This window comes from Arthrobacter sp. EpRS71 (genome assembly GCF_001512285.1).
Taxonomy (GTDB): domain Bacteria; phylum Actinomycetota; class Actinomycetes; order Actinomycetales; family Micrococcaceae; genus Arthrobacter.
The window spans coordinates 1,147,331-1,205,001 of the sequence record NZ_LNUV01000006.1 but is presented as its reverse complement, the minus strand read 5'-3'; the positions used below and the strand labels follow the sequence as shown (position 1 = coordinate 1,205,001).

The following is a 57,671-nucleotide window of genomic DNA, read 5'->3' as shown; positions in this document are numbered from 1 at the left end:
GCGCACGGCATGCCATGCAGGGAACCCCCGAAATGGGCACAACCGAAGCGCCGCGTGGCAGCGGAAAGGCGGGCGACACCTCCCCAGGTATCGCCCGCCTCGTTGGCTCTGTTGCGCAGAGTCCGCGCCCTTTGGATGCAGGAGATCCTAGGGGCGCTGCCGGCCGAACACCGGGAGCGCGCGCAGCCAACGGGAGAACCCGCCGGCTTTGCGGTCACAGTCGGCCGGAATGTAGAAGTCGGGATCTGTTGCACCGAAGGGCAGGTACAGCTCCTGACCGGGCGCCGGGAATTCCACGACGTTGTTCGTATCCTTCGAGTCCATCTGTTCCTCCTCTTTCTCATACAAACAGTTTCCGTACTTCGGAAAACTTTTATTGTTATGTGGAAAGTGTAGGCAGCGCTGAAAGCAGGCGTCAAGACCCCCACCAGAGCAAAGCGAGTTGCCCCGGTCACATTTGGATGGTTCATAACGATCCTCGGGAACCCGTATACACAGGACGAAATAGTGCGCTACTCTCGAATGAGTTCGTGGCGTAGGTCACGTAACCTGAGAGCAGCAGGCAGGGTCGTAATGAGCTGGCATCCATGGATGCTGGCTCTTTTTTGTTGGGTCAGCTCCACCAGAAACGCAGTGGAAACACGCGCTTAATTTCATTGATGGAACGTAGGTTCCACCTCACAGAAGTTGGGATATGACCATGAGCAACAACATCGTCCTCGGCGAAAACCAGTACGGCAAAGCAGAAGTCCGCGTCGTCAAGGTCACTCGGGATACGGACCGCCACCACATTGAAGACCTGAACGTCACCTCGCAGCTGCGCGGCGACTTCCAGGCCGCACACCTCCAAGGCGACAACGGCCACGTCGTTGCCACCGACACCCAGAAGAACACCGTCTACGCGTTCGCCCGTGAAGGCATCGGCTCGCCCGAGTCCTTCCTCCTGCGCCTTGCGGATCACTTCACCGGCGGATTCGACTGGGTCACCGGGGGCCGCTGGGAAGCCGAGGCCTACAGCTGGGACCGTATTCAGGCCCACGGCGAGGGACACGACCACAGCTTCGTCCGCAACGGGCAAGAGGTGCGTACCGCCGTCGTCGTCCGTGATGGCGCAACCACGCACCTGGTCAGCGGCCTCAAGGACCTGACCGTCCTGAAGACCACGCAGTCCGGCTTTGTTGGTTACCCGCGGGATAAGTACACCACCCTGCCGGAAACCACCGACCGCATCCTGGCCACCGATGTTTCCGCCCGCTGGCGCTACAACACCAACTTGGACTTCGCCGGCACGGACTTCAACAAGAGCTACGAGGACATCAAGGCACTCCTGCTTGAAGGCTTCACGGAAAACTACTCCCACGCCTTGCAGCAGACGCTGTTCGACATGGGCAAGAAAGTCCTTGAGGCACACAGCGAAGTGGACGAGATCAAGTTCTCCATGCCCAACAAGCACCACTTCCTGGTTGACCTGAGCCCGTTCGGCTTGGACAACCCCAACGAGGTCTTCTTCGCGGCTGACCGCCCGTACGGCCTCATCGAAGCCACGGTCCAGCGCGAGAACATCGACGCTGCACCGGTTGCCTGGAGCGGCATCGCCGGCTTCTGCTAAACCGCACTAAAACCGCACCACCTCAAGGCTTTGTGTGCAGGTCCCCCCAACGGCGCCCCGTAACGGCCGGACCTGCACACAAACCCAACCCCAAAAATCCCAAGATTTTGTTAGCCAGACACAGTTAGCCAGACGAAGACGTCTGCCATGAACCCAGAAAGTCTGCCATGAACATCAAGAAGAAATCCCGTCCTGCGAATACCACCGCGCCCCAGAAGCATCAGTCGGAGCGGCCCGAGGACAAACGACTTTCCATCGGAAGCACGTTCGCCTACGGCTTCCAGCACGTCCTCACCATGTATGGCGGAATCATTGCCCCGCCCCTGATCATCGGTGCAGCGGCCGGCATGAACTCGCAGGACATCGGCCTCCTCATCGCCGCTTGCTTGTTCGTTGGCGGCCTGGCCACCATCCTTCAGACCGTGGGCATCCCGTGGTTCGGTTCGCAGCTGCCGCTGGTCCAGGGCGTTTCCTTCGCCGGCGTTTCCACCATGGTGGCGATCGTCCAAGGTGGTGGAGGCATCCAGGCGGTGTTCGGCTCGGTGATCGTAGCCTCGCTGATTGGCTTGGCGATCACCCCACTGTTCTCCAAGATCATCAAGTTCTTCCCACCGGTTGTTACCGGCACCGTCATCACCACCATCGGCCTGACGCTGATGCCGGTGGCCGCTAATTGGGCCATGGGCGGCAACGCCAAGGCCGACAACTACGGCAGCATGGCCAACATCGGACTCGCAGCGGCAACCATGGGTGTTGTCCTCCTCCTGAGCAAGGTTGGCAACGCCGCCATTTCCCGGCTCTCCATCCTGCTGGCCATGGTCATTGGCACCATCATCGCGTTGATTGCGGGCATGGCTGACTTCTCCAAGGTTGGCCAGGGCGACATCGTTGCCTTCCCCACGCCGTTCGCATTCGGTGCTCCCACATTCGAGATCGCGGCCATCATTTCCATGCTCATCGTCATCCTGGTGACACTCACTGAGACCTCGGCAGACATCATTGCAGTGGGCGAGATCGTGGACACCAAAGTGGACTCCCGCCGCATCGGCGACGGCCTCCGCGCAGATATGCTCTCCAGCGCCATCTCCCCGCTGTTCAACTCCTTCACGCAGAGCGCGTTCGCCCAGAACGTGGGCCTGGTGGCCATCACGGGCATCAAGAGCCGCTTCGTGGTCAGTGCCGGCGGCCTCATCCTGGTGATCCTCGGTCTCCTGCCGATCCTGGGCCGCGTTGTCGCAGCGGTTCCGACGCCCGTCCTGGGCGGCGCCGGCGTCGTGCTCTTCGGTACGGTGGCAGCCAGCGGTATCCGTACCCTGGCCAAGGTTGAGTACAAGAACAACATGAACCTGATCATCGTGGCGGCTTCGATCGGCTTCGGCATGATCCCCATCGCCGCCCCGAAGTTCTACGACCAGTTCCCCTCCTGGTTCGCCACGATCTTCCACTCCGGCATCAGCTCGGCAGCGGTCATGGCCATCCTGCTGAACATACTCTTCAACCACTTCAAGGCCGGCAACTCGGACAACCAGTCCGTGTTCGTAGCAGGCACTGACAGGGTGGTCAGCGAAGAGGACATCAAGTGCCTGAGCGAAGGCGACCGCTTCGAAAACGGCAAGCTGATTGACGCCGATGGCAAGGAAGTCCCGCTCAAGGCATCCAGCGCGTCAGAGCACTAATTCACTACCCGCGCAGATGACAGGCGGCAGTGTTTCCTTGGGGGACGCTGCCGCTTTTCTGTCGCCTGAGTGGAGTGTACGACGACGGCACTTGCCTTTGCGGCTTGGCCTCCTGCCCGCTCAAAGACATCGCCGACATGACAAAAGGTGGCAATGTTCCTGGGGAACATTGCCACCTTGTACTACCCCGCGCGCTGGAAGCGCGGGTGGGAAGTCAGTTCTGGTTGAGCTCCGCGGAGATTGCCTTGGCCGCTTCACGCAGCATGGGCACGGCACGGTCCGCGAAGCTCTGGTCCACGCGGGTAATGGGCCCGGACACGGAGATTGCCGTGGGGGTGGGAGCGTTGGGAACGGCCATGGCGAAGCAGCGGACGCCGAGCTCCTGCTCTTCCTCGTCAATGGAGTACCCACGCTCACGGATCAGGGCCAGGTCTGCCAGCAGGGAGTCGATGTCCCCGATGCTCTTGGCCGTGGGGGTGGGCATTCCGGTGCGGGCCACGATGCCGCGGACAACCTCGTCGTCCAACTGGGCGAGGATGGCTTTGCCCACGCCGGTATCGTGCGTGTGGGCGCGGCGGCCCACCTCTGTGAACATGCGCATGGAGTGCATGGACGGAACCTGGGCCACGTAGATGACCATGTCCGAGTCCAGGACGGCCATGTTGGAGGTTTCGCCGAGGCGTTCCACCAGGGTCTTCAGCTGCGGACGGGCCACAGCGCCGAGCTGCTTGCTGGCTCCTTCGCCAAGCCGGATGAGCCGCGGGCCCAGGGCGTAGCGGCGGTTGGGCAGCTGCCGGATGTAGCCAAGGGACACCAGGGTCCGCAAAAGGCGATGGATGGTAGGCAGGGGCAGGTCAGTGGACGACGAGAGTTCGCTCAGCGTGACGTCGCCGCCCGCGTCCGTGATCAGTTCCAGCAGTTCAAAGACGCGCTCAACGGACTGCACGCCTCCGGAGGCTTTTTCAGCCATTCCCTTGTCTCCAATGACTCAGATTCCGACAACTCTTATCCGCATCGTGAAAAGAATTGCTTAGAACACCCAACATACAGCACAACCCGTACCTGCGCGATGACGCCAAACATGACCAAGCAAGGGGTTGTGTTTCCACTTTGTAGATAATAATATCCATAATACGAAAACATTCAGTTTGGAACGGCGGCCCGGGAACGGGCCTTACAGGAGGAATTTCAATGGCGAATCCGAGCCCCGGAAACTCGATCACCCTGCGCGTCGCCGCACCGTCGAGCTTCACAGCTACCAGTGAACTGGCAGCAGCCGTCGGCGCAGCCGGTGCAGCGATCACCGCACTGGACGTCACGGAATCCCACCACGAGACGATCGTTGTTGACGTCACCTGCAACACCACGGACGACGACCACGCAGGCCGCGTGAAGGACGCTTTGAACGCCCTCGACGGCGTCACCGTCCAGCACGTCTCGGACCGCACCTTCCTCATGCACCTCGGTGGCAAACTCGAGGTTGTCCCCAAAGTAGCCCTGCGCAACCGTGACGACCTCTCGCGTGCCTACACTCCCGGCGTCGCCCGCGTTTGCATGGCCATCGCTGAGGATCCGGCCGCAGCCCGCAACCTGACGGTCAAGCGCAACACCATCGCCGTCCTCACTGACGGTTCGGCCGTCTTGGGCCTGGGCAACATCGGCCCCGCCGCTGCCCTTCCCGTGATGGAAGGCAAGGCCGCGCTGTTCAAGCAGTTCGCCAACGTTGACGCCTGGCCGGTCTGCCTGGACACCCAGGACACCGAAGAGATCATCATGATCGCCAAGGCCATGGCCCCCGTCTACGGCGGCATCAACCTCGAAGACATCGCTGCACCGCGCTGCTTCGAGATCGAGAACCGCCTCCGCGAAGAACTGGACATCCCGGTGTTCCACGATGACCAGCACGGCACCGCGATCGTCACGCTCGCTGCCTTGGTGAACGCCCTGCGTGTTGTGGACAAGAAGCTCTCCGAGGTCAAGATTGTTGTTTCGGGCGTCGGCGCTGCCGGCTCGGCCATCATCCAGCTCCTCAAGGCTCAGGGTGCGCAGCACATCATCGCCGCCGGCCGCTCCGGCGCCATCCACTCCGGCGAAGAATACGGCGACGAACACCGTAGCTGGATCGCCGCGAACACCAACGAAGAAGGCTTCTCCGGCACCCTCCACGACGCCCTCAAGGGAGCCGACGTCTTCATCGGCGTCTCCGCCCCGCACGTGATCGGCGAAGAGCAGGTTGCTTCCATGGCAGAGGACGCAATCGTGTTCGCCATGGCCAACCCCACCCCGGAGATCGACCCCGTCATCGCGTCCAAGCACGCAGCCGTGGTCGCTACCGGTCGCAGCGACTTCCCCAACCAGATCAACAACGTGCTGGCCTTCCCCGGCTTCTTCCGCGGGCTGCTGGACGCAGGGGCATCGGACATCACGCCCAACATGCTGGTAGCGGCCGCCGAGGCAATCGCCAACCGGGTAGCTGACGATGAGCTCAACGCGAGTTACATTATCCCCAGCGTCTTCGATCCCCATGTTGCTGCCGATGTTGCTGCCGCTGTGGCAACCGCCGCGCACGCAAACGCCGCCAGCGCGCTGTAGCACCAGCGCACCCTAGAAAAAGGAATCCGCTCACATGGCTATTACAGTCACTGATCCCCGGCCGATCGATCGCGCCGAGGAGATCCTCACTCCGGAGGCACTGGCCTTCATCGAAGAACTGCACACCCGCTTTGCCGGCACCCGCAACGAGCTTCTGCAGGCGCGCGGCGTCAAGCGCCAGAAGGTTGCGGACACCTCCCGCCTGGACTTCCTCCCGGAGACCCAGGACATCCGCGACGGCGACTGGAAGGTTGCCGAAGCACCGGCAGCTTTGCAGGACCGCCGCGTTGAGATGACCGGCCCGGCCACCCCGGCCAAGATGGCCATCAACGCGCTGAACTCCGGCGCCAAGGTGTGGTTGGCGGACCTGGAAGACGCCAGCACGCCCACGTGGCCGAACGTCATCGACGCCATCCTCAACCTCCGCGACGCCGCCCGGGGCACCTTGAGCTTCACCTCCCCCGAGGGCAAGGAATACCGTCTCCGCACGGATGCTCCCCTGGCCGTTGTGGTGGCCCGCCCCCGCGGCTGGCACATGGAGGAAAGCCACGTACTGCTCGACGGCGCACCCGCCGTGGGTGCGCTGGTGGACTTCGGCCTGCACTTCTTCCACATCGCCAAGCAGCTCCTGGAAAACGGTCAGGGCCCGTACTACTACCTGCCCAAGATGGAGAGCCACCTCGAGGCCCGGCTGTGGAACGACGTCTTTGTGTTCGCCCAGGATTACCTCGGCGTTCCGCAGGGCAGCGTCCGCGCCACCGTGCTGATCGAAACCATCCCGGCAGCGTTCGAAATGGACGAGATCCTCTACGAACTGCGCGACCACGCCTCAGGCCTGAACGCCGGCCGTTGGGACTACCTCTTCAGCATCATCAAGTACTTCCGTGATGCCGGTGAAGAGTTCGTGCTCCCGGACCGCGCCACCGTGGCCATGACGGCGCCGTTCATGCGCGCCTACACCGAACTCCTGGTCAAGACCTGCCACAAGCGCGGCGCCTTCGCCATGGGTGGCATGGCCGCCGTCATCCCCAACCGCAAGCAGCCGGACGTCACGGCCGCAGCCTTCGACAAGGTCCGCGCCGACAAGACCCGCGAAGCAAACGATGGCTTCGACGGCTCCTGGGTTGCGCACCCGGACCTGGTGTCCACCTGTCGCGAAGTCTTCGATTCGGTGCTGGGCGACCCTGCCAACGGCGGTAAGAAGAACCAGCTGGACAAGCAGCGCCCCGAGGTGAACGTCACCGCGGAGCAGCTGATCGACGTCGCCTCCGCCGGCGGCACCGTCACGGAGGCAGGCCTGCGCCTGAACCTGTACGTCGCCGTCGCCTACACCGGTGTGTGGATTTCCGGCAGCGGCGCAGTTGCCATCCACAACCTCATGGAAGACGCCGCGACGGCGGAGATCTCCCGCTCACAGGTATGGCAGCAGCTGCGCAACAAGTCCGTCCTGGCCGACACGGGCAACACCGTAACCCGCGAACTCGTCAGCCGCATCCTCGGCGAAGAAACAGAGCGCCTTCGCATCGAATTCGGCGACGAGAACTTCGCAAAGTACTACGAGCCGGCGTCCAAACTGATCGAGGACATCTGCCTGTCCGACGATTACACGGACTTCCTCACCACTCCCGCGTATGAGTTGGTGGGCTGATGAGTTCGTTGACGCCCGCAGACCTGGCCCACATCGAGTCGCAGCTGACCGCCACCGACGAGTTGCTGGACCGCAATTACCCCGGCGACGACGGCTCACGCCAGCCGATCCACACCGTCTACATCCCGGCCGACCGCTTCACCCCCACCTTTGTGGCAGATTGGGGCGCGCAGGCACTCGCGACGGCGGAGGCCCATGGGGGCCTGGAGAAGCTCGGCCAGCTGTTGGGCCAGGAGTCTCACCTGGCTTCCGCTGTTGCGGAGCGTGTCGCCGCGAAGCTCTCCGCGGAACCGATCGAGGACCTGCGTTTGGACTTCGAAGACGGCTACGGTGACCGCGGCGACGAGGCAGAGGACGCCGACGCCGAGGCTGCCGCCAACGCGGTTGCCGCTGCAGTTGCGGCCGGAACAGCTCCGCCGTTCATCGGCATCCGCTTCAAGTGCTTCGAAGCCCCTACCCGGGCCCGCGGCCTGAGGACGTTGGATCTGTTCGTCTCCACGTTGGCTGAAGCCGGCGAGCTCCCCGCTGGACTGATCCTCACCCTGCCCAAGGTCACCACGGTGGCCCAGGTTCAGGCCATGGACTTCGCAGTGTCCCGGCTTGAGGAAGTCCACGGTCTTCCCGCCGGCCGGCTTCGTTTTGAGGTGCAGGTGGAAACGCCACAGCTCATCATCGGTGCTGACGGAACCTCGCCAGTGGCGCAACTCCCCCACGTGGTGCCGGGCCGCATCAGCGCCCTGCACTACGGGACGTACGACTACAGCGCGTCCTTGGGTATTTCCGCGGAATACCAGTCCATGGAGCACCCCGTGGCCGATTTCGCGAAGCAGGTCATGCAACTGGCCGTTGCCGGAACGGGCATCCGCCTTTCCGACGGTTCCACCAACATCATCCCCGTGGGCGATGCTGTGGAAGACGCATGGAAGCTGCACGGCCGTTTGGTTCGTCGTTCCCTGGAAAACGGCTACTACCAGGGCTGGGACCTCCACGCCGCCCAACTGCCCAGCCGCTTCTCGGCGTCGTACGCTTTCTACCGCGAAGGCCTGCCCGCCGCGGCCCTGCGCCTCCGCAACTATGTTGAGCGCACCGAAGGTGGCGTCATGGACGAGCCCGCCACCGCCCGCGCCCTGGCTGGTTTCGTCCTCCGCGGCGTCCAGTGCGGCGCAGTGGGGACTGACGAGGTCAAGGCGCTTGCCGGCGTCGAACTTTCACAGCTGACCGCACTGGCGCACCCGCGGCTCGCGCAACCAACTTCCCACTGATAGGAGCATTTCGCATGGGCAAGTACTACTACCCACAGGGCGGCCTGCCGCCGCAGACCCAGCTGACCACCGAGCGGGCCATCGTCACCGAGGCTTACACGGTGATCCCCAAGGGCGTCATGACGGACATCGTCACGTCCAACCTGCCGGGCTTCTCCAACACGCGCTCGTGGATCATCGCGCGGCCGATTTCCGGCTTCGCCACCACGTTCTCCCAGCTGATCGTGGAGATCGCACCGGGCGGCGGGGCACCCAAGGCTGAGTTCGAATCCGGCGTTGAAGGCGTCATCTTCGTCACCAAGGGCCAAGTCAATCTGACCCTCGACGGCGAACTGCACCACCTCGAGGAGGGCGGCTACGCCTACCTTGCCGCCGGAGCAGAGTGGGGCTTGGAGAACGTCTCCGACGACATCGTCTCCTTCCACTGGATCCGCAAGGCCTACGAGCGCCTCGAAGGGTTCGAAGCCAAGTCCTTCGTCACCAACGAGAAGGACGTGGAGCCCACCTCCATGCCGGACACCGACGACGTCTGGAAGACCACGCGCTTCACGGACTCCAGCGACCTCGCCCACGACATGCAGGTCAACATCGTCACCTTCCAGCCCGGTGGTGTGATCCCCTTCCCGGAGACCCACGTCATGGAGCACGGCCTGTACGTCCTGGAGGGCAAGGCCATGTACTTGCTCAACAACGACTGGGTTGAGGTGGAAGCCGGCGACTTCATGTGGCTGCGCGCGTTCTGCCCGCAGGCTTGCTACGCCGGTGGTCCGGGCGAGTTCCGTTACCTGCTGTACAAGGACATGAACCGCCAGGTGAAGCTCACCTGATGTGCGCCGAGATCGCCGGATAGCTGCCAGTTCGCTGGAGCTATCCGGCGATTTCGTCGTTTTCCGGCGAACTCAGCGGCGGCGGCCCACAGCGAGTCCCGCCCAGAACGCGAGGACCAGCAGGCCAACTACCGTCACGGCGAGCCCAATCTGTGTGCCTTGGCTGACCATGGCGGCACCGTTCCCCATGAAGACCGTGTCGCTCAACGGTGCATAGGCGAACCAACCGAAGTCCGTGCTCTGGTTGGTCCATGCCACGATCACGCCCACAATCACCGCGATCAAGCCAAGCAAAGGCACGACGACGGCTGCCGGCTTCCGCGCTGGCTTCGGTGTGCCGTGTTCCCCGGATGCGTTCTGATTCCCTGATGTGTTGTGTTCCCCCATGCGGCCGAGTCTAACCCGCGCCCGCACCCAACTAAGTAGCAGATCAGGTCGTTCCCAGCGCTGAGAACGACCTGATCTGCTACCTACTTGGGTTTGCCGGGGCCGCCTGCGATTCTGTACGACTCCTGCAGCAGCTCGTCGAGCTCTTCCACGTCCACCTTCTCCAGCCGGATCAGCATCAACGTCGGGGACTGATCGTGATGCGGAGTCCAGAAGAACGTGTCCGGTTCCATGGCTGCGAGCGCTTCGCGTTCATCCGTTTTCACGGTGCCCACGCCCTCCTCCCACATGCGTGCCATGAGGGACTTGGCGAACCACGCGGGCTGCCCCCAGCTCGGCCGCTCGGTCACTCCGGGCATCCCCAGGCAGATGCGCCTGACATCTTCTTCTGTGGCCATGGCTTCACTCTGGCATTGGTGCTGCGCCGAGGACAAGACATGCCAGGCAACTCGCGGCTAGGTCCGCGGTAGCACCGCCGTCGGCGCCTATTTGCCCATCCCGAGCGTCAGTCCCTCCGTCAGCCGCCGGCCCAGCCATACGTAGATGATGAGCATCGGCAGGACCACGATCACCAGTCCTGCGAACAGTCCACCCCAGTCGGCTCCCGAGTAGGTCTGCTGCTGCACGAAGGAAATCAGGGCCACGGGCAAGGTGTATTTCTCGGTGGATTGAAGGAGCGTCAGGGCCAGCAGTGTCTCGTTCCAGTGCGAGATGACCTGGAGGATGAAAGCGGTGAGGATTCCGCCCTTGGCCAGCGGCAACGTGATACGCCAGAACGTCCCGAACGCTGTGGTTCCATCCAGCGCCGCGGCTTCTTCCATTTCCAAGGGAAGGGAACGGAAGAACGCGGTCAACAGGAAGACCGTGAGGGGCATGGAGACGCCGATGTACACCAGGTTCAGCCCGATGATGCTGTCCGTCAGGTACACCCTGTTGAGCATCACGAACAGCGGGATCAGGATGACCTGCGCCGGAATTCCCAAGCCCAGGATGAAGTACAGGCTCAGTCCTTGGGTCAGTTTGTTGTCCACGCGGCTCAGGTAGTAGGAGCACGGTGCGGCGATGGCTACCGTCAGGACCGAGGACACCACCGTGGTCAGCAGGCTGTTCCACGTTGCGACGGCGAAGTCCCCAACAGTCCAGGCACGGACAAAGTTCCCAAAGTCCATCGACGTTGGGACGCCCCAAGGGTCATCGAGAATTGCCCGGGTATCCCTAAACGCCTGGGCCACCATCCACACGAGGGCTGCGATGCTGATCGCCACCACCATCCACAGCAGCGTCACCCCAATCCCGCGGAGAATGCTGCGCTCTCCGCGCAGTGCAGGGCTGACGCCGCGTCCTGGCCGGCGGCGGGTGGTCAGGGGTGCAAGCAGTTTGTCTTGGCTCATGACTTTTCCTTTAGAACTCGACGGCTAGAACTCGACGGCGTCGCGGCGCATGGCGCGGCGCAGCAGGACAACCAGGACGGAGATCAGCGCCAGTGACAGCACGGCAGAGGCTGTCGCAGCCCCGTAGGCCGGCGTTGATTGTCCGGAGAAGGCGTTGACGTAGGTGTACACGGCTGCGGTCCAGCTCTGCGTTGGCGGCACGCCGGCCCCTGAACTGCCACCGAAGACCCAGACGATCTCGAAGATCTTCACCGACGAAATGGTCCACAACACGGCACAGGTCCCGAAAACATCCCACGTCAGCGGCAGGATCACGTAGCGCAGCCGCTGGAAGGCAGACGCCCCGGCCAAGGCGCAGTCTTCGTAGTAGTAGGGCGGAATACGGTCGACGCCGGCCATCAGGATGGTGGTGAAGTAACCGGTGGTGGTGCACACGAGGGTGACCATGATGAGCGGGAAGATGTTGTCCTGAGCCAGCCACTTGGGCGGGTCGGTCACTCCAAGGGGTGCCAGGAGGCTGTTGACCATGCCTCCGGGGTTGAAGATAAAGCCGGCAAGGACACCGAACACCAGCGCGTTGATGAGGTGCGGGAAGAAGATGACGTTGCGGGCGATCTTTTTCCCGGCCATATCCCTGAGTACCAGCGTCAAGGCAAACGCCAGGACGAAGATCGCGGTCCCCACTACGAAGAGCAGAAGCAGGGTGTTGCCGAATGACGAGAGGAACAGCTGGTCCCGGAAGATCCTGCCGTAGTTGTCCAGTCCAACGAACTTCATGGGGCCCGAGCCCGCCCATTTGTGCAGGCTGATCCATACGGCTCCCAGTGCGGGCACGATGAAGAGAACCGTGTAGAGGACGAAAGCCGGACCAACGAACGGGATCAGCAGCTTCTTGCGTTGCACGTCGATGGAGCTCCCTCCAGGACGGCTGCCGCGCCGCGACTTACGGGGCACCGGCTTCCGGGACTCCGGACTGGTGACTGGCGCACCGTCCGTCCGTGGCTCCGTCAGGTGGAGGGTCATCAGCTGTTGTCCTTCCAGTACTGGATCTGGGCAGTCTTCATCTTCCCGATGAACTCGTCGGCAGAGGTTTTCCCGAGGAACAGCTCGTCATCCTTGGGGAAGAAGACCTTCTCCATGAAGCCGGGGAAGGTCACCCCGTCGTTTTGGAGGTGCGTTGCCGGAGCCGCGTCAATGGCGGCTTTGACGGACTCGACGGCGGGAGCAACCGGTGCGTCTGGCCGTACCGGCAGCACTTTGGCTTCAGTTCCCAGGGCATTCTGATACTTGGAACTCAGCATGAATGCTGCGAGGCGCTGTGCGGGGACCTGGCTCTTGGACTTTGCCGGTACTGCAAAGCCGATGAAGTCCACACGGGCGCTTGCTGGCTTGTCTCCCATTGCCGGGAATTGGAAGGACGAGTACTCGAATCCGGGGGCCGCGTATGAGCCGGTTTCGGTTGGGGTCCATGATCCGTTGAGGATGAGGGCAGCGTCGCCGTTCGCCCAGAGCTGCTGCTGGGCAGGGAACTTGCTCGCGTTATAGCCGCTGTTGAGGTAGCCACCCTTGACCAGGGTTTCCACTTTCCGGGCTGCCTCGAGCACCGCGGGGTCGTCCCAACCTTCACCGGACTTGTCCTCAACAAGAGCCTTGAAACTGCCGGCACCCTTGAGCCGAAGCAGCGCCGTCACAAACCAGGTGGAGTTGTAGCCGGCAATGTCACCGTCCGCGGCGATGGGAGCCGACCCTCCGGCCTTCAGCGTGTCCAGAACCTCAATGAATTCATCCCACGTGGCGGGCGGATTGGCTTTGAGTTCAGGGTGCTTTGCAGCATCAAACCAGATGCCATCCGAGCTGACGCTGTAGGGAACCATCCACGGCTGCCCATCTTCGCCCTTGAAGACACCATTGCTGGTGAACTTCTCCGGGATCACCGAGCTGACCGCTTTGCCGTCAACCTCGTAGGAGTACACGGAGGTCAGCGGGCTGGCCTGTCCGGTTTCTCCGATTACTGGGGCGAGCTTTGCGAACGTACCGTCCACCAAGTCCGGGACGTTGTTGGTGTTCAGCGCGGGAACGAGTTTCTCCGTGTTGCTGCGGCCCTGCCATTGAACGCTGACGGTGGCCCCGGTTTCCTTTTCGAAATCGGCAATGGCTGCGGCAATGACCTTCTGCTGAGGCTCACCGTCTTTCCACATGGACCAGTAGTTGATGGTTTGCCCCGAAATGGAGCCGGAAATGTCGACGGCCTCAGCAGCGGTGGAGGCGTCTGTGGCTCCACCGCAAGCAGTGGTGGACAGGGCAAGTGCTGCACCCAACAGGGCGGCCAGCGGGCGAAGATGACGGGCTGTTTTGCCCATGGGGATCACCTTTCAAGTGAGGGGGAACCGGCCGGATGCGGTTCAGTGAGACGACTCTCACAGCCCGTGAAAGCAGGATTCAATGAGTACTTCTGAATGAGTCGCCATCGGTTTCCACCCCCAAGCCGGGCTACCTAAGGCCGAACCTGCAGTTCACCCCGATTAGGCATTTATTCCTCCCTTGACGCTCCCCAACAATCAAGGTGATCTGCGCGGGCAGGCTGTGTCCGCGCTTCGGCTCCGAGCTAAAGAGGGAAATTGATACGACTGGGAATCATTGGCGCCGGTGCCGTGGCACACTTCCATGCTGAATCCGCCGGACGGATCAGCAACGTCCAACTGGCCGCCGTCTGCGACCTGCGCCAGGAAGCGGCCGAGGCGGTTGCCGCGCACTGGGCTGCCCAGGTCTACAGCGACTATGCGGCGATGTTCCGCGAGGCCGCACTGGACGCAGTGATCATCAATACCCCGCACGCGCTGCATGTGGAGATGGTGCTCGCCGCGGCAGAACACGGATTGCACGTGCTGGTGGAAAAGCCCATGGCCACCACCGTGGCTGACTGCGATCGCATGATCCAAGCCTGCCGCGACGCCGGAGTGGCCTTGGTGATCGGTCAGATCCAGCATTTCCTGCCGGAGAAGCTGGCGGCCGAGGACGTGCTGGCCGGCGGCGAGCTTGGCCAGGTCTTGATGATCCGTGACTACAGGACCACCGATTACCGTCCTGGGACCCGTCCGGAGTGGTTCTTCAGCGAAGCCATGGCCGGCGGCGGGGCCCTGATGAACATCGGCGGCCATTGCCTGGACCGTTCCCTCTGGTTCGGCGGCGCACCGGTGGAATCCCTCACTGCCTCCACCCTGAAACGGTTCGGCGTTCCGGTGGAAACGGACGGCGCCATCTCGCTGACGCTCCGCAACGGCGTCCACGTCAGCGTCGTGGTGATCTCCGACGCCACCCAGCGCATGGACGAGGTCCTGATCGTCTGCGAACACGGCACCATTTCCTGCAGCCCCCATAACGGAACGCTGGTGCGCAGCAATGGCACCACCCGCACGGTCTGGGAGCCACAGCCGGAGGACATCCAAGAAGGCTTCTACCTGCAGCTGCGGGACTTCATCAAAGTGTTGGACGGCGGAACACCGAAAGTCAGCGTGGAACACGCCCGCCACATCGTTGAAGTAGTTCTGGCGTCCTATGAGGCAGCCAAGTGTGGCAATCCTGTGGCCCTCCACCCGTCCGGCGATGCCACCCGCGCCGAACGGGTCCTGAGCAAAGTCCCCTAGGAGGCGAGGTCCCCTAAGCAGCGGGGCCGGCTGCGGCCGTGCCGTCCCAGTTGGGTGGGGCGAAGGCCCCCAAGGGATCATCCACCACGGACGCAGTCTGGCCTGCCCCGGCCACGGGGAGCCAACTTCCCTCCAGCCCTGGGACCGCATGGCGTTGGAACCACTCTTGCAGCTGGGCCCTCATGCCGGACACACGGACCGCGTGGGCGGGTTCATCGACGAGGTTGACCCGTTCATCCGGGTCCGCCACAAGGTCGTACAGTTCGTGGGGACCGTGCGGGTAGCGGTGCACATACTTCCACTCTGCGCTGCGGATCATCCGGACGGGTCCGTATTCGTCAAAGACCACGACGGCGCGTCCCGCAGCAGCGTCCGCCAGCCCGCCGTCGTCGGGGTTCTTAGCGGCGCCATGACGCGCATCGCCCGGAAGCACGCTTAGCAGCTCCGCGAAAGAGCGTCCTGGGCCGCGTTCGAAGGGTTGCCCGTCCAGGCCCGCGAGTTCCAGGACCGTGGCGGCCACATCGTAGGCGGACAGAAGTTCCGTGAGGACAGTCCCCTGCTGGATCCGTCCCGGGAGCGCGAAGATCGCGGGGACTTTGACGGAGGAGTCGTAGACGTTCTGCGGGAACGTCCCGTTACCTTTGCCCCAGATTCCGTGGTGGCCGCAGTTGAAGCCGTTGTCGCTGCTGAAGATCACCAGTGTGTCGTCTTCGATGCCCAGTTCTTCCAGTCGCCGCAGGACGTCACCAATCCCTGCGTCCATGGCGCTCACCGCTGCGAAGTACCCCAGCAGGGCCGCGCGCACGTCAGCCTCGCCGCCGATCGGCACACCATCCACGATGGGCGTCCACGGGTGGAGTGGCTCCTGGGGACAGCTGCTGAAGGTGCAGTCCCTGTAGAGATCCTCGAATTCGGGCGGGTGCTGGCCCTTCCACGGTTTGTGGGGTGCGGTGTAGTTGAGGGCGAGGAAGAAGGGCTCGGGTTCCTTCGAGGCTTCGTCAAGGAAGTCCAGGGCGTCGTGGGTGATCGCGTCCGTCAAGTATTCGGTGACCAACTTCCGGTGGCTGGTGCCGCCGTCGAACCTGTACATTACGGACCGGTCATAGGGGCTACCGCCACCCTCCAGCGCAAACCAATGGCTGAAGCCCTTCCGTGGAACATCGTTGGCGCCCAGATGCCATTTGCCGGAAAGTCCCAAACGGTAGCCGGCATCGGCCAGGGCATCCGTGAACAGGGGTTGGCCTTGAAGGTAGTCCACGGCGTCCGGGCCCGTTTCAATGCCTGCCAGGTAGTCGTGGACGCCGTGGCGCGAAGGGATATCCCCTGTCATGAGACTGGCGCGGGCCGGCGAGCAGACGGGAGACACGCAAAAGAAGTTCTCCAAACGCGTTCCGCGGGCCGCGAGGGCGTCGAGGTTGGGAGTGTGGATCTCAGTGTTCCCGGCGCATCCCAGCGCCCAGGCACCTTGGTCGTCACTCAGGATGAAGATGATGTTTGGCTTTTTGTTGGACACCCCTCATTGCTACGCAACCTGCACACGAGGAATCAATGAGCATTCCCCAGAACTTTTGCATACTCAGGAAATTAGTCTCTAAATACTCCCTAAACTCTGGTGCAGGATAGGAGTAATCGTCCGTTCACAGGTGGAGTTTGATCATGCCAAGAAAGAACCCGCAGACCGTCCATGCTGAGCCTGCCTCGGCGACCGTCCGCGACACCGCCAAGCAGAACCTGAAATTCCAGAACCTCAGCGACAACCTGCGCAGGGGCATTTTGGCAGGGACATGGGCCGTGGGAACCAAGCTGCCCACCGAGCAGCAACTGTCCCTGGACACCGGACTGTCCCTCACCACGGTTCGGCGGGCGTTCGAGGACCTGGTGGACAAGGGTCTGGTGGTCCGGCGGCAGGGTGCCGGGAGCTTCGTCGCCGCGCCGCAGCGCTCGCAAAAGCGCTCCCGATACGTGATTGGTGTCCTGCTGCCGGATACCCAGCTTTACTACCCTCAGGTACTGCAAGGCATCGAGGAACACCTGTCCTCCCGCGGCGCGAGCCTGCAGCTCTCCACCTACCACTATGATTTCACCCGGGAAAACGCCAGCATCGAGTTTCTCTTGGATGCCGGTGTGGACGGGCTCATCCTGGTGCCAACACTGACCGGTTTGGACAATCCCCAGCAGCGGGTGGCCGAGCTCATGGCCCTCCCCGTTCCTGTGGTGCTGCTGGAACGTAGCCTGGATGATCTGGGGCCGGGAGACAGGACCGAACACGTCTGTTCGGATCACCAAGGCGGGGCGTTCGACGCCGTGATGCACCTTCACCGCTTGGGTCACCGAAAGATTGGGCTGCTCACGCGGGCGAACGAGGCCGCGCGAAGCAGCAACCCCACCCAGGCCGCGGTGATCGCCGGGTACGCGGCCGCCGTCGAGGCTTTGGGGCTGGACAATTCCTTGGGACTGGACAACAGCGGGCATCACCGCATGGCGTTCAGCGCCACCAAGCCCGAATGGGAAGCGGATCAGGCCGAGCACATGTTCCAACTCCTGGCGGGCAGCGGCGCGACAGCAGCTTTGGTCTTCGGCGACCGCGAAGCGGCGCTGTTGGAAGGGGCCGCTTCGAGGCAAGGCATCCGGGTGCCGGAAGACCTTGCCTTGGTTTCCTACGACGACGAAATGGCCGACCTCGCGCAGATTCCCTTGACGGCGGTCTCCCCCGCCAAGCATCGGCTGGGTGTCATGGCTGCCGATGTCCTGCTGCGCCGGTTGACCGAGGGCGATGCTTGCCCGTTGTATCAGATCCGTTTGCGGCCAAGGATTGTGGTCCGTGATTCCTGCGGGGCCAAGGTGGTTAGCCCTATCTAGCGTGTTGCGAGGCCCGCTTTACGCCCCTAACACCCGGAATAACGCGCAGAGCGGGCCCCACAACGGGAGGTCTAGCGGCGGAGTTTCACCACCCTCACCTGCCCACTAAGCCCGGCCGTATCCAACGTCAGGGTAGTTTTGCCCGCGGCGTCCGTTCCCAGCGTGCCCGCACCTTCCAGCACGCTGGACCACGTGCCCTCAGGCAACGTCAACGTGAGGCTGGAAGCCTTTTGTGTTGGCTCACTGACAGCCAGGCTGAGGACGTTGCCGTGCCGTGAGAACACCACGCACGCGGGGCCGGATGCGCCAAGGTTGCCTGCCGTTCCGGGCTTCCAGAACGTTGCCGCCGTAGTTTTCTCTGCCGTGAACTCCACCGACTGCGCCGTTGAATCGTTGCGGATCACCACATGTTTGTTGCCCTTCGCCAGCTTGCTGCAGTCCTTGGCAGACACACCCGGAGCCACCAGGTACGCGTAGCTTTGTGGCGCTCCACCCGCACCGTGATCCACGTAGATGGTGGCGAAGTTCCGTTGCTGCACGGTGGTACTGCCGTTGATGTTCACTCCCGACCAGCTTCCGGAGCGGCTCTCCCGGAGCACCGTCAATGGGGAGGAATCCAGTACGGCGTAGCCACCAAATCCTTCCAGATGGACCCAGCGATCGTCACTCAGCGCAACAGCGTTACCGGCCGTTTCCGCAATGGTGCCCGACGCCGTCGTGAGCGCGTTGGTGCCTTGGTGGAGGTTGCGGTGGTCAACAATTGTTTCCACCCTGGCTCCGGAAGCAGTGGTGATGTCCGCACCAAGGCAGACGGTAACGTCGCCGCTGACGAACCAGGACTTCCGCGCCGAAAGGCCAGTACGGCCCGGACCCACCAGATGCTGCCCGACGGCGGCAACCTCACCCAGTGCGGCAGAGCCAGTCCACTCGTTGGCCGGGACGGCCGCACCCCATTCGCCTTCCACCTTGTCCGGCAAAGGCGTGGTGTCCACGGTGGTGCCGGGGAGTCGGTTGTAGTTGACGGTGGCCCAAAAGGCGTCGTCGTACTGGCCGAGGTCCGCGGTGTGGAAGTAGGTCATGCCTGAACCTGTGTGATAGCCGCGGTTGTTCTCGCCGTTGCCGCATTCGTACCAGGCAATGCGGTTGCTGGCCATGGACAGCGACAACGCCCAGCCGCTCCCCCGATGAATGGTGCGGTCCATGGCCGGGAAGAGGCGGTGGCCCCGGGACTCCGGCACAGGCGCAACGCCGGCCGCCAGCAGTTCTTTGACCAAAGCTGTCCGGGGAACGCTCGCCCCGGACAGAATGGGGCGGTAGGTATTGCGCGTGATCCAGCCGGCGCAGAGGCCCCGCCATCGGGTTGCCGTGGCGCTGTCCATGGCGCGGGCCAGGAGGAGGATGGCTTCAATACTGGTGGCGGCGAGGTCATAGCCCGTGTTGGCCTCACGGCTGATACTCCGGCCGCGCACCGAATCAGCCATGGCTCCGTTGATGATGAGCGGCGCAAACGATCCCTCTACGGCGTCGAAGAAGATGCTGCGGGATGGGTCAGAGACCTCGAAGCCAGTGCCGCCCAGCAGTGCAAACAGCTTGGACAGGCCGTTCAGCAGCACAACCCCATAAGAGCCGGTGTACGGCGTGGTGCTGTGTTGGATGAACGAGCCGTCCCGGAAAATTCCGTCGCCGCTGGTGACGTACTGCCACACCTGGCTCAGGCCGGCGATGGCGTGCTGGAGCTTGGGAGTGTCCTCTCCAGCCAAGGACCGGATGATGATTCCCTGGCACAGATCCACGCGGTTTGCCCCCACCGAGGTGATCTTGCCGCGTTTGGGCGGGAACTGCAGCCACGGATCAGGGACAAAGTGGTCGATGGCTGCGGAGTAGGCCTGGATCTCGGCAGCGGAGAGCTCGGCGTGCAGCAGCACCATGGCGTCGGCCAAAGCCCGGGGCACACCGATCTCCCACGACCACCAGTTGCCCACTTCTTCCTTGGTGTGGTTGTAGCAAAGGGTGTTGGCATCAGCGAGGCCGGCTTTGATGTCTGACAGTACTGAGGCATCCCCAAACACAGCCGCCGTGGGTGTGGCCCAAGCCGTAGCAAGCTGGGACAGGCGAGTGTAGGTGGTGACCATCTCGGCGTCCTTGGCGAAGGACAGATCCGTGAACACCGATGCGCGGCCGGGTGCCCTGTTGAGCTTTGCCAAGGAGTCGGCGGCTTTGTTGTTCAGAGCGGTGATCGCTGCGGCGAAGTCTGCGTCGCCTGATTGGATGACATTCCGGCCGGTGAGTTGGTCCACCCAACGGTTGCGCAACGCTGCGAACTCCGTGGCATCCGGTGCGGTTTCGGCCCAGGCATTCCGGGCAAACATCGAGCTGACCACGGCTGCGAGGGACAGGGCACCGGCGCCCTGAAGCAGGGTTCTGCGAGGAAATTCTAGTGACAAGGAGTTGCTCCTAACACTCGTGGATGGGCCTGGTCCGGCGTCTTTTGGCCGGGGCCCTCCACTGGCTTGCGTTGTAGTCAACGCCAGGTGGAAGGGAGGAATAAAGCAGTACCTGGACACGTGCGCCAGGTCGCGGGAACGCTGCGAGTTCGATGGAGATACCCGGGGGTGTTGGCATGTTTCCAGCGAACTCGGCGGCCCCGGCCCCGTCACCCGGCCCTCCCGTTGGATGCGCCGGGCGTGGTGCCGTGGTGGTCTGAGGAGAAGAAGAACGTAACGCTCCACCAGATCCTGGTTCACATGTGCGTGGAGACCGCCCGCCACGCAGGGCATGCAGACATCATCAGGGAGCTCATTGACGGCTCCGCGGGACAGAGGCCCGGGGATCCGAACATTCCGGGCCGGACCTCGGAAGAATGGGCAGCCCACCGGGCACGCATTGAACAGGCGGCCTTGGCGGCAGGCAACAAGATCTAGACCTTCACAGCCCCCGCATATGTTGGGCAAACCTCCGGCGTAGCCTTGCTCCGTAGAAATGAGGAATGACTCCTCCACAGACTGAACACCGTAAGGGCGGCCGGACACGGCGCGCCGTGATCTCCGCCGTTCTGGCGGTCACTCTTTCTGCCGGTGGTGCTGCCGCCTGGGCACTTGACCGGTTCGTGGTCCCGCACGCTGAGATCACCAACGTCTCCGAGTACGAGGCAAGCCAGGCCGGAACCACCACAACCACGACGACGGACGCCACTTCCGCTGACACGTCGGCGAGCGCCGTGGTCACCGATACCTCGTACACCTCGGGCGACACGGGTGTCACTGTCTCAACCGTGACCACCGGCAGCGGTGACGACACCGTCACCTACTACGTTGCCGACGTCGTGCTTGATGATGCCACCACGCTGAAGTCGGCATTCGCCGAGGATACCTATGGCGAGAACATCACCGAGACCACGTCCGCGATCGCCGAGGACCACAACGCGATCTTCGCCATCAACGGCGACTACTACGGCTTCCGCGACACCGGCATCGTGATCCGCAACGGTGTGGTGTACCGGGATGAGGGTGCGCGGCAAGGGCTCGCCTTCTACAAGGACGGCACCGTCAAGGTGTACGACGAGACCACCACCACCGCCGACCAGCTCATCGCGGACGGCGTGTGGAACACGCTCTCCTTCGGGCCTTCGCTGCTGGACAACGGCCAGATCGCCTCGGGCATCGAAGACGTGGAGGTTGATACCAACTTCGGCAACCACTCCATCCAGGGCGAGCAGCCCCGCACGGCCGTGGGCGTGATCGATGAGAACCACCTGGTGTTCGTGGTAGTGGACGGCCGCAGTCCCGGCTACAGCGCCGGTGTCACCATGACCGGCCTGGCCCAGATCATGAAGGACCTAGGGGCCACCACCGCATACAACATCGACGGCGGCGGCTCCTCCACCATGTACTTCAACGGTTCCCTGGTGAACAACCCGCTGGGCGAGAACAAAGAGCGCGGCACCTCGGACATCCTCTACATCGCCCAGTCATGATCATCCTCATACCGGCGTACGAGCCGGACCACCAGCTCACGGCCCTTGTCCGCAATCTTCAGGAAGCCGATCCGTGGCTGACCATCGTGGTGGTGGACGACGGTTCCGGGCCTGACTATAAGGACACGTTCGACGCCGTTGCCCGGCTTGGGTGCCATGTGCTCAGTTACGCCGTGAACGGCGGCAAGGGCCACGCCCTGAAGAGCGGTTTCGCCTTCATCGCCGAGCGATTCCCGGGCCATGACGTGGTCTGCGCTGACAGCGACGGCCAACACGGAGTGGCCGACATTCTTGCCGTATCCGACCGCGTCCGTCACGTCACGGCTGCGATGGTCCTGGGCTGCCGGAACTTCACCGGAAACGTCCCCGCCCGGAGCAGGTTCGGCAACACAGTAACGCGGGGTCTGTTCAGGCTCGCGACCGGTCAACGGATCACGGACACGCAAACGGGCCTCCGCGGTTACCGGGCGGATATGATCCCTTGGCTGCTGACCGTCCGTGGGCAGCGGTACGAGTACGAACTCAACCTGCTGCTGGAGGCGAAGCAGGCCGGCTACGGCATCAAGAGTGTGGAAATAGCCACGGTATATCTGGACCACAACTCGGGCTCGCACTTCCGCCCCGTGGCCGACTCGATCAGGATCTACGCGCCCCTGTTGATGTTCCTCGGTTCATCCCTGTCCGCGTTCGCGGTGGACCTGGTGATGTTCCTGCTCCTGAGCGCCGTGACGGACTCCCTTCTGCTGGCGGTGGTGGGGGCCCGGCTGGTGAGCGCCACGGTGAACTTCATGATCAATCGTCGATTCGTTTTTGACCACGGGCGGGATACCTCGTTCCGTGCCGCGGCTACAGGATATGCAGCCCTGGTGCTCGTCCTGTTGTCCGCCAACTACGCCGCGATGTGGACCCTCACATCGCTGGCTGTCCCGGACCTCCTGGCCAAGCTCGGCACCGAACTGACCCTGCTGGGCATCAGTTACGTGGTGCAGCAGCGGTTCTTGTTCGTCCGGAAGGCGCGGGCCACGCCAACGGAAGCCACCGCCGTCGAAACACATATCCCAGCCTTGGTCCCGGCACAGTTTCAACACAGCCTCGCCGGGAAAAGTGGAGATCAATCCCCCAAGAGATTCCGGAGTAACTGATGAACACCATCATCCTCATAGCGGCAGACCTGGCCGCCATCACCCTTTTGACGCTCGCCCTCTACCTCCGCCGGCACCGGCGCCGCGACCTGGTTGTTTCTTACCTGGGCATGAACGTCGGCGTCCTGGCCGTCGCCACAGCATTGTCCGGTTCGGCCGCTGGTGTTGGCCTGGGACTGGGTTTGTTTGGTGTTCTCTCCATCATCCGCCTCCGGTCCACGGAACTCGCCCAGCATGAAGTTGCCTACTACTTCTCGGCGTTGGCGTTGGGACTGATCGCAGGCATCGGCGTCGAGCCGCTCTGGCTGACGCTGTCCCTCATGGCGTTGGTTCTGCTGGTGATGTTCGTCGGCGACAACCCCCGGGTCCTCCCGGCCTACCGCCACCAGTTGGTGGTGCTGGACCGGGCCATCAACAGCGAGCCCGAGCTCTACGCCCGGCTGGAGGAAGTCCTCAACGGCACTGTTCATTCGGCCACCATCCAGGAACTGGACCTCGTCAACGACAAGACCATTGTGGACGTCCGGTACGCGGTCCGCCCCCTCCACCAGGACCTGTCCCAGCCGCGGCACTCACAGCTGGGCTTCAACCAGCCGGCCGGCGCGCTGACCCCGGCGCCGGAGGAACTGCCGGCCCAGTCCCCGCAGCCTGCGCCGCAGCAAACCCAGCAGTCCGTACCCACCTCGGCCGGTGTCGCATGAGCCGCATCGACGCCCAGCCGATCATCCCGCAGCTGAGCGAGCTGCCCGCCGTCGGGCTTGAAGAACTCACCACGGAAGCCGCGCTGCTGACCCGGGTTGATCGGAAGTATCTGGTTCCATCGGCAACGGCACGGAAGGTCCTCAGCACGTTCAGCACCGAGGCCCGGGTCTTGGAAATGGACGGGAAGCGGACCTTCGATTACGACTCCGTCTACTTCGATACGCCCGGTTTGGACAGCTACATGCTGGCCGCTCATGGCCGGCGCCGTCGGTTCAAGATCCGCACACGAACCTATGTGGACAGCGCCGTGAGCTTCCTGGAAGTCAAGACCGAAGGCGCCCGCGAGGCCACCGTGAAAGAGCGCATCCCCTATGAGCTGTGCGACCGCGACCGGTTGACCGAGGAGGGGCTGGCGTACGTCAACGAGACACTCGCGGCAACCATCGGCGACGTCGCGTTCGGCCCGTTGGAGCCGGTCCTGTCCACCCGCTACGACCGCACCACCCTGTACCTCCCCGGATCCGGCAGCCGCGCCACCATCGACTCCGATGTCACATGGCAGGCCCCCGATGGCGAGCCCTGGGTTTTGGACAACGCGGTGGTGGTGGAAACAAAATCCGGTTCCGCTCCCGGCCCTCTGGACAGGCACTTGTGGGCACACGGTGTCCGCCCGTGCCGCATCTCCAAGTTCGCCACCGGCATGGCCGCCCTCCATCCCGAGCTCCCCGCCAACCGCTGGAACCAAACCCTTCGCCGCAGGATGCCCCTGCGCCCCCTCCACTGACCGTCCCCTGCTTTGACCGCCCCTTCCACAGACATTCCCTCCACAGACCTAGGAATCCACCATGCGCTCCTTCCGCACTTCCCTTTCCGTTGCCGCCGTCGCCTTGGCCATCTCCCTGGCAGGCTGCTCCACCGCCGCCACGAGTTCCACGTCCACCTCCACCGGCACCACGTCCAGCACCACCACCACCCAGCAGGCCGTCACCGCCGCCACCATTGAGGAAGACACCCACTACGACAGCGACGACCTCACGTGGGACGCCGCAACTGAAGTGGCAATCAGCCTGGCCGACGGCGGCAGCAAAGTGACGTCGTCGTCCTCCACCGGGGTGGCCGTTGACGGCAACACCGTCACCATCAGCGCCGCCGGAACGTACCGCCTCAGCGGCTCCCTCAGTGACGGGCAGATCGTGGTGGCAGCGGGAGAAGAAGATACGGTGCGCATCATCCTGGACGGCGTGGAACTGGGCAACTCCACCGGGTCACCGTTCGTGGTGCAGAGCGCGGACGAAGCGATCGTGTATCTGGAAGACGGCAGCACCAACACGTTGACCGACGCCACCAGCTACGCCGACCAAAGCGAGGACGCGCCCAACGCGGCCCTCTACTCCATGGCAGATCTGACCATCGCCGGGACCGGTTCCCTCACCGTCAACGGGGAGTCCAACGACGGCATCGTGTCCAAGGATGGCTTGGTGATGGCCGCGGGCAAGGTCACCGTGGACGCAGTGGACGACGGCATCCGGGGCAAGGACTACACCGTGCTGCTGGACGGCGCCTACCAGGTGACTGCCGGCGGGGACGGAGTGAAGGCTGACAACGAAACCGACGAAGGCCGCGGCTGGCTCTTGGTCAGCGGCGGCTCGCTGACCGTCAATGCGGGCGACGACGGGGTGAAGGCTTACAACACGCTCACCGTTTCAGGTGGAACAGTCAACGTGGCCGAGTCCGAGGAAGGCCTGGAGGCACAGCACATCGCCATTACCGGAGGCGACGTTTCCGTCACGGCGAACGACGACGGCGTGAACGCCTCCGGTGGCGCGTCCACTTCTGCGGATACGGGTGCCGCCGCTGGCATGGGCGGGCCCGGCGGTGGCGGGATGGGTGGTGGCGAAACGGTGGGCGACTACACCGTGGAGGTCTCCGGTGGAACGCTCACCATCAACGCCGAAGGTGACGGCTTGGACTCCAACGGAAACGCCACCATCTCCGGCGGCACCGTGGTGGTGAACGGTCCCACCAACGACGGCAACGGAGCGCTGGATGTGAACGGTGAACTCACCGTGACCGGCGGCACCGTCGCAGCGGCAGGCAGTGCCGGAATGGCGGTGACTCCGGGTGCCTCGTCCACGCAGTCGGGTGTGCAGGTGACGTTCGACTCGTCGGTCTCAGCCGGAACCCCGGTACATATTGTTGATTCCGCCGGAGCAGTGGTTGCGACGTTCGTGACCACCAAGACCACCGCATCCTTGGTGTACTCGTCCTCGGCCATCACCGACGGGGCCACGTACACCGTGTACACCGGTGGCAGTGCTGACGCTGAGTCCGGGGTGACCACCGGCTCCATGAGTGGTGCCGAGGAACAGGGCACAGTGACTGCGGGCCAGTACACCCAGGCTCAGGGCCCCGGCCGCCGCTAGATCCGGGGGCGGACAGCGCCCGACGACGGTACTCAAGGACCGCCGTCGGGCGCTTCCTCACCACCAGTGCACCCATGGCAAGCGCCCGCAAAACTTGATGCGAACTTGAGCAAATCGAAAAGCTTCCTTGATATAACAGCGCCACGCTGGAAGCACGAAGCACCCATACACAGGGGTTTCGGCAACGAATTTCAGGTATGAATCACAACGACGTGGGGGAAGCAATGGATCAGGCATCAGCACTAACCGAGGTGGTGGCTGTAAAGGGCATCATCCAGGACCAGAACCCCGTGGATTTCTACGCACTGGGTGTCGCGGGATGCATCGACCGTCTTGCAGCACCGTTGCGGCGCGAGGGCGTCACGGTCCATTGGCACACCCCGCATCACGGCATCGAGATCTCCTCCACAGCCGCCGCCCTCCTCTATCACGTAGCCCAAGAGACCTTCAGCAACACCCTTAACTACGCCAATGCCAGCGAGCTCACCGTCCGCCTCAACGCCGTCTATCACGGCATCCAGCTCACCGTCACCGATGACGGCAGCGGATTCGAAATCCACGCCGCACCCAGTGGCCGGCGGCACGGTTTCGGCTTGTTGCTGATGTCCATAGCAGTCCACGACGCCGGAGGAACAGTCGACATCGACTCCGCGGTTGGGCGGGGCACCAGTGTGAGGGTAACGCTGCCGCTGGATTGAGTCCGATTTGGGACCATTTTAGGGTCCCCCACCCGTAGCCGCGCGGCTTTGCCGGACGTATTCTGTAGCTACTTTTCAGCCGGGTTATCCCTACGGATTGGCACGAAATGGCGCGGAACAAGGGTCCAAAGATAGGTCTGGGGAAGGTCCTTTTCAGGGTCTTCGGGTTCTTCTTCGTGAGCACTCTCTGCGGGGTGCTGATCACAGGATTCCTGGCACCAGTGGTTGCCTTCACCAGCACCACAGTGGGCGGTTCCGTCGGGTTTTATCAACGCCTGCCGAGCCAGCTCAACGTCGATTCCCCTTCCCTCTCCAGCACCGTGGTGTCTGCGGACGGCCAGCTGATTGCCACCTTCTATGCGGAGAACCGCGTGAAGGTTCCGCTGGAGGAGATGTCTCCGTTCATCCGCAAGGCGATCATCGCGATTGAAGATAACCGCTTCTACGAGCACGCGGGCGTGGACGCGCAGGGAATCATGCGGGCGCTAAGTTCCAACCTGACCCAGGGCACCCGGCAAGGCGCCTCCACACTGACCCAGCAATACGTCACCAACGTGCTCAACGAATCCCGCCTGTCCGAGGGGCGTCCGGAGGATGTGGTGCTCAGCGGCCAGAAGACCGTGGGTGACAAACTGCGCGAAGTTAAGCTCGCACTGGAGCTGGAGAAGCGGTTCAGCAAGGATCAGATCCTTGAGGGATATCTGAACATCGTGTTCTTCAACCGGAACGCCTATGGCATCGAAGCAGCATCCCGCTATTTCTTCAGCACCTCCGCAATGGACCTGACCCTGCCCCAAGCAGCCCTCCTGGCTGGCTTAGTCAATGGACCCAGCATTTATGACCCCATTGTCGACCCTCAAGCTGCACTCAACCGGCGCAATCTGGTGCTGGACCGAATGCTGGAACAGGGCAAGATCACGGCGGTGGATCACGGCGTGGCAGTGGCCACTCCCGTTGAGCTCAACATCACACCGTCCCTGCAAGGCTGCGCCGGTACCTCATTTGCCACCTATTTCTGCGACTACGTCTCCCACCTCATCCTCAACGACGAGACCTATGGATCCACTGTGGAGGAACGTGAACGGTTCCTTTACCGTGGCGGTCTGACCATCACCACCACGTTGGACAGCCGGCTTCAGAACGCCGCACAGGAACAGGTTGATGCTTCCGCCGGCCCCAACCCGGATAAGTGGGGTGCCGCGATGACCACCGTTCAACCGGGCACCGGGAAAATCCTTGCCATGGCCCAAAACACGGTGTTCGTACCCGAAGACGGAAAGTACGACACCCAGCTGAATTTCAACGTGGACTCCAAGGACGAGAACGGCTATGACCTCAATGGTGCGGGCGGTTTCCAGCCTGGTTCCACCATGAAGCCCTTCATCTACGCGGAGTGGCTCAACGAAGGCAAGAATCCCACCGCCGTTGTTGACGCTTCCCGCAGGGTCTATCCCGTAGGTTTCCCGTGGCGCTCGAGCTGCGGCAGGGTCCTTGGCGGTTACAGCACCGCCCAGAAGGCCCAGAACCTGGGCGCCGATGATGACCTGCAAAACAATGACGACGGCTACTACCGTCCTATGCCCATCAATTACGGCCTGTACAACTCCATCAACACGGCCACTTTTGCCACCGCAGCCCAGTTGGACTTCTGCGGGATCCAAAAAATGGTGGACACGGTGGGCCTGCACAGCGGCCTGGACAACGCGCCGGTCAACATGCACCAGATCGGCAACCTCCTTGGGTCCATTGGGGTGGCCCCTGTGGTGCTGGCGAGCGCCTACGCCACCTTTGCGAACGACGGCACCTACTGCAAGCCAATCGCCGTCACCGAGATCAGCGATGCCCAAGGGCGCAGGTTTCAAGCCCAAACGCCTGAATGCAGGGAGGCCGTGAAGCCGACCGTGGCGCGGGGCGTGAACGCGGTCCTGCAGGATGTGCTGAAGATGGGATCGGGGGTGTACATCAGCCCCAAGGTCCAGGGCCAGGTCCCGGTGGCGGCCAAGACGGGAACGTCCAACAACAACGGCGCCACCTGGGTGGCCGGTTACACCACAAGTCTTGCAACGGCGTCGTTCTTCGGCGACACGTCAGCGGGTCAGCAGCGGGCCGGGCAAAACATCACCATCAACGGCAAGTTCTACAAGTCCTTGGATGGTTACATGATTGCGGGACCGCAGTGGGCCAACTACATGATGACGGCCACGTCCCTGTACCCGAGTGGGCCTTTCGTGGCTCCGGCCCCTCCCCCGACGCCCACCGTTCCCGTGACGCCGCAGCCCACTCGGCGCTGACCCTGCGTTGTACCCTGCGTTGCGGGGCCCGCTCTGCGCGGCATTCCCGCATCGAAGCGCGCAAAGCAGGCCCCACAACGAACCCACCCTGCGTTGCGGGGCCCGCTCTGCGTGGCATTCCCTCATCGAAGCGCGCAAAGCGGGCCCCACAACGGTCTCTAGAGGGCGAGTTCCACATCCGCAGGTGTGCCGTCGTCCTCATACACAGCGACGCCGGCGAGGTCCCGTCCAGCGATATACCCGAAGGTCAAAGCGGGTCCCAGGTTGATGCCGCCGGCCGGGTAGTGCCCGCCCATGACGTTGGCTTGATCGTTGCCGGCAACATAGAGACCGTCCACAGGATGACCGTCGTTGTTGAGCGCCCGCCCACGTCCGTCGGTTTGCACGCCCGCAAAGGTCCCGAAGCTCCCCGGAACCACTCGCACCGCATAGAACGGCCCCTTCTCGATGGGCCCCAGCGACGGATTGGGTCCGTGGGTGGCGTCGCCGCCGTAGCGGTTGAACGCGGTTTCGCCGCGGCCGAAATCGGGGTCCTCCCCGGCCCGTGCATTGGCGTTGAACCGCGCCACGGTCCGCCGCAACTCCGTGGGGTCGATCCCGCATTTCATCGCCAGTTCCTCCAGCGTCCGCCCCTTGATGAGGTAGCCGGAGCGCAGGTACGGAAAGAGCGGCACGGGCAGCGGCTTGGCCATTCCCAACGGGAACTTGCGGACAAAGCGGCTGTCCGCAATCTGCCACGACTCCACGGTTTCACCCTCGGGTGTGGCTGCCACGAGCGCCTCAACATAGTCGTAGTAGCCGTTGGCCTCGTTGACGAACCTCTTCCCATCCGCGCGGACGCCGATGCTGCCCGGCTTCGCGCGGTCCATGATGTGCGGAAAAACCCCGGTCCTGCCGTTGCGGTACGGCACCAAAGACACCGGGCACCAGGCGGCCGGCGACTTCACTGCGGTGGTAAAATATGCACCCACGGCCTGCGCCAGGTTGATGCCGTCACCCGTGGTTTCGGCCGGGGACAGCGTCCAGTGCTCCCGGCCGGTGGGCGTCTTGGGGAACAGTTCCTTGCGCCGCTGCACATCGTTGGGGAAGCCGCCGGTTGCCAGCACGACGCCGCGGCTCGCGTTGATCTGCACCTCGCCTTCAGGCGAACGCACGACGGCGCCACTCACCTTCCCGTTTTCGTCCTTGAGCAGAGCTGTGGCCGGGGTGGAGACACGGATGTCCACTCCGAGGTCGTCCGCGGATTTCATGAGCCTGGCCGTCAGCGCCGTGCCGTTGACCAGTTGCATGGTGCGGCGGTGCGTCAGCAGGTCCAGGAGGTGGAATCCGAAGCGCCATCCCGCGTGAAACAAGCCTTTGGGGTTGCCTTGCGATGCTGACAGGAACTTGCTGAGGTCCGGGCCGGCCATAATGCCCATGCCCAGGAATGAGGTCTCGTACAGCTGGTGTCGCATCTTTGCCCTGAGGCCAGGCTTGATGGTGCGGGCGTTCAGCGGCTTGGGCCCGACCGAACGATTGCCGGTGCCTGCTCCGGGGAGCGTGCCATAAATATCGTTGATCTTGCTGCCGGGAACGAACTTGAGGGAGGTCTTGTTCTGGAAGAAGCCCACCATATGCGGGGCCGCTTCAAGGAAGGCATCCACCCTCTCAGCCTGGTAGTCGTCCCCAAGAACCTCCCGGAGGTATGTGCGGAAGGTTTCCTTGTCCTCGTTAACCCCTTCGGCCTTCGCCAACGGGTTGCCCGGCGCCCAAGCCCAGCCTCCGGACCAAGAGGTCGCGCCGCCACAAACCTCTGACTTCTCCACCACGATGACTTTCATCCCGTGGAATGCAGCCGTGACAGCCGCGGACATCCCACCTGCACCTGAGCCGATAACCAGGACGTCGCAGTCCACGGTGTGGAGGGTGTTGCCGTTCATTTGCTGCTCCCTGAGAGTGCTGTGTGTTTAGATCCTGAGGTGTCTTCAGCTGCTGCGGTGTCTTCGGCTGCTGCGGCGCTGACGACAGAATCGGCAGCCGCTTTGAGGTGTTTGGCCCACGCGAGCTCACCCATTCCGGCCACCCTGTGGTCGGATGGCGTTTCGATGCTCACCGGGGTCGCTGCCGGGAGTGCCGCCAGAATGCTGTGGAGGTCGAATTCGCCTTCCCCGGAGACACCTCGCTCCGAGCGTGACTCGAGGATCAGGGCTTCCCTGCTTGCCGGCGCGGCGGCAGGACCGTCGCAGAGTTGGATCAAGGGAACCAGGTCCGCTGCCGCTTCGAGTTCAGCGGCAGTCCCGCCGAAGCGGTTGACGTGGAGGGCGTCAACAACAATCCTGCAGCCCGCCCGCTGGGCCAAACTCACTGCTTGTGGGATGGATCGGACAGTTTGGTAGGCAATGGGTTCCAAGGTCGGCATGATTCCGTACGCCTTTCCGTCCTGGGTCATCTGCGCGAGGTGGTCTTCGAATCGACCAAGCTCCGGGTCGGCGCAGGCCACGGTCAGGCTTGATGCCCCCAACGCTTGACCCGCCTCCATCATGTGCAGCCAGGCTTCGCGCTGATCCTGACCGTTCTGCAGGCCAGTGCCGTCCAACAGGAGGAACTCGATGTCTGCAACCGTGATCCCTGTATCCGCCATCCGTTCCAGGGTTTCCTTGAGCATTGGCGAGCCAGGCTGGAGGTCATACGGCCGCTCTGTGGTGGTGACAGGACGGACGCGTGCTCCAATGAAGTCGAAGCCCGCCTGTGCCGCGATGCTCACCAAATCCGGAGGTGCGGTTCCGACGAGGGAGAGCTGGGCAATCCCCAGCCGGCGCGTTGGTGTGGTCACTTTCGGGCTCCGTTCAAGGTGAAGTCATGCCCGGTGTCCGCGAAGTCGCTGGAATGCTGCGAATTCGCCGGAACTCTCCGGCGGTCTGGCACCGTTCCCGCGTTCTCGGCGGCGGAGAAGGTGTCGGAGGGGGTGAGTGCCAGCGCCGTGGCAATACGTTGGGCTGCGTCGTAACCGCTCTTGACCGCGTTGGACACGATGGCCGGTGTCTTGTCCACAACGGTCCCGGCGACGGCGATGGGGATGGACGCGGCCGAGCTGAGTTCGGCTTCCCGTTCTTCAACAGTCAACGGACCGTCCAGCGGCAGCACCGAACGGGAAACCAGCAACTCCCCCGGCGCGTCAATCCACTCGTCCTCCACACCGGAATGACTGATCCGCACCCTATTGCCGCCAGGCTCCCCTGCACTGTCAAACTCCTCGATGGTGCTGGACAGAAAGATCCGTACCTTCGGGTTGGCTTCAAGCCGGGGTACTGCGAGGATTTTGGCCCGGCGGCCGGACTCCGGAGCCAAGGCTTCCTGTGGCCCGACGATCAGCACAGCAGTACCAAGGGCAGCAAGGGTGTCGGCCACGCTCATGGCAACGGAATCCGCACCCCAAATGGTCACAGCCTCCGGCGCGCTGACCACAGCCACCGGCGCGCTGCCCGTGGAACCGGCCAGGCCGGCGTCGAGATTTTCCGGGTGCACGTCGAGCACTTCCGGGTGGGCGGCAAGCCAATCCCGGATGTCGGAGACCTGCGGAGAGTCGCCGCCCACGAACCCTGGAGAGGGCCGGCGGCCACCGGTCGCAATGACCACTGCCTGCGCGCCGAAATCGCGGACCAGCGAGCCGGCGTCGGACGTGTCCACGTGGACTCCCAAGCGAACCTCAACGCCCAGACGGTCGTTTTCCGCGCTGGACCAATCTGCAAAACGGTGGAAGTCCGGCGTCGATGTCATGCGCTCGGCGAGCGCGAACTGCCCGCCGGGCCGGACGCCGTCGTCCATCAGCGTCACACTGGCTCCGGCTTCGGCGAGTTCACGCGCTGCGGTGAGGCCGGCCGGGCCTGCACCCACCACCAGCACTTTGGCTCCGGGACGAACGGCTGGTGTTGGAACCGGAACTCGTGACCGACCAACCGCCGGGTTGACCGTGCAGGTGACCTGACCGAGGCCAAGGTTGTCGATGCACACGTTGCACGCGATGCATGGCCGGTAGCGGTCGCCGCGCAGCACCCCGCCCACGAACGCGGGATCGGCGTGGATGGCGCGTGCGAGGCTGACGAAGTCGCAGGTGCCCTGGGATAGGACTTCCTCGATGATTTCCGGGCTGTTGAGCCGTCCGGCCATACCCAGCGGGAGCCCGAACTGGCGGTAGGCCTTGGCGTAGTCTGCAAGGATCCCGGGCTTCCACTCCCCTGACTGGACGATCCATTCGCCGGCGTCGTAGCTGCCCGCGGAAAGGTCCAGGAAGTCGAGCTTCTCCAGGTGGGCTTTGGCGATGATGGCCACTTGCTGCTCAGCGCTGATGCCGTCTGCCGGACCTTCCACTACCGAGACACGCATGCCCACGATCGTGTCCGGAACAGCCTGCCGAACGGCGTCGATGACCAGGTTCATGAAGAACTCCGGCGCCGCGAACTCATCCGTGCGGTGGTTCGAAATGGGCGACATGAACTGGTGGATCAGGTATCCGTGGGCACCGTGCAGGTTGATGACGTCGAATCCTGCGGCAACCGCGCGGCGGGCCGCAGCCCCATAAGCCTCCACGAGTTCGTAGCACTCGGCCGCGGTGAGTTCCCGCGGAACCTCACCACCCGCCGTCGGGCATGGAACCGCCGACGGCGCGAGGTTCTTGAAGCCCGAAACTGCCGCTTGGGCGGTACGTCCGCCGTGATTGAGTTCGACGGCGGCGAGCGCACCTTCTGCGTGCAGGGCATCGGTGAGTCGGCGGAGCCCGGGGATCATGTCATCGGTGTGCAGGCCGAGTTGGTGGGTGCGCCCCTTGCCGTCGGCGCGGACGTAGGTGGCCTCCGTGGTGACCATGCCGAGGCCGGCCTTGGCGCGGGTGACGAGGTAGTCGATGTATTGCTCGGTGATGAAGCCGTCCGTGGTGCCGTAGTTGCGTTCCATCGGGGCCGAAGCGAGGCGGTTGCGGAGGGTCTTGGGGGTGCGTCCGTTGCGACCCAGGGTCAGTGGAGTTGCTGCCGAGGGGTTCATGGTTAGCCTGCCACTTTCCCGCGGTTACGCATCGCGGGAATAGCTGCGTGCGCGGGGTGAGCGGGGGCGAAGCGCACGGGTTCGCCGGTGCGTGAGGACTCGTAGACGGCGAGCAGTATTCGCAAGGATTTGAGGGCATCCTTGCCGGTAATGGCCGGTTCCGTCCCGTTTTCCAGGGCCTGGACAAAGTCCTGAACCTGCAGTTTGTGGAACGGGATCAGCTGGCCGTTGATGATGGACAAGTCCACGTTGGGCTCCACGCCTTCGGGGTGGACAGGCTCGACGACGATTCTCTCGCCTACCGCCCACAGGTCCAGCCGGCCGTCGCTGCCTTCCGGGAACTCCGTGAGGGAGGCCGAAGCCCCGGTTTCGCCCGTAATGCGGAGCTGGATACCGAGGTTGGGAGACACCGCGGTGGAGGCCTGCAGCGTGGCCATGGCTCCGGAGGTGAAGGTGATCACTGCCGTCGCGGAATCCTCTACCTCTATGTCACGGCCGTGACGGTACGTGTTGACCTTGCCGTAGACCTCGGCGACGTCCCCCAAGTACCACTGGAGAAGGTCAATCTGGTGAACGGCCTGGGACATCAGGACTCCGCCACCGTCGCTCTCCCAGGTGCCACGCCACGCATCGCGGTTGTAGTACTCCGGGGCACGGTGCAGCATCACTGAGCACTGGGCCATGATTGCCTTGCCCAAAGTACCGTCGTCGATGGCGGTGCGGATCTTTTGCGACGCCGTCCAGAAGCGGCGCTGAAAAAGTACCCCCAACTGAACCCCGGCCTTCTCGCAGGCGGCCACCATGCGTTCGGCGGATTCCAGTTTGGTGGCAATTGGCTTTTCACAGAGAACGTTCACCCCTGCCGCCGCAGCTTTCAGCACCACTTCCTCGTGCGTGGGATGTGGCGTGCAGACAGAAACGATGTCCAGGCGCAGGGTGAGGAGTTCCTCCACGCTTGTTACCGCATTCGGTATGCCCCAGGCCTCAGCTGTGGCCCTTGCCCGGTCCGCATCCACATCGCAGACACCCACGATCTGCACGTTGCTGAGGGCACGGAAAGCCTCGAGGTGGTTTCGGGAAATGGCACCGCAACCCGCGATTCCAATGCGGAAGGTGCGGGGTGCGGTTGCTGACGAAGTCATGGGTATCCAACTTTCAGGGCATGAGTCGTAGGAGTGAGTGCGGATATGGCGGGCGCCGGAGTCAAGGGCGCGGTGCGTGGATTGGGAATGCTGCGTTGATTGGTGGCGAAGCCGGGTGCCGGGCGGCTGGGAGCCGCCGCCCGGCGTCGTGCTTTATCTGTTGACCTGCGCGCTGCGCGGCTTGCCGAGGTCCTCGAGCGGGACGTTGTAGGTCTCGCGGGCCGTCATGATGGCGATGGCCGAGGCTGCCAGGCAAAGGATGGTGAAGCCCGCTACAGGCCACCAACCGTTGGGTCCGGGCTGTGCAAGGAGCGTTGCGATGGCGGGTGCGAATCCTGCCAGGATCAAGCCGATCTGGCTGCCGATCGCCATGCCCGAGTATCGGACTGCTGCCGGGAACATCTCCGGGAAGAAGACCGTCCACACACCGTTCCAGCAGGAGTAGAAAACGGTCATGTTCAGGAAGCCGAACAGGAAAATCAGGGGGATGTTCTGCCCGCTGATGGCCCAGAAGTAGCCAATGGTGGTCAGTGCGCAGCCGAGGGCTCCCACCAGCAGGACCTTCTTGCGGCCAACGCGGTCCGAGATCATGGCGGAGATGGGAATGGTCACCATGGACAGGCCGATGGTTACAGCGTTCACGGTAAGCATGAGGGTGCGGTCGATGCCCACGGCCGGTCCGGTGGCGTAGGCCAGGGCGTACACGGTGAAGGTGGTCTGCATGACGGAGAACAGCATCACCACGCCGACGCGCAGGACGTCGCGCCACTGCGTTGTGAAAACTGCGACGGCGGGGATTGCCTTGGGTTTGTTGTGCTCCACGATTTCTTCGAACACGGGCGGTTCATCCAGACGGGTCCGGATCCAGTAAGCCACTGCGAGGACCACTACCGAAAGCCAGAACGGAACACGCCAACCCCAGCTGAGGAGCTGCTCTTCGGGCAGTGCGGCCAGAGGAATGAAGACCACCGTGGACAGCACCATTCCCGAGGCATACCCGGTCATCACGAAGCTGGTGAAGAACGCGCGGCGGCCTTCAGGTGAGTGCTCCATGGTGAGTGTGGATGCACCTGCAGCTTCGGCGCCGGCGGAGAATCCTTGGGCCAGACGGCCTACCAGCAACAACGCTGTTGCCCAGTAGCCGATCTGCCCGTACGTGGGCAGGAATCCTATGCCGATGGAGGCGACGCCCATGATCACCAGCGTGATCATCAGCGCTTGTTTGCGGCCGATCTTGTCGCCGTAGTGGCTCATCACCAGGCCACCCAACGGCCTGGCCAGATACCCGACGCCGAACGTAGCCATCGCTCCAAGGAGTGCCACTACGGGGTCGCCGCCCGGGAAGAAGATCTTGGGGAAGATCAGGGCGGCGGCGGTGCCGTAGATGAAGAAGTCGTAGTACTCCAGGGTGGATCCCAGGAAGGAGGCGAGTGCCGCCTTCTTGGGCATTTTGACGTGCTCAACCGGCGCTGCCGGGTTGACGTCCGAGGGCGAGTGCTGCTGCACGTTTCCCATACTGTCTCCTCATTGAGTGCGCGGGAAGTGGCACCGCCATGGTGCCTTGCCCGGCAAAGAATTAGATGAGTCACGAATCGCCGGCTGCTGCTTTGTTGGGCAGTCCATCCTGTGACCGTTGATAACGAATTCAGGATGTGTGGTCCAGGTCACTGGCGATGGTTCCTCTGGGTTCGACTGTAGGACCCAGGTCACAGGTCGCGGGGAAACTTCCCGTTGAACGGGACAGGCAGGGCTTAGTCAGTGGCGGTGGGAGACAACCAGGGGCGGGATCCGTAGGGCCGACGCTCAGCACCCATGGTCCGTGACAGGCCGCGGCCAGCGGCCACCAGCACCGGAAGAATCAGCCCGGCGTCCTCGTCAACGGAAGGCACGACGACGGAAATCGCACCTATGACCGCATGGCCCTGACCGAAAACGGGAACGGAGTAGGCGGTGTTCTCCTCCACAAGGACGCCGACCAAACGGGCGTAGCCGCGCTCCCGGATCAGCGCGAGGTTGGCCCTGACTTTTGCAGGATCCGTTTCCGTAGCCGGAGTGGTTTTCTCCAACGTCCCGGCCAGGAACCGGTCCTGCACCCAGCCCGGCATGTGCGCCATCATGGCCATCCCGGAGGATGTGGTGTGGATGTCCAGTCGGCCCGCCACCTCGGCCAGATTCATCACCGTTCCATGCCGGTCCAGACGCTCCAGGTACAGCACGCTGTTGTTCTCGACGTCCGGTATGGACAACGAGACGTGCTCGCGGACGGCCGCATGAACGCCTTCCAGAAACGGCAAACCTCGACGGCGGAACTCCTCTAAGGGATTGCTGCGGGAGGCCAGCTCCCACATCTTCATGCCGACACCGAACTCCCCCGAAGCATTACGTTCCAGGAGTCCGCTGGAGGCCAAGTCCATGGCCAGCCGATGCACGGTACTGCTGGACATGCCGGTAATCCGGACCAGTTCTTTCAACGGAAGCCACGGCTGGCCTTTGGAGAACGCGTCCATGATTTTCACAACACGCTCAATGACGGACTCCCCCGACGCTGAGTTAGCCATGATGCCTCCCGTTACCCTCTCGGCAATCCCTGCCACCCCGGCCACCCCGGCCACCCCGGCCATCCCGGCCACCCCGGCCATCCCGGACGTGAACCCAATATAGCCTTGCACTTGACCGTGAAAATGTGGGAGGCAACGTGGAACTGCGGCAAATTGAGGCCTTCCTGGCGGTGGCCGAAGAACTTCACTTCGGCCGCGCGGCGGAGCGGCTCCGGATGGCGCAGTCACCGCTGAGCCAAACCATCAAGAAGCTGGAAAAGGACGTGGGGTCGGCGTTGTTCGAACGCAACACCAGGTCTGTCACGCTAACGGCAGCCGGGCATTCACTGCTGCCGCACGCCCGGAAAATCCTCGACGAAGTGGACTTGGCCCGCCGGGCAGTGAACGCCGGAACCGGGACCGTTTACGGCAAGCTTGCCATTGGCTTTTCCGGGGCGTTGAACCACACCACGCTTCCCCCTTTGGCGCGTGCTCTTCGCCAGCATTACCCGCAACTGGAGGTGACATTGCATGGCGGGCTGCTGACCCAGGAAGCACTCCATCAGTTGGGCAACAACGTGCTGGATCTGGCCTTCATCGGCCTCCCCATCGACTCGCCGTCGTTGGCCACCCGCCGGATTGCCACGGAGCGTCTGGGGGTCACAGTTCCCGCGGACCACCCGTTGGCCGGGCAGACCTCGGTGGGGATGGCCGAACTCGCAGGCGACCCGTTCATCACCATGCCTGCCGCTCAAGGGTCCACACTCCGGGACGTCACGTTCGCAGCCTGCGCCGCCGCTGGTTTCCGGCCTCGTATCAGCCAGGAAGTGGCCGATCCGTACACTGCACTTTCCTTGGTAGCGGGTGGTGTGGGAATCAGCCTGATGCCCGAATCCATCAAAGGAATCATGCCGGCGGGCACCGCCTTCCTCTCTTTGGAAGGGGAGGATGTCCTGCTGTTCTCCGGTCTCGCGTGGAACCCGGCAGCAACGTCGCCGGCCGTCCGTGCAGCCCTGCGGTTGGCCGAAGAAGTGCTCCCCACACCGGCACCCTGAACACTATGTAGTTCTCGCACATAGTGAGAGAGCAACTAAGTATTGGACAGGATCTAATAGTTTGCCCAGCATTGAGGAAAGCCCCCACTCACTCAATGAAGAGGACAACCTCATGGCCACTTTCGCCGTTACCTACGCCTACTCCCCCACAACATCCGCCAGCCGGGATACGGTCCGTCCGTCTCATGTTGAGTTCCTCAAAGCCCAGTTCGACGGCGGTCGCCTCCTCAAGAGCGGTCCCTTCGGTCCGGAGGAAACTCCCGGCGCATTGTTGATCATTTCCGGAGATTCCAAGTCCGACGTCGAAGCCCTCATGGACCAGGATCCATTCAAGCTCGCCGGGCTCATCCAGGAACGCACGGTGCGCCAGTGGAACATCTTCTTCGGTGCTGACCCTGTGGTGCAGGATGTTCAGCCCGCGGGCCACGCTGCGGGCCAGGGCTGAGGTCCCGGAATGTTGTCCGCTGTCACCGTCTCCAAAGAAACCATTGAATTCCGGGTCTCCCCGGAGCCCACCCTTGAGCCAGGCCACGCCCTGGTCCGGGTCCACAACGTCACCCTCTGCGGCACCGATCTTCACATATGGGAAGACGACTACCCCACAGCTTTGCCGCTCATCCAAGGTCACGAATTCTCCGGGATCGTTGAAGCACTGGTGCCCGGCGAGGTCTCCAATGACACCGCCGCCATCAGCATCGGCGACCGCGTGGCCATCAATCCCATCATCTATTGCGGCCAGTGCCGCCCATGCCTCACAGGGCGCTACAACGTCTGCCACAACGTGGGGTGCCTGGGATGCTACTCGGACGGAGCCCTCACTGAACTGATCAGTGTCCCACTGGACAAGCTCTGCCCGGTGCCGGATGAGCTTCCCTTGGATATCGCTGCCATGGGAGAACCCGCGTCCATCGCCATGCAAGCAGTTAATCGTGGCCGGCCCCAGGCCGGGGAAACCGCGCTGGTGCTGGGCAGCGGTCCCATCGGTTTGTTGGCCACCCTGTATCTGACAGAGCTGGGAGTCACCGTGGTCTGCGCCGATACCGAGCAGCACCGTTTGGACCTTGCCGTCGGGTTCGGCGCCGCGGAGACCCTGCTGGTCACCCCTGGTAGTGACTTCCCGGACGCACATCAAGGACCTCGGTTGGATGCACTCACCGATGGCTACGGGCCCCAGCTGGTCATCGAGGCCACCGGCGTCCCTTCGTCTTTGGAGAACGCCATCAGGCTTGTGGCCAGTGCCGGGAGGATCGTCCAAGTAGGCATCTCGCCCAGGCAGGCCAACATCTCCATGAAGGACATCCCTTACAAGGAACTGGACATCATGGGAAGCCGCATGAGCCTCAACCTCATCCCGGACGGCCTGGCCCTCCTGGCCAGACACCCGGAGCAAGCCAGAGCCCTCATGACCCACCGCTTCGCCTTCGCGGACTTGCCCCAGGCTTACCGCCTGATGCAGGGACGCACGGAGAAAATCGGCAAGATCCTCATCCAGATGCCGGCAGGAACCACCGCATGAGCACCCCCATCCTCACCGCACCCGAGCAACTCAACGCAAGCTACGACGTCGTCATCATGGGCAGTGGCGCAGCCGGGCTGGTGGCTGCCGTCCGCTCGGCCGATGCCGGTCTCAGCGTCCTGGTTGTGGAGAAGGCTGCCCTGCTGGGAGGCACCACGGCGGCTGGGGGTGGCGTGATGTGGGCGCCGAACAACCACCTCGCCAAGGCTGCCGGGTACCAGGACAGCCATGCCGACGGCGTCGCCTACCTTACCGAGGCAGCCGGCCACGTGATGACGGCCGAGGAGATCGACTGGTACGTCTCCACGGCGCCCAGGGCCGTCGAATTCCTCAACGCCACCACCAAAGTATCCATGGTGCCCATCGCCCGCCCGGACTACCACATGGAGTGGAAAGGATCCGCGGACGGCGGCCGCGGGCTGGACAACAACGCGTTCGATCCCCAGAATTACCCGGGCCTTTCGGAACTGATCCGACCCTCGTCCTACTTCCCGCTGCTCACCATGACCGAGCGCGACGAACTCAATGGCCGCGCCGCCGATCCGTTGCTGGTGGAACGCCGGGCCTCCGCAGGGATCCGGACCATGGGCGGTGCACTGGTGGGCAGCCTTGTTGCGAGCGCTTTGGATCATGGAGTTCACATCGTTGCCTCCAGTCCTGTGGAGGACTTGTCGCCGTCCGGCACCGGATGGAACGTGCGTCTCGGCGGCGGCGCCGGAGCGCACGTGGCCGCGACCGCCGTCGTACTCGCCACCGGAGGGTTCGAATGGAACCCGCGGCTCCGCAGCGCCTTCCTGCCGTATCCGGTGACGCCCATCAGTGCACCATCCAACGAGGGCGACGGCCTGGAGATTGGGCTTAAGGCCGGGGCGGCTGTGGAGGACATGTCCGCTGTGTGGGGCGTTCCGGTCATATCGACGTCGGCACATCAGTACGATGGGCAGCGTTCAGGCCGGATGGGAAACGTCGAGATGACACTCCCGGGGTCCATCACCGTGAACAGCGACGGCAAGCGTTTCGTCAACGAAGCCCTCAACTATCACGATGCCAGCCGGGTTTTCGCGTCCATCAACCCGCACACCGGACGGCAGCAGAACAACCCCGCATGGCTGGTGTTCGACTCGAAGTACCTCGCCAAGTACCCCGTGGCGGGCTCCACTCCGGGCTTGGCATCCGAGTGGATGGTGTCTGCGCCGAGCCTTGAATTGTTGGCACTGGATCTGGGCATCAACCCCGCCGCGCTCGAGGCCACGGTTGCCAAGTTCAATGCGGACGCTGCCTTAGGAGTGGACACGGAGTTCGGACGCGGCGCCACCCCGCAGGACCGTTTCCTGGGCGACGCCGGCAACACACCCAACCCTTGCTTGGCTCCCCTGCTGGCTGCTCCGTTCTACGCCGTTCCCATCCACGCGGGAGTGCTGGGAACCTCGGGCGGATTGGCCACGGACTTCAACGGGCGAGTGCTTGACCGTCGGCGGCAGCCCATCCCGGGACTCTACGCGGCAGGCAACGTCTCGGCCGGGGTCTTCCGCAACAACTACCCCGGAGGCGGGGCTACCTTGGGCTCCGCGATCACACGGGCCTTCGCGGTGGGGGAAGACTTGGCGGGCCGGCTCACGTAGCCGCACCTTGGGGGACACCCGACGTTTTGGGGGCCGAACGCTCGACGGCGACTACCGCCGTCGAGCGTTCGCGTTGCGTGGCCCACTCTGCGCACCAAATCAAGCGCCAAGCACGCAAACCAGGCCCCACAACAAACACCCCCACAATGCCAGGCCCGCTCTGCCCACCAAATCAAGCGCGAAGGGCGCAAACCAGGCCCCACAACAAACACCCCCACGTTGCCAGGCCCGCTCTGCCCACCAAATCAAGCGCCAAGCACGCAAACCAGGCCCCACAACAAACACCCCACGTTGCCAGGCCCGCTCTGCCCACCAAATCAAGCGCGAAGGGCGCAAACCAGGCCCCACAACGAGGGAGTTAGCGGGCGTAGCGCTCCGTGAAGTTCCTCAGCACACGCATGGGCTCCGTCACGGATGACCGCCGGGCGGCGGCGATGAGCTCATCCGCCGTGTGAGGCGGGAAATAGCCGGAGTTCTTGTAGATGTTGATACGGGTGATCAGGCCATCGGCATCCAGTTCGGGGTGGAACTGCGTGGCGTAAAGGTTGTTCTTGATCCGGAACATGTGCACCGGGCAGGCCGCCGAGCTGGCCAGTAGAACGGCATGTTCGGGAAGATTGCTGCACGCTTCCTTGTGCCCAACGAACGCTTCGAACGAGTGCGGGACGCCGTGCAGCATGGGATCACGTTGCCCCTCCGCGGTCAGGGTGATGCCGGTTGCGCCCACTGCTTCGCCGAATTGACGATCTATCACAGCGCCCTGATGCACGCCCAGCGTGCCAACGCCGTAGCAAGCGCCCAGGAATGGGAAGTCCTCGGCCACGATTCGATCCAGTAGTGATGAGAGTTCCGTCTCAACCCGGATCTGGGCTGCACTCTTTTCCTCCACAGGATCGCTGGAGGTATAGGGGCTGCCGCCGACGATCACACCGGAATAGTCGGACAGTTCAAGGGCCGGCATAGGCCCGGATTCCAGCCGTATGCGGACCAATTCGTCCGGTTTCAGGCCGCAGTAGCGTAGGTAGGCCTGGTACTCGTCATCGGCAGCGGCGTCTTCGGCTCGGGTGGCCAGCAAGAGAAAGGGCTTCACAGGCCCAGTCTGCGCGAGGAATGACTGACGGACAAAGTGTGTTGCCAACCGGAGGGGGTTTCTCGCAGAGACTCCCTCGCATCGCCGTGGCTGCATAACGTTGTAGGGACCCCCATGACATAACCCATGACTCATTCCAGAGGAGCAATCTTTGAAGCAGGACCCCGTGGTCGTCGGAACGCCATCATCCGAGGCGTCTCGTGCTGAAACTCAGCAGCCGAAAAAGATCCCGTGGGGAGGACTGTTGGTGCTGGCGGCTGCCGGTTTCACGGCAGTGACCACCGAACTCCTGCCCTCGGGTCTGCTCCCCCAAATCAGCCGGGAACTCCAAGTGGAAGAGTCCGCAGTAGGTTCGCTGACTGCGGTCTATGCAGCGATCATCGTTTTTACCGCCCTGCCCCTGTCCCGCTTCCTCTCAGGACGGGTTCCGCGCAAGACCCTGCTCATCGCCACGGTGCTGGCGTTTGCCCTCAGTAACGTTCTCCTGGCCTTGAGCCCAACCCTGGGTTGGGCCATCGGGGCGCGGCTCCTGGGCGGTATCGCGCATGGCATGTTGTGGTCCAGCATGGCCCCCTACGTGGCCCGGATTGTGCCCGCGCATTCGGTAGGCAAAGCCATGGCTGTGGTCTTCAGCGGCAACAGCATTGCGTTGGCCGTGGGTGCTCCCATCGGAACGTTGATGGGTTCCCTCATGACCTGGCGGGCGTCGTTCCTGGTTCTGGCTGGAGTGGGCGCGCTCTTGGCCGTACTGGCGTTCTGGCTCCTCCCCGGCGCGCACGACCACGCCAGCCAAAAAACCCCATCCCTCCGGGCCGCCATGAAACTGCCCGGCGTCGTGGCCATCGCCATTGCGTGGCCTCTCCTGTTGCTGGCCCATTTCACACTGTTCACCTACGTGGCGCCGTTCCTGCTCGCGTCCGGATTGCCGGAATCCGCAACCAGTCTCTCCCTGTCCGTGGTGGGAATTGCGAGCTTGGTGGGTATCTGGATTGCCGGCATGACGGCCGACTCCCGCCCGCGCACTGCGGTGATTGCCGCCGTCGTACTCTTGACGCTGGCGTTCGCCCTGCTTCCTGCACTGGGGGCACCTGGGTGGGTGCGTTCGGGTTGATGACGCTGTGGGGCATCGCGTTCGGCGCGGTGGGCATCTACAACCAGGCCGCGATTCTCCGGGCCGGCGGCGAGCACAAAGACGCTGCCAACGGTCTCACAGTGGTGACCATCCAACTGGGTATCGCCGTGGGTGCCGTCTATGGAGCCTTCGCCCTCACCACCGTGGGCGCCCAATTGGTGCCCTTGGCCGCGGCACTGCCTACAGCGGTTGCCTTGGTGATCATCATCGCCAGCCGTCGCGGAGGCTACCCCGCCGGGCCTCGTGAGAAGCGCCGTTAACATCCTGGAAACATGCCAGTGACGTGATCTTCACCTACGGGGGATTTCTGTAACTTACCTGCAACTTAGCTCTTCTGAGTCGGAAACATAGCTCACCGAATATTGATCGGGGGGTTGGACTCAACGAGAAGGGAACGCAGGTGGAGATCTCTGCGCAACACGTCTGGATGATGTTGTCGGCGGCAATGGTGCTGTTCATGACCCCCGGCCTCGGCCTGTTCTACGGTGGCATGACCCGCGCCAAGGCAGCGCTCAACATGATCATGATGAGCTTCATCTCTGCGGGCATCGTCGGTGTGGTGTGGGTTCTGTGGGGATACTCGATGACCACCGGCGACGGCTTCCTCGGCCTGTTCGGCAACCCCTTCGCACACTTCGGCCTCCAGGATCTGATCGGCTCGCCCGATCTCATCAAGGCAGGCTTCGCTGCCACGTTCGCCATCATCACCGTGGCCCTGATCAGCGGAGCAATTGCCGACCGCGCCAAGTTCGGCGCCTGGGCACTGTTCGTACCGATCTGGATCACCGTGGTCTACTGCCCGCTGGCCTACATGATCTGGGGCGGCGGCCTCATGAGCGCCGGTGGTGCCGTCACCCAAATCTTCGGTCAGGTCATCGACTTCGCCGGTGGTGCAGTGGTTGAGGTCAGTTCCGGAACCGCCGCTTTCGTCCTCGCATTGATCGTGGGAAAGCGTCACGGATTCGCCAAAGACCCCAATCACCGTCCGCATAACGTCCCGTTCATCATGATCGGCGCGGCCATTCTCTGGTTCGGCTGGTTCGGATTCAACGGCGGCGCAGCAACCACCGCCGAGCAGGCGGGCCTCATCTGGATCAATACCCTGGTCACTCCGGCGGCCGCGATGCTGAGCTGGCTTGTTGTGGAGAAGATCCGTCACGGGCACCCGACGTCGCTGGGTGCGGCTTCCGGCGTAGTGGCCGGCTTGGTGGCCATCACACCTTCGTGCGCCAACATCAGCCCGCTCGCTGCCCTCGGCCTCGGCCTCGTTGCCGGCGCCGCCTGCGCTGTGTTCGTTGACCTGAAGTACAAGTTCGGCTTCGACGACTCCCTCGACGTGGTGGGCGTGCACTTCGGCGCCGGCGTCATCGGCACGCTTTCCTTGGGCTTCATCGCCTTTCCCACCGAGGGCACCGCCGGCGGTCTCTTCTACGGCGGCGGCCCGCAGCAGCTCATTGCCCAGACGGTTGCCGTGCTGATCACCATTGCTCTGTCCGGTGTGGGCACGCTGGTGATCGGCCGCGCCATTCACAAGACCATCGGCTTCCGCGTTCCCTTGGAGCACGAAGTCACCGGCGTGGACCTCACTCAGCACGCCGAGTCCGCTTACGAATTCGGTCTCACCGCCCACGGCCACTTCCGTCAGCAGCAGGCGCACCTCTCCGCTTTGATCAGCCGGAAGCCGGCTACGGCTGCCCCGGAGGCCAAGGAAGACAGCTTCGCCTAAGGCCTCACCCGCAGAACAGCAGCCGACGGCGGAACTTGGGTTTCGCCGTCGGCTGCTGTTATGTGCCGTCCCCACCCAAGTAAGTAGCAGATCAGGTCGTTCTGAGCGCTGAGAACGACCTGATCTGCGACCTACTTGGGTTTGCCGGGGCCGTGCCAGAGCCGCTGCCACCACGTCCGGGTGGTCGGCGGTTCAAGCTCTGGCTCTGGCGGAACTGCTGCAGCCCTGCGCTCCCGCCACCCTTCCACGTCAGCCTCAACGTCGCGGAGCTTGGTGATCACCGGAGGCCCGCCTTGTAGCTGGCGCCGGGCTTCGATCACGCGTTTGTTGAAGTCTTCAAGGATGTCCCGGACCTGTTTTTCGGTGTACTGCTGGTCCAGCTTGGCGTCGAGCTCCGAGTCCTCGATCCGCAGCAGAATGGCGGGTGGTCCCATCCCACTGAGCTGTTCACGCTGAATGAGGCCTTTGACCCACCAGTCGGGGTCGTAGTGCTCCCCCAGGCCGGGGATTGGCTTGCCGGCGTACTTCAGGTTGTCGAACTTGCCTTGTTTCTGGGCGTCCCTGATGAGGTACTCAACGCGAGCAGCGTCGTCTACTTTCCGGCGTTTCTCGCGTTCTTCGGCGTCCGCCGCCTCGAGCTCTGCGTCTTCTTCGGCGCTCCCGCCCCAGGACCGCACGGCCCGTAGCTCCGCGCCCCGCTCGAGCTTCCGCCTGAACGCGTTATTCTCGGCGCTCACGTTCCCGCCACCTCCTCACACGGCAGCCCTCGCCTGCCGGAAATCGTGGTTTCTGAATCCAGTATTACCCACGCTGGTGGAGGCCCGGGCCTCCACCACCCACATTAAAACTGGAACAGCCCCGACACGCCGTGGAAGAGGAGTGCCGGGGCTGTTGTCCGCCCAAAGTGGGTGGATGCGGCCCGGCGGAGGCCGGCGGAGCTACGCGCGAACCGCCATGCTCGGATCCAGTTGCTCGATGCCCTCCGGTGTCACCAGGACAACCCGGGCCGTGCAAATGTCGTAGAACAAGCCAGTGGCCTCCAGTTGATGGGACGCCAGGGCCGGCCCGGTGACGGGGTGTTCTTCCAGCTTCCGGAGTTGGAGGGCCACGTTCACCATGCTCAATTGGTCGAGCCGGCTGTACCCCTCAGCAGCAGCGGCAACCCCTACAGGGTGGCCGGCCAGCAGAGCAGCGTAACTCGGGCGGGCGTGTTCCAGCCACGTATCGAAGCCGGCACCCATGGCAGGTGAAGAGCCTTCAGCATCGGCAATGACGGCTTTCATCGCACCGCAGTTGGAGTGCCCACAGACCACGATCGAGTCCACGGACAATCCCTTGACAGCGAAGGACAAGGCAGAGTCAATCGAAGCATCGCTGCCGTCATTGCAGACAACGTTGCCAATATTGCGGAGGGTGAGGAGGTCGCCCGGACCACTGCTCGTGATCAGGTTCGGATTCACCCGGGAGTCCACGCACGCCACAAAGAGCGTGTCCGGGTTCTGCCCTTCGGTGAGGTCTTGAACCAGCGGACGGACCTTGTCCGCGTGCCGCCGGTGGTATTTGTCGATGCCCAGGAGGATTGACCGCAGCGGCAGCCGCCCGCCGTCGTCGTCTGCTGGGGTGGCCCCGGAAGGCAACCAGGACGTGCGGGGCGGCAGAGGGAATTCGCGCGGGTCCTGGCGTTGTGGGGTGTTGTCCTCGGCGTCGCTGAATGCCGTGGTGCCGTGTTCTTCGAGGATCACCGATGCGCCGGTGTTGCGCTGCTGCTTCTGCCAGGCGACCAGGGCTTCGCGGAAGGCGTGGTCAAGGTAGTCGGCGTTGAGTTCAACTACAACGTCCTGGCCTTCGGGCACGGAATGCAGAACCCGGTTGAGCCGGGGCAGCGCGAAGAAGCTGCACGAGCCGGCGATGGTGACGCGCCATGGCAGTGCTTCAGCTGAGGGGGCATGCGCTTGGATCTGTGCCCGGAGCACACGCCACAGCACGCAGAGTGCGGCCAATGCGAGGCCAATGATGACGCCTTCAAGGAGGTTGAGGGCCACCACGCAGACCAAGGTGACGCTGTAGACGAGGAGGTCGCCGGTGCGGAGGCTGGTGCGGATGTCCGCAACTTTAACGAGTTTGGCGCCGATCACCAGCAGGAGTCCGGCGAGCACGGCCAGCGGAATCAGTTGGATGAGTCCGGCGAAGAGGGCCGAAAACACCAGGACCCACACGCCGTGCAGGATTGCGGAATTGCGGCTCTTCGCTCCGGCTTCAACGTTGGTTGCGCTGCGGACAATCACACCGGTGACGGGCAGTCCGCCGAGCATTCCGGACGCAACGTTGGCCGAGCCTTGGCCCACGAGCTCCCTGTTGAGATTGGTCCGCGTGCCGCCCATCTTGTCGACTGCGACGGCTGACAGGAGCGATTCGATGCTCGCGATCAGGGCCACCGTGATGACGGCCATGGCAGCGGCGCGCCAGTTACCGTCGGGCAGGCTGGGCAGCGCGATGGCATCGAAGATGGAGCCGCTGAAGCTGATGCGTTCCACGGTTGGCGCAACGGCGACGGACAGAGCCGTCACCGCGACGACGGCGGCAAGCGGCCCGGGGACTTTCCGCACCGCGGCTGGGAGGAACTTCCACGTCAAAAGAATCGCGACGACGGCCAGACCCAGCAGCGCCGAGTGCAGCTCTACGTTGGTGATGGCCGTGGGAAGGCCTGCGAGGTTTTCGATGGCGGACCCAGCGGCTTGACCGCCGAGGAGCACATGGAGTTGCTGCAGGATGATGGTGATGCCGATACCCGCGAGCATCGCTTTGACCACCACGGGCGAGACCGCCAGCGCCGCCCGGCCAATGCGGCTAACGCCCATGAGCAGCTGCACGACGCCGGCTGCAGCGGTGATTGCGCATGTCACCTGCCAGCCGAACTCATCTACAAGACCGGCGACGACGACGGTCAGTCCGGCGGCCGGGCCGCTCACCTGCAGTGGGGAGCCGCCCAGACTCCCTGCAACGATGCCGCCGACGGCCGCGGCAATGAGGCCGGCCATGATCGGAGCACCTGAGGCGGCGGCGATGCCGAGGGAAAGCGGGAGGGCTACGAGGAAGACGACGAGCGATGCCGGGAGGTCTGCACCGAGGTTGCTGAGGAAGGACGGCTTCTTTCCCGGCGGGCTGTGGGAGTCGGTGGGAACTGTGGCGGATTGGTTGGGCTGCGGCATTGGTTCTCCTAGATCGGACTACTAACCCCTCCAAACTACGGAACCTGTCACCGTTAATGACAACAAGATGTGACAAGCGTGACAAAAGCTGTGAAGATGCGCTTCATGTTGGGACCAATGGGAACTTTGGCGGGGGTGGAGTGCGTTAGGGGTCCGTGAGTTTCGGTTGCTCTCATGAAACATTGGGACCCAGATCACAATCGGTGCGCGGCAAGCTGTAAACTTCGCTGGTTGAAGCGATAGTCGCGAATCGAATTATTGGGGGTTGAGCCTTGGCTGCTCGGGGTGCATTCACGTCTTTTGTCGGTCCCACAGGGAGGCGTCTTGCTGCCGGGCTTCTTGCGCTGCTCACGGCGGCCAGCGTCCTCGTCGGAGTGGGAGCCGGGCCGGCGCAGGCCGACATTCTCACCGATCAGATCCCAGCACCCAACAGTGGCGAGATGGTTTTCAATAGTGCCGCGGAAAGCGTCTACCTCATTCACGAGCTGGGCACATCAGTAACGAAAGTGAATGTGTGGACCAGGGCCACTAAAAACATTCCAGTCACCGAGCACGCTCAGCTGTTGGCAGTGAATAACAAGACGAACAAGATCTATGTTACTCATGCCGCCACGGGCGGTATGACCGTCATTGATGGCATCACAAACCAGACAACAAAAATTGCAATAGATAAATCACCTAGAGGAATTGTTGTTAATGAAGCAACAAATCGTGTCTACGTGTCACATGATAACAGTTTGTCAATTATCGACGCTGCCGCGAATACAGTTGTGTCATTACCAGTCCCACAATATTTATCGTCCATCGGGTTGAATATAGTTACAAATAAGTTGTACATGACTGGCGGGTCCGGAATGCAGCTTGGCGTTCTCGACGGAGTAACCAATGTACTGACCACCATCAATATGGAAAGCAGCGGGCAATCGCTGGTGGTCAATGCGACAACAAACACGGTTTACATCGCGCAACCTCAATCAATTGCGATCTTGAACGCAAAAGACAATACCGTCGAGTCCTTGCCGATCAAGCTTGGTGCGGTCCCTGGACGAATGGTGGTGAACCATAGGACAAATCGCGTGTATGCAATTAATCGGTCCGGCGGCAGCCTAATAATGATTAATGGCATAACTAAAGTCATCGAATACTTCCCAACAAGCGAGACATATTTCTTTGCCGATATAGCCGTCAATGAATCTACGAACAAGGTCTATGCCTCAAGTGGAACGCAAAGGAATGTGCTGGTGTTCAATGGGATCACTGGCTCTGAAGGCAAAGTATCGGGCGTGTACTCGGGTCGGGATATAGCGGTTGATGAACCTAACAACAGGATCTATGTTGCCGATGTGGTGCTGGGTGATGTTGCAATAATTGATGGCCAGAATGTTCCTCCTGCCATCACCTCCACCTCACCGCCCGCCAGCAGAGTTGGCGACCGCTATTTGCACAAATTTACTGCGACCGGCTCCCTGACTCCCCATTTCAAAGTAGCCAGCGGAGCACTGCCGCCCGGTATCTCCCTCAGGGAGAACGGAGATCTCCAGGGCATTCCCACAGTGGCCGGGACGTTTACTTTCAGCGTGTCCGCGATAAATGGTTACGAACCGAATGCATCAGGTCCAACTCATTCGGTAACAATTAAGCCAGCCCAACTTATCCGTGACTTCAATGGCGATAAGAGGCCAGACGTGATTTCACGTGACGGGTATGGGAACCTGTGGCTATATCCCGGCAATGGCTCAGGGGGCTGGTATGCGCGGGAGCATGTTGGCCAAGGCTGGAACGTGATGTCATCGATTGTTGCCCCGGGAGACTTCAACGGGGACGGAAAGCCCGATCTGTTGGCAAGAGACTTCAGTGGCGCCCTGTGGCTTTATCCGGGGAACGGCTCCGGCGGCTGGCTTCAAAGGGTCCAAGCCGGGCAAGGCTGGAATGTCATGAAGGAGATCACAGCTGCGGGGGACCTCGACCACGACGGAAATGCAGACCTCGTAGCCCGGGACTTCAGCGGCTACTTCTCCTTCTACAGAGGCAACGGGCGTGGCGGCTGGCTGAGCCAGAGTGTGATCGGTGGAGGCTGGAACATCATGACAACCACCATAAGTCCAGGCGACCTCAACGGGGACAATCACGAGGATCTTCTCGCCGTAGACACAATCGGCACGCTTTATGGCTATGACGGAAGCTCAAGGGGATATGCCGGTCCCCATCTAGCGGGTAATGGCTGGAACGCCATGACCGCAATCCTCGGCCCCGGTGACTTCAACGGCGACGGCAAAGTGGACCTCCTCGCACGTGACGCTGGAGGCGCCCTGTGGCTCTATCCAAGCAACGGCTGGGGAGGTTGGCTTCCCCGCGGCCTGGTCGGCTCCGGCTGGAACGCCATGAACCTGATCATCTAGCACCAGGAAACACAGCAGAGCGGACGACGGCGGGAACCTCCCGTCGTCGTTCGCTTTCGTCCCGGGGACCAACACTGTTGCATAACCCGCCGATGCCGCGGATCGGCCCTTCGCAATATAAACTTCGCAGGTTGACGCGATGGTCGCGCACTGAATTATGGGGGTCGAGCCTTTGGCTGCTCTGGGTCTTTTCACTCTTTCTACCAACAGCCTCCGGCATCGAATCGCCGCAACTCTGATGGCTGTGGCCACAGCCGCTGCAGTCCTAGTAGGCATAGCGGCGGCTCCGGCGAACGCCGACGTTGTGGTTGCTTCCGTACCGGCAGGATTGAGCCCGGCCAACCTGGCGGTTAACACGGTCACCAACAAGATCTATGTACCCAACCAGAGTAGTCAGACCGTTTCCGTGATCGACGGAGCCACCAACCAGCCCAAGGTACTGATAACGCGTCCTAATCCAGAGACCGCGGTAGTCAACTCCACAACCAACAAGATCTATGTGGGCCACAGCGACGGCTACGTAACCGTCATTGACGGTGCAACAAACGCGTTTACCTCGATCCAGACCGGTGGTCATAGCGCCAACCTTGTTCTCGACGAGGCGACAAATCGCATCTACGTTCCAGGTGGCCGCGGCATCATCGTCATCGATGGTTCCACGAATTCCCTGAGTACCATTTCAGTGAGCATCTACGCACAGAGACTGGTTATCAATCCTTCAGCCAGTAAGATCTATTTCACATCTGGAATTCAAGACTTCGCAGTGTTGGATCTCGCAACCTCGCGCACGACAGTAATCGATGTCAGCTCCCCCGGCGGTGGCACCACGTGGATTGACGACTTCAAGCTCAATCGCGCAACCAACGAGGTCTACGTTGCCCATTCGCCACAGAGTTGGACGGCGGCAGGCAGCATATCGATTATCGACGGCGCAACGGACACGGCCACGACGATTCCTGTGAACGCTTACCCAAAACGAATTGCCGTGAATGAGACGACCAACCAAGTCTTTGTCGCACATTTCCCGGGCACCGTCGGGCTGACCCGTATCGACGGACGGACTCGTGTTGCTACGTCCTTCCCTCTTGTCGCGACAATCACGCACATGGCCGTGAATGATGCCACCAACAAGATCTACATCTCCGGACACAACGGATACTTGGCTGCACTTGACGCAACATCGATGACCTCAGGTCAGATTCGAAAAGATCAAAACAATCCGAATGCCATAGCCATCAACAAGAAGACCAACAAGATCTACGTTTCAAACTATGAAACAGTAAATGTTATTGATGGCACCTACGTACCTCCTAGCTTCACGTCTGGGCAACCACCAATCAAGGGCCAAGTCGGTTCCTTCTATGAGTATCAATTTGCTGCAAAAGGTTCCTTGACTCCCAAGTTCCGCGTCTCGGGAGGCACCCTCCCTCCAGGATTGGCATTGAATGAGGCTGGACTTCTTTCCGGGATTCCGACAACAGCAGGCTCCTTCTACTTCAAAGTAGCTGCATCCAATGGAGCGAATCCGGAAGCGGTGACACCTACACTCTCCGTCACGGTCAAAAATCGCGACATCAGACACGACTACACCGGCGATGGTAGGACCGATGTTCTTGCGCGAGACGGCAGCGGAGGGCTATGGCTCTATCCTGGGAACGGCTACGGCGGATGGCTGCCCCGTGTGCAGGTGGGCCAAGGTTGGAATGTCATGAGTGCGATCATTGCTCCGGGGGATTTCAACGGAGACGGCAAAGCCGATTTGCTTGCGAGCGATAAGGGCGGAACCCTTTGGCTGTATCCGGGGAATGGCAGCGGTGGGTGGCTTCCGGGAGTCCCGGTGGGATATGGATGGAACACCATGGATCGAGTAGTAGGAGCTGGCGATTTCACCCTCGATGGAAACCCGGACGTCATCGCCCGCACTATATGGGGAGGGATGATCATATTCCCGGGAAATGGCAAGGGCGGATGGCTCCCCCAACAATCTCCTGGCTCAATGTGGTACGGGTTGAATACTCTTACAGCACCAGGTGATTTCAATAAGGATGGCTTCCAGGACCTCCTCTTTACGGACTCAGCAGGCACCCTTTATTTGCACCCAGGTTACAAAAACTCTGGTTTTCAGGATTGGAACTCCGCGGCCGTCGGCTACGGCTGGAACGCCATGACCGCAATCGTGGGCCCCGGTGACTTCAATGGCGACGGCAACGTGGACCTCCTGGCCCGCGACGCAGGCGGCGCCCTCTGGCTCTACCCCAGCAACGGCAAGGGAGGATGGCTCCCCCGCGGCCTGGTTGGCTCCGGCTGGAACGCCATGAACCTGATCATCTAGCACCACAAAACAAAGCAAAGCGGACGACGGCGGGCACCTCCCGCCGTCGTCCGCTTGCTTTCCGCACACATAACCTAAGGTTCCTTAGTTTAGGCTTGGCATCATGAGCTATTCCGAAGCCCAGCCCGTCCGCATCAGTTCCGAACCCGCGCAGCTGCAAGCCCTGGAACCCGTGCTCGAAAAAGTGCGGGCAGCAGTGGGCGACGTGCCGACTTTGCTGACCCTGGCCGAGGACATCGGACGGACCGCCCCCAAGCCCGGCGAGGGAAACACCGCCAAGCTGTGGGAACTGTTGGCCTCCGTGACAGCCGTGGACGTCGCGGCCGGGCGAGTGCTCGAACCACACCTCGACGCTCTCGCGATCCTCGCCCAAGCCGGAGCCCAAGCCGGAGTCCAAGCCGGGACTGACGGCGAGCACGAGGGAACTTGGGGAGTCTTCGCAGCGGAAGGCCCCGGAATGAAGCTCGAGGCCAAACGCGCCGCAAACGGTGGCTACGTCCTCAACGGCTCCAAACCGTGGTGCTCTCTTGCCGGGCACCTGGATGGCGCAGTGATCACCGCGCACACTGAGGAAAACACCAGAGCGGCCTTTGCCGTTGACCTAAAGCACCAGGGCGTGACAGCCGAAGCACCCGCGTGGACCAGCCGGGGGCTGAAGGAAATCCCCAGCGGAACCGTCCACTTCGACCACGTGGAAGCACGGCCCGTCAAACAAGGAAGCTGGTATTTCGAGCGCCCGGGCTTCGCGTGGGGCGGCATGGGTGTGGCTGCCTGTTGGTTGGGCGGAGCGGTGGCCGTAGCGCGCGACTATGCGGATGCGCTGACGAAGGCCGCAGCCAACGGCCGCGAAGCAGACCAGATCGCACTGGCTTCCCTGGGCGAGATCGACCGTATCCTTGCCACAACCACGGGCTACCTCGCCCAGACGGCGGAGCGCATCGACGCCGGTGATTTGGAAGGCTCAGATCCTGACAGTCCAAGCCCCTGGCCCGAGGCCTTGCGCATCCGCGGGACTGTCGCCGCCGCCGTCGAGCGTGTCCAAACCTTGGTGACGCAAAACCTGGGCCCCGGCCCGCTGGCCTTCGACGAAGCGTACGGCAAGCGCATGGCGGACCTGGGCCTGTATATCAGGCAGCATCACGCGATGCGGGACGACGCCCAACTGGGCGCCCTGGCTCTGAAGGGAGACCGACGATGGTAGCTTTCTCGCACACGGACACCGGCACGTCGGAGTCGGAATGGGCAGCCAGCGGAGTTGCCGCCCTGCCGGAGCTGCCGCTGAGCGCGGACGAGCTCGCAAGCATGACCTTCGTTGTGCTGGCCGCCCACCCGGACGATGAAACCCTGGGCGCAGGCGGTTTCCTCGCCAAACTCCATGCCGCCGGGGCTGCGGTGGAGGTTCTGCTGTGCACTGCCGGCGAGGCTTCGCATCCGGACTCGCACACCACGACGCCGGAACAGCTTGCCGCTGTCAGGCTCACGGAGTTCCACGCGGCAGTGTCCGGTTTGGCGCCCGATGCCACGTGGCGGTTCCTGGAACTTCCCGATGGGCAGCTTGCGGCCAACGCGGAGAGCATCAAGGAATCCCTCCGGGCGACCGTGGCCGGAAGGCCCGCGGAGACCGTCGCGATCGTGGCCCCTTATCGCCATGACGGACACACGGACCATGACACCCTCGGCAGTATCGCAGCAGACGTCGCGACGCAGGGCGGCCACGGCCTGCTGGAATACCCCATCTGGTACTGGCTGTGGGCAGGACCGGATGACTCCACGTGGAACTCATGGGTGCGGGTGCCGTTAACCGATCAGGATCAGCACGCCAAAGCACTGGCGATGCGCGCCCACGCCTCCCAAACGGGCCCCCTCTCAGATCAGCCCGGTGACGAGACGCTCCTTTCGGATACGTTCTTGGAGCACTTCAGCAGGCCGTGGGAAACCTTCGCATGGCATCCATCCACGGCCGGTAGCAACAGTGCCGCAGACGCCGAGCGGATCTTCGACGAGGTCCACTCCAAGGAGGACGATCCTTGGAGTTACACCACCAGCTGGTACGAACGGCGCAAAAGGGCACTGACGTTGGCCGCCTTGCCGGAGGAATCTTATGAATCCGGGCTGGAACTGGGTTGCTCCATTGGCACGCTCAGCGAGGAACTCGCCCAGCGCTGCCGGCACTTCCTTGGCGTGGACGCCAGCAGCGCCGCCCTTGCCCAGGCAACTGAGCGGCTCTCACGGTTCCCCTCGGCTGTGACCCGGCACCTGACCATGCCCCGCCAGTGGCCCGAGGGCACTTTCGATCTTGTGGTGCTCTCCGAGACGGGCTACTACCTTTCGCCGGATGAACTCACGGAACTCCTGGCACGTATTGAAGCGTCCACCCGGCCAGGCGGCACCTTGGTGTTGTGCCATTGGCGGCACCCGATTTCGGGTTGGCAGCTGGACGCCGAAGCGGTCCATGCGATGGCTCGTCACCACCTCGGCTGGCCCACGCATGGTCTTTACCGTGAGAAGGACTTCATGCTGGAGATCCTTCTCGCCCCAGACAGGACAGCGTAACCATGCCCGGGCCGTTGGAGATCACGAGCGTGGCAGTGGTGATGCCCGCCCATAACGAGGACCAACACATCGGCAAAGCCCTCGTGGCGCTGAAAGCCGCCGCGGACGCACTCCACCACGAACGCCAGGACATTCAAGCCAGGATGGTGGTGGTCCTGGATCATTGCACCGACCGCTCTGCGGAGATTGCCGCGGCGCATACCTCCGGCGACAACCGCTTCAGCGTGGTCAACGTGAACCTGCGAAGCACGGGCGCCAGCCGGGGCTTTGGTTTCCGCGCTGCCTTGGAAGGCCTGCCTGCGGACGCGACCGAACGCATCTGGCTGGCCACCACAGACTCCGATTCCGCTGTTCCACGGCACTGGCTGACGCGGCAAGTGGAACTGGCCAACGCGGGGGCGGACGCCATCCTCGGCTCCGTGGAACCCGATCCAGAGGGCATGGACCCAGCCATCCATCGTCGTTGGATGGAACTCCATCCGTTCCGGGAGGACCATCAGCACATCTACGGCGCCAACTTGGGAATCCGCGCCTCGGCGTATATCAGCGCGGGCGGCTTCCCCGGGCTGCGCTCCCACGAGGACCGCGTTCTGGTGGAACGGCTCCGTCACCGAGGTTTCGCAGTGACAGCCACGGACACCATCCGCGTCGTGACCTCTGGGCGGACACATTCCCGCGCGCCGGAAGGGTTCGCCGCGTATCTACGCACCCTCGCGGCCGAGTTTCCGGCTGTCCAACACCCGGCCGTCCAGATTCCGGCTGCCGAGCTTCCGACTCCCGCCAGCGGCTAACAGCCAACGGCTAAACCGCCAGCGCCTGCTCCAAGGCGGCAATCGCAGCCTTCGTGATCGTTGGGCGTTCGCCTGTTCCGTCAACGCTGAGCAGAATCCCCCGGTTCGAGTACGCCTTCAACACTGGCTGCGTTTGGTCCCGGTACAGTTCAAGCCGCCGGTGGATCACGGGTTCGGTGTCATCGGCGCGTCCCTGTTCCTGTGCCCTGCGGAGCATCCGGGACAGCAACTCGTCGTCTGCTGCGTTCAGCTCAAGAACCACTTCAAGGGTTTGCTGACGGTCGGCCAAGATCTCGTCCAGGGCACCGATCTGGATGACCGTCCGCGGGTAGCCGTCCAACAGGAAACCTGAGGCGGCATCGTCCTCTTCAAGCCGGACCCTGAGCATGGCCGTGGTGACATGATCCGGCACAAAGTCCCCGCGATC

General features: G+C 62.9%; 44 protein-coding genes and 2 pseudogenes (1 of these 46 cut by a window edge). 27 read left to right on the top strand and 19 right to left on the bottom strand.

What is annotated here, in order from left to right; genetic code table 11:
- Window positions 1–147 precede the first annotated feature (147 nt).
- Window positions 148–324: a hypothetical protein gene (locus AR689_RS23395; RefSeq protein ID WP_014922716.1), complete on the bottom strand. Its 177-nt coding sequence runs from the start codon at window positions 322–324 to the stop codon at window positions 148–150.
- A 370-nt stretch (window positions 325–694) separates the two neighbouring features.
- Here AR689_RS23395 and pucL point away from each other — a divergent pair, with 370 nt between their 5' ends.
- Both pucL and AR689_RS15895 read left to right on the top strand, forming a co-directional pair.
- Complete coding sequence (gene pucL, locus AR689_RS15900) at window positions 695–1,609, top strand: factor-independent urate hydroxylase (protein ID WP_197412905.1); 915 nt, start codon at window positions 695–697, stop codon at window positions 1,607–1,609.
- A gap of 167 nt (window positions 1,610–1,776) precedes the next feature.
- Window positions 1,777–3,285, top strand: coding sequence for a nucleobase:cation symporter-2 family protein (locus AR689_RS15895; protein WP_062071663.1), 1,509 nt, complete (start codon window positions 1,777–1,779; stop codon window positions 3,283–3,285).
- A gap of 214 nt (window positions 3,286–3,499) precedes the next feature.
- Here AR689_RS15895 and AR689_RS15890 read toward each other — a convergent pair whose 3' ends face one another.
- Complete coding sequence (locus tag AR689_RS15890) at window positions 3,500–4,255, bottom strand: IclR family transcriptional regulator (RefSeq protein WP_062071662.1); 756 nt, start codon at window positions 4,253–4,255, stop codon at window positions 3,500–3,502.
- 221 nt (window positions 4,256–4,476) lie between these two features.
- Between AR689_RS15890 and AR689_RS15885 the strand changes: the two genes are divergently transcribed.
- Genes AR689_RS15885 through AR689_RS15870 form a run of 4 tightly spaced genes read left to right on the top strand, consistent with a single transcriptional unit; the run spans window position 4,477 to window position 9,614 of the window.
- On the top strand, window positions 4,477–5,877 hold the full coding sequence (locus AR689_RS15885) for an NAD-dependent malic enzyme (protein ID WP_062071660.1): 1,401 nt from the start codon (window positions 4,477–4,479) through the stop codon (window positions 5,875–5,877).
- Window positions 5,878–5,911: 34 nt separating this feature from the next.
- Window positions 5,912–7,525 carry a malate synthase A gene (aceB, locus tag AR689_RS15880; protein ID WP_062071657.1) on the top strand — a complete coding sequence of 538 codons (1,614 nt, stop codon included), beginning with the start codon at window positions 5,912–5,914 and terminating at the stop codon, window positions 7,523–7,525.
- On the top strand, window positions 7,525–8,787 hold the full coding sequence (locus AR689_RS15875; RefSeq protein WP_062071656.1) for a DUF6986 family protein: 1,263 nt from the start codon (window positions 7,525–7,527) through the stop codon (window positions 8,785–8,787). Before aceB ends, AR689_RS15875 begins: the two co-directional genes overlap by 1 nt.
- A 14-nt stretch (window positions 8,788–8,801) precedes the next feature.
- Window positions 8,802–9,614 carry a bifunctional allantoicase/(S)-ureidoglycine aminohydrolase gene (locus tag AR689_RS15870; protein ID WP_062071654.1) on the top strand — a complete coding sequence of 271 codons (813 nt, stop codon included), beginning with the start codon at window positions 8,802–8,804 and terminating at the stop codon, window positions 9,612–9,614.
- Between the two features lie 72 nt (window positions 9,615–9,686).
- Here the strand turns inward: AR689_RS15870 and AR689_RS15865 are convergent, their stop codons facing one another.
- From AR689_RS15865 to AR689_RS15845, 5 genes are all read right to left on the bottom strand, one after another.
- Window positions 9,687–10,001, bottom strand: coding sequence for a hypothetical protein (locus AR689_RS15865; protein WP_062071652.1), 315 nt, complete (start codon window positions 9,999–10,001; stop codon window positions 9,687–9,689).
- A gap of 83 nt (window positions 10,002–10,084) precedes the next feature.
- The gene (locus AR689_RS15860) at window positions 10,085–10,399 is read right to left on the bottom strand and encodes an MmcQ/YjbR family DNA-binding protein (protein ID WP_062071650.1); all 315 of its coding nucleotides are present in this window, start codon (window positions 10,397–10,399) and stop codon (window positions 10,085–10,087) included.
- Between the two features lie 87 nt (window positions 10,400–10,486).
- Window positions 10,487–11,392, bottom strand: coding sequence for a carbohydrate ABC transporter permease (locus AR689_RS15855; RefSeq protein ID WP_062071648.1), 906 nt, complete (start codon window positions 11,390–11,392; stop codon window positions 10,487–10,489).
- Between the two features lie 24 nt (window positions 11,393–11,416).
- Entirely contained in the window at window positions 11,417–12,415 is a 999-nt protein-coding gene (locus tag AR689_RS15850; protein ID WP_062071646.1) for a carbohydrate ABC transporter permease, read from the bottom strand.
- Entirely contained in the window at window positions 12,415–13,752 is a 1,338-nt protein-coding gene (locus AR689_RS15845; protein WP_062071644.1) for an ABC transporter substrate-binding protein, read from the bottom strand. The genes AR689_RS15850 and AR689_RS15845 overlap by 1 nt, the downstream gene beginning before the upstream one ends.
- Before the next feature lie 258 nt (window positions 13,753–14,010).
- Between AR689_RS15845 and AR689_RS15840 the strand changes: the two genes are divergently transcribed.
- Window positions 14,011–15,036, top strand: a complete 1,026-nt coding sequence (locus AR689_RS15840; protein WP_062071642.1) for a Gfo/Idh/MocA family protein — start codon at window positions 14,011–14,013, stop codon at window positions 15,034–15,036.
- A 13-nt stretch (window positions 15,037–15,049) separates the two neighbouring features.
- Here the strand turns inward: AR689_RS15840 and AR689_RS15835 are convergent, their stop codons facing one another.
- Entirely contained in the window at window positions 15,050–16,549 is a 1,500-nt protein-coding gene (locus tag AR689_RS15835) for a sulfatase family protein (protein ID WP_062071640.1), read from the bottom strand.
- A 143-nt stretch (window positions 16,550–16,692) separates the two neighbouring features.
- Here AR689_RS15835 and AR689_RS15830 point away from each other — a divergent pair, with 143 nt between their 5' ends.
- Complete coding sequence (locus tag AR689_RS15830) at window positions 16,693–17,895, top strand: GntR family transcriptional regulator (RefSeq protein WP_062071638.1); 1,203 nt, start codon at window positions 16,693–16,695, stop codon at window positions 17,893–17,895.
- Between the two features lie 71 nt (window positions 17,896–17,966).
- Here AR689_RS15830 and AR689_RS15825 read toward each other — a convergent pair whose 3' ends face one another.
- Complete coding sequence (locus AR689_RS15825; protein ID WP_062071636.1) at window positions 17,967–20,339, bottom strand: polysaccharide lyase 8 family protein; 2,373 nt, start codon at window positions 20,337–20,339, stop codon at window positions 17,967–17,969.
- Window positions 20,340–20,555: 216 nt separating this feature from the next.
- On the opposite strand from AR689_RS15825, the pseudogene AR689_RS15820 reads away from it, so the two are divergent.
- The 8 genes and pseudogenes from AR689_RS15820 to AR689_RS15785 form a co-directional block, all read left to right on the top strand.
- A pseudogene (locus AR689_RS15820) lies at window positions 20,556–20,816 on the top strand (mycothiol transferase); the annotation flags it as partial.
- 65 nt (window positions 20,817–20,881) lie between these two features.
- Entirely contained in the window at window positions 20,882–21,868 is a 987-nt protein-coding gene (locus tag AR689_RS15815; RefSeq protein WP_062071634.1) for a phosphodiester glycosidase family protein, read from the top strand.
- Window positions 21,865–23,010 (top strand): bifunctional glycosyltransferase family 2/GtrA family protein, encoded by a 1,146-nt coding sequence (locus AR689_RS15810; RefSeq protein ID WP_062071632.1) that lies wholly within the window; start codon window positions 21,865–21,867, stop codon window positions 23,008–23,010. The genes AR689_RS15815 and AR689_RS15810 overlap by 4 nt, the downstream gene beginning before the upstream one ends.
- On the top strand, window positions 23,010–23,711 hold the full coding sequence (locus tag AR689_RS15805; protein WP_062071630.1) for a DUF4956 domain-containing protein: 702 nt from the start codon (window positions 23,010–23,012) through the stop codon (window positions 23,709–23,711). Before AR689_RS15810 ends, AR689_RS15805 begins: the two co-directional genes overlap by 1 nt.
- Complete coding sequence (locus AR689_RS15800; RefSeq protein ID WP_062071628.1) at window positions 23,708–24,496, top strand: polyphosphate polymerase domain-containing protein; 789 nt, start codon at window positions 23,708–23,710, stop codon at window positions 24,494–24,496. The genes AR689_RS15805 and AR689_RS15800 overlap by 4 nt, the downstream gene beginning before the upstream one ends.
- A 61-nt stretch (window positions 24,497–24,557) precedes the next feature.
- Entirely contained in the window at window positions 24,558–26,135 is a 1,578-nt protein-coding gene (locus AR689_RS15795) for a carbohydrate-binding domain-containing protein (protein WP_062071626.1), read from the top strand.
- Window positions 26,136–26,332: 197 nt separating this feature from the next.
- Window positions 26,333–26,833, top strand: coding sequence for a sensor histidine kinase (locus AR689_RS15790; RefSeq protein ID WP_231745550.1), 501 nt, complete (start codon window positions 26,333–26,335; stop codon window positions 26,831–26,833).
- Window positions 26,834–26,940: 107 nt separating this feature from the next.
- Window positions 26,941–29,124 carry a transglycosylase domain-containing protein gene (locus AR689_RS15785; RefSeq protein WP_062071624.1) on the top strand — a complete coding sequence of 728 codons (2,184 nt, stop codon included), beginning with the start codon at window positions 26,941–26,943 and terminating at the stop codon, window positions 29,122–29,124.
- A gap of 158 nt (window positions 29,125–29,282) precedes the next feature.
- Here the strand turns inward: AR689_RS15785 and AR689_RS15780 are convergent, their stop codons facing one another.
- The 6 genes from AR689_RS15780 to AR689_RS15755 all read right to left on the bottom strand — a co-directional run bounded on the left by AR689_RS15780 (window position 29,283) and on the right by AR689_RS15755 (window position 37,840).
- Window positions 29,283–31,043, bottom strand: a complete 1,761-nt coding sequence (locus AR689_RS15780) for an FAD-dependent oxidoreductase (protein WP_062071622.1) — start codon at window positions 31,041–31,043, stop codon at window positions 29,283–29,285.
- Window positions 31,040–31,936, bottom strand: coding sequence for a sugar phosphate isomerase/epimerase family protein (locus AR689_RS15775; protein WP_062071620.1), 897 nt, complete (start codon window positions 31,934–31,936; stop codon window positions 31,040–31,042). Before AR689_RS15775 ends, AR689_RS15780 begins: the two co-directional genes overlap by 4 nt.
- Window positions 31,933–34,140 carry an oxidoreductase gene (locus tag AR689_RS15770; RefSeq protein WP_082697995.1) on the bottom strand — a complete coding sequence of 736 codons (2,208 nt, stop codon included), beginning with the start codon at window positions 34,138–34,140 and terminating at the stop codon, window positions 31,933–31,935. The genes AR689_RS15775 and AR689_RS15770 overlap by 4 nt, the downstream gene beginning before the upstream one ends.
- A 2-nt stretch (window positions 34,141–34,142) precedes the next feature.
- Window positions 34,143–35,282 (bottom strand): Gfo/Idh/MocA family protein, encoded by a 1,140-nt coding sequence (locus tag AR689_RS15765; protein WP_062071618.1) that lies wholly within the window; start codon window positions 35,280–35,282, stop codon window positions 34,143–34,145.
- A gap of 153 nt (window positions 35,283–35,435) precedes the next feature.
- Window positions 35,436–36,797, bottom strand: coding sequence for an MFS transporter (locus AR689_RS15760; RefSeq protein WP_062071616.1), 1,362 nt, complete (start codon window positions 36,795–36,797; stop codon window positions 35,436–35,438).
- 236 nt (window positions 36,798–37,033) lie between these two features.
- On the bottom strand, window positions 37,034–37,840 hold the full coding sequence (locus AR689_RS15755) for an IclR family transcriptional regulator (protein WP_062073837.1): 807 nt from the start codon (window positions 37,838–37,840) through the stop codon (window positions 37,034–37,036).
- Window positions 37,841–37,977: 137 nt separating this feature from the next.
- Here AR689_RS15755 and AR689_RS15750 point away from each other — a divergent pair, with 137 nt between their 5' ends.
- From AR689_RS15750 to AR689_RS15735, 4 genes are all read left to right on the top strand, one after another.
- A complete protein-coding gene (locus AR689_RS15750) occupies window positions 37,978–38,874 on the top strand; it encodes a LysR family transcriptional regulator (protein WP_062073836.1) in 897 nt (298 codons plus the stop codon).
- Between the two features lie 61 nt (window positions 38,875–38,935).
- The gene (locus AR689_RS15745; RefSeq protein ID WP_231745549.1) at window positions 38,936–39,319 is read left to right on the top strand and encodes a YciI family protein; all 384 of its coding nucleotides are present in this window, start codon (window positions 38,936–38,938) and stop codon (window positions 39,317–39,319) included.
- Between the two features lie 9 nt (window positions 39,320–39,328).
- Entirely contained in the window at window positions 39,329–40,390 is a 1,062-nt protein-coding gene (locus tag AR689_RS15740; RefSeq protein ID WP_062071614.1) for an alcohol dehydrogenase catalytic domain-containing protein, read from the top strand.
- Window positions 40,387–42,012, top strand: coding sequence for an FAD-dependent oxidoreductase (locus tag AR689_RS15735; protein WP_062071612.1), 1,626 nt, complete (start codon window positions 40,387–40,389; stop codon window positions 42,010–42,012). The genes AR689_RS15740 and AR689_RS15735 overlap by 4 nt, the downstream gene beginning before the upstream one ends.
- A 358-nt stretch (window positions 42,013–42,370) precedes the next feature.
- Here the strand turns inward: AR689_RS15735 and AR689_RS15730 are convergent, their stop codons facing one another.
- Entirely contained in the window at window positions 42,371–43,102 is a 732-nt protein-coding gene (locus AR689_RS15730; RefSeq protein WP_062071610.1) for a glutamine amidotransferase, read from the bottom strand.
- A 166-nt stretch (window positions 43,103–43,268) separates the two neighbouring features.
- Here AR689_RS15730 and AR689_RS15725 point away from each other — a divergent pair.
- Together AR689_RS15725 and AR689_RS15720 are read left to right on the top strand one after the other, a co-directional pair.
- Window positions 43,269–44,494, top strand: a pseudogene (locus AR689_RS15725) (MFS transporter).
- Window positions 44,495–44,634: 140 nt separating this feature from the next.
- Window positions 44,635–45,960, top strand: a complete 1,326-nt coding sequence (locus AR689_RS15720) for an ammonium transporter (RefSeq protein WP_156424618.1) — start codon at window positions 44,635–44,637, stop codon at window positions 45,958–45,960.
- Between the two features lie 131 nt (window positions 45,961–46,091).
- On the opposite strand, the gene AR689_RS15715 is transcribed toward AR689_RS15720, so the two are convergent.
- Together AR689_RS15715 and AR689_RS15710 are read right to left on the bottom strand one after the other, a co-directional pair.
- Window positions 46,092–46,697, bottom strand: a complete 606-nt coding sequence (locus AR689_RS15715) for a DnaJ family domain-containing protein (protein ID WP_062071607.1) — start codon at window positions 46,695–46,697, stop codon at window positions 46,092–46,094.
- Window positions 46,698–46,898: 201 nt separating this feature from the next.
- Complete coding sequence (locus AR689_RS15710; RefSeq protein ID WP_062071605.1) at window positions 46,899–49,169, bottom strand: SulP family inorganic anion transporter; 2,271 nt, start codon at window positions 49,167–49,169, stop codon at window positions 46,899–46,901.
- A gap of 272 nt (window positions 49,170–49,441) precedes the next feature.
- Here AR689_RS15710 and AR689_RS22790 point away from each other — a divergent pair, with 272 nt between their 5' ends.
- From AR689_RS22790 to AR689_RS15685, 5 genes are all read left to right on the top strand, one after another.
- The gene (locus AR689_RS22790) at window positions 49,442–51,568 is read left to right on the top strand and encodes an FG-GAP-like repeat-containing protein (RefSeq protein ID WP_082697993.1); all 2,127 of its coding nucleotides are present in this window, start codon (window positions 49,442–49,444) and stop codon (window positions 51,566–51,568) included.
- 304 nt (window positions 51,569–51,872) lie between these two features.
- The gene (locus AR689_RS15700) at window positions 51,873–53,900 is read left to right on the top strand and encodes an FG-GAP-like repeat-containing protein (RefSeq protein ID WP_197412904.1); all 2,028 of its coding nucleotides are present in this window, start codon (window positions 51,873–51,875) and stop codon (window positions 53,898–53,900) included.
- Between the two features lie 103 nt (window positions 53,901–54,003).
- Complete coding sequence (locus AR689_RS15695) at window positions 54,004–55,101, top strand: acyl-CoA dehydrogenase family protein (RefSeq protein WP_062071600.1); 1,098 nt, start codon at window positions 54,004–54,006, stop codon at window positions 55,099–55,101.
- On the top strand, window positions 55,095–56,453 hold the full coding sequence (locus AR689_RS15690; RefSeq protein ID WP_062071598.1) for a PIG-L family deacetylase: 1,359 nt from the start codon (window positions 55,095–55,097) through the stop codon (window positions 56,451–56,453). Before AR689_RS15695 ends, AR689_RS15690 begins: the two co-directional genes overlap by 7 nt.
- Window positions 56,454–56,455: 2 nt before the next feature.
- On the top strand, window positions 56,456–57,244 hold the full coding sequence (locus AR689_RS15685) for a glycosyltransferase family 2 protein (protein WP_062071597.1): 789 nt from the start codon (window positions 56,456–56,458) through the stop codon (window positions 57,242–57,244).
- Between the two features lie 10 nt (window positions 57,245–57,254).
- On the opposite strand, the gene AR689_RS15680 is transcribed toward AR689_RS15685, so the two are convergent.
- Window positions 57,255–57,671, bottom strand: the 3' portion of a protein-coding gene (locus tag AR689_RS15680) for an adenylate kinase (RefSeq protein ID WP_062071595.1). The gene runs 162 nt beyond the window's last position; only the last 417 of its 579 coding nucleotides appear in the window; its start codon lies beyond the right edge, outside the window; its stop codon occupies window positions 57,255–57,257.

Excerpts from the sequence above, each read along its gene's own strand:
- AR689_RS23395 (WP_014922716.1), bottom strand. The coding sequence starts at position 324 with ATGGACTCGAAGGATACGAACAACGTCGTGGAATTCCCGGCGCCCGGT.
- pucL (WP_197412905.1), top strand. The coding sequence starts at position 695 with ATGACCATGAGCAACAACATCGTCCTCGGCGAAAACCAGTACGGCAAA.
- AR689_RS15895 (WP_062071663.1), top strand. The coding sequence starts at position 1,777 with ATGAACATCAAGAAGAAATCCCGTCCTGCGAATACCACCGCGCCCCAG.
- AR689_RS15890 (WP_062071662.1), bottom strand. The coding sequence starts at position 4,255 with ATGGCTGAAAAAGCCTCCGGAGGCGTGCAGTCCGTTGAGCGCGTCTTT.
- AR689_RS15885 (WP_062071660.1), top strand. The coding sequence starts at position 4,477 with ATGGCGAATCCGAGCCCCGGAAACTCGATCACCCTGCGCGTCGCCGCA.
- aceB (WP_062071657.1), top strand. The coding sequence starts at position 5,912 with ATGGCTATTACAGTCACTGATCCCCGGCCGATCGATCGCGCCGAGGAG.
- AR689_RS15875 (WP_062071656.1), top strand. The coding sequence starts at position 7,525 with ATGAGTTCGTTGACGCCCGCAGACCTGGCCCACATCGAGTCGCAGCTG.
- AR689_RS15870 (WP_062071654.1), top strand. The coding sequence starts at position 8,802 with ATGGGCAAGTACTACTACCCACAGGGCGGCCTGCCGCCGCAGACCCAG.
- AR689_RS15865 (WP_062071652.1), bottom strand. The coding sequence starts at position 10,001 with ATGGGGGAACACAACACATCAGGGAATCAGAACGCATCCGGGGAACAC.
- AR689_RS15860 (WP_062071650.1), bottom strand. The coding sequence starts at position 10,399 with ATGGCCACAGAAGAAGATGTCAGGCGCATCTGCCTGGGGATGCCCGGA.
- AR689_RS15855 (WP_062071648.1), bottom strand. The coding sequence starts at position 11,392 with ATGAGCCAAGACAAACTGCTTGCACCCCTGACCACCCGCCGCCGGCCA.
- AR689_RS15850 (WP_062071646.1), bottom strand. The coding sequence starts at position 12,415 with ATGACCCTCCACCTGACGGAGCCACGGACGGACGGTGCGCCAGTCACC.
- AR689_RS15845 (WP_062071644.1), bottom strand. The coding sequence starts at position 13,752 with ATGGGCAAAACAGCCCGTCATCTTCGCCCGCTGGCCGCCCTGTTGGGT.
- AR689_RS15830 (WP_062071638.1), top strand. The coding sequence starts at position 16,693 with ATGCCAAGAAAGAACCCGCAGACCGTCCATGCTGAGCCTGCCTCGGCG.
- AR689_RS15815 (WP_062071634.1), top strand. The coding sequence starts at position 20,882 with ATGACTCCTCCACAGACTGAACACCGTAAGGGCGGCCGGACACGGCGC.
- AR689_RS15810 (WP_062071632.1), top strand. The coding sequence starts at position 21,865 with ATGATCATCCTCATACCGGCGTACGAGCCGGACCACCAGCTCACGGCC.
- AR689_RS15805 (WP_062071630.1), top strand. The coding sequence starts at position 23,010 with ATGAACACCATCATCCTCATAGCGGCAGACCTGGCCGCCATCACCCTT.
- AR689_RS15800 (WP_062071628.1), top strand. The coding sequence starts at position 23,708 with ATGAGCCGCATCGACGCCCAGCCGATCATCCCGCAGCTGAGCGAGCTG.
- AR689_RS15795 (WP_062071626.1), top strand. The coding sequence starts at position 24,558 with ATGCGCTCCTTCCGCACTTCCCTTTCCGTTGCCGCCGTCGCCTTGGCC.
- AR689_RS15790 (WP_231745550.1), top strand. The coding sequence starts at position 26,333 with ATGAATCACAACGACGTGGGGGAAGCAATGGATCAGGCATCAGCACTA.
- AR689_RS15785 (WP_062071624.1), top strand. The coding sequence starts at position 26,941 with ATGGCGCGGAACAAGGGTCCAAAGATAGGTCTGGGGAAGGTCCTTTTC.
- AR689_RS15780 (WP_062071622.1), bottom strand. The coding sequence starts at position 31,043 with ATGAACGGCAACACCCTCCACACCGTGGACTGCGACGTCCTGGTTATC.
- AR689_RS15770 (WP_082697995.1), bottom strand. The coding sequence starts at position 34,140 with ATGAACCCCTCGGCAGCAACTCCACTGACCCTGGGTCGCAACGGACGC.
- AR689_RS15765 (WP_062071618.1), bottom strand. The coding sequence starts at position 35,282 with ATGACTTCGTCAGCAACCGCACCCCGCACCTTCCGCATTGGAATCGCG.
- AR689_RS15760 (WP_062071616.1), bottom strand. The coding sequence starts at position 36,797 with ATGGGAAACGTGCAGCAGCACTCGCCCTCGGACGTCAACCCGGCAGCG.
- AR689_RS15755 (WP_062073837.1), bottom strand. The coding sequence starts at position 37,840 with ATGGCTAACTCAGCGTCGGGGGAGTCCGTCATTGAGCGTGTTGTGAAA.
- AR689_RS15740 (WP_062071614.1), top strand. The coding sequence starts at position 39,329 with ATGTTGTCCGCTGTCACCGTCTCCAAAGAAACCATTGAATTCCGGGTC.
- AR689_RS15735 (WP_062071612.1), top strand. The coding sequence starts at position 40,387 with ATGAGCACCCCCATCCTCACCGCACCCGAGCAACTCAACGCAAGCTAC.
- AR689_RS15710 (WP_062071605.1), bottom strand. The coding sequence starts at position 49,169 with ATGCCGCAGCCCAACCAATCCGCCACAGTTCCCACCGACTCCCACAGC.
- AR689_RS15695 (WP_062071600.1), top strand. The coding sequence starts at position 54,004 with ATGAGCTATTCCGAAGCCCAGCCCGTCCGCATCAGTTCCGAACCCGCG.
- AR689_RS15690 (WP_062071598.1), top strand. The coding sequence starts at position 55,095 with ATGGTAGCTTTCTCGCACACGGACACCGGCACGTCGGAGTCGGAATGG.
- AR689_RS15685 (WP_062071597.1), top strand. The coding sequence starts at position 56,456 with ATGCCCGGGCCGTTGGAGATCACGAGCGTGGCAGTGGTGATGCCCGCC.